The organism is Desulfobacterales bacterium (assembly GCA_028704555.1).
Classification (GTDB): Bacteria; Desulfobacterota; Desulfobacteria; order Desulfobacterales; family JAQWFD01; genus JAQWFD01.
Genome location: JAQWFD010000030.1, coordinates 1 through 46,487 on the forward strand (window position 1 = coordinate 1; position 46,487 = coordinate 46,487).

Annotated in this window: 30 protein-coding genes and 1 tRNA gene; 4 read left to right on the top strand and 27 right to left on the bottom strand. The window is 49.2% G+C overall.

Features of this window, described 5'->3' with window-relative positions; all coding sequences use genetic code 11:
• The 3 genes from PHQ97_11440 to PHQ97_11450 form a co-directional block, all read left to right on the top strand.
• On the top strand, nt 1–825 hold an 825-nt coding region (locus PHQ97_11440; protein ID MDD4393345.1), incomplete at its 5' end, for a hypothetical protein.
• 414 nt (nt 826–1,239) lie between these two features.
• A complete protein-coding gene (gene pckA / locus PHQ97_11445) occupies nt 1,240–2,850 on the top strand; it encodes a phosphoenolpyruvate carboxykinase (ATP) (GenBank protein MDD4393346.1) in 1,611 nt (536 codons plus the stop codon).
• A 182-nt stretch (nt 2,851–3,032) separates the two neighbouring features.
• A complete protein-coding gene (locus PHQ97_11450) occupies nt 3,033–3,593 on the top strand; it encodes a DUF4124 domain-containing protein (GenBank protein MDD4393347.1) in 561 nt (186 codons plus the stop codon).
• 187 nt (nt 3,594–3,780) lie between these two features.
• Here PHQ97_11450 and PHQ97_11455 read toward each other — a convergent pair whose 3' ends face one another.
• The 20 genes from PHQ97_11455 to PHQ97_11550 form a co-directional block, all read right to left on the bottom strand.
• Nucleotides 3,781–10,632 (bottom strand): SDR family NAD(P)-dependent oxidoreductase, encoded by a 6,852-nt coding sequence (locus tag PHQ97_11455; GenBank protein ID MDD4393348.1) that lies wholly within the window; start codon nt 10,630–10,632, stop codon nt 3,781–3,783.
• A 236-nt stretch (nt 10,633–10,868) separates the two neighbouring features.
• Entirely contained in the window at nt 10,869–12,521 is a 1,653-nt protein-coding gene (locus PHQ97_11460) for a PfaD family polyunsaturated fatty acid/polyketide biosynthesis protein (protein ID MDD4393349.1), read from the bottom strand.
• A gap of 270 nt (nt 12,522–12,791) precedes the next feature.
• Nucleotides 12,792–13,691, bottom strand: a complete 900-nt coding sequence (gene xerD / locus PHQ97_11465; GenBank protein ID MDD4393350.1) for a site-specific tyrosine recombinase XerD — start codon at nt 13,689–13,691, stop codon at nt 12,792–12,794.
• Between the two features lie 260 nt (nt 13,692–13,951).
• Nucleotides 13,952–15,073, bottom strand: coding sequence for an aminopeptidase P family protein (locus PHQ97_11470; protein ID MDD4393351.1), 1,122 nt, complete (start codon nt 15,071–15,073; stop codon nt 13,952–13,954).
• Nucleotides 15,074–15,259: 186 nt separating this feature from the next.
• Entirely contained in the window at nt 15,260–17,584 is a 2,325-nt protein-coding gene (locus PHQ97_11475) for a GspE/PulE family protein (GenBank protein MDD4393352.1), read from the bottom strand.
• A 44-nt stretch (nt 17,585–17,628) separates the two neighbouring features.
• On the bottom strand, nt 17,629–17,862 hold the full coding sequence (locus tag PHQ97_11480) for a hypothetical protein (GenBank protein ID MDD4393353.1): 234 nt from the start codon (nt 17,860–17,862) through the stop codon (nt 17,629–17,631).
• 291 nt (nt 17,863–18,153) lie between these two features.
• Nucleotides 18,154–18,585 carry an ACT domain-containing protein gene (locus tag PHQ97_11485; GenBank protein ID MDD4393354.1) on the bottom strand — a complete coding sequence of 144 codons (432 nt, stop codon included), beginning with the start codon at nt 18,583–18,585 and terminating at the stop codon, nt 18,154–18,156.
• A 37-nt stretch (nt 18,586–18,622) separates the two neighbouring features.
• Nucleotides 18,623–19,924: a phenylacetate--CoA ligase gene (locus PHQ97_11490; GenBank protein MDD4393355.1), complete on the bottom strand. Its 1,302-nt coding sequence runs from the start codon at nt 19,922–19,924 to the stop codon at nt 18,623–18,625.
• A gap of 524 nt (nt 19,925–20,448) precedes the next feature.
• Nucleotides 20,449–21,363 carry a DMT family transporter gene (locus PHQ97_11495; protein ID MDD4393356.1) on the bottom strand — a complete coding sequence of 305 codons (915 nt, stop codon included), beginning with the start codon at nt 21,361–21,363 and terminating at the stop codon, nt 20,449–20,451.
• Nucleotides 21,364–21,454: 91 nt separating this feature from the next.
• Nucleotides 21,455–23,173, bottom strand: a complete 1,719-nt coding sequence (locus tag PHQ97_11500) for an N-acetylmuramoyl-L-alanine amidase (GenBank protein MDD4393357.1) — start codon at nt 23,171–23,173, stop codon at nt 21,455–21,457.
• 20 nt (nt 23,174–23,193) lie between these two features.
• Entirely contained in the window at nt 23,194–25,821 is a 2,628-nt protein-coding gene (mutS, locus tag PHQ97_11505; GenBank protein ID MDD4393358.1) for a DNA mismatch repair protein MutS, read from the bottom strand.
• Nucleotides 25,822–26,192: 371 nt separating this feature from the next.
• Nucleotides 26,193–26,555 carry a hypothetical protein gene (locus tag PHQ97_11510; protein ID MDD4393359.1) on the bottom strand — a complete coding sequence of 121 codons (363 nt, stop codon included), beginning with the start codon at nt 26,553–26,555 and terminating at the stop codon, nt 26,193–26,195.
• A 16-nt stretch (nt 26,556–26,571) separates the two neighbouring features.
• Complete coding sequence (locus PHQ97_11515) at nt 26,572–27,057, bottom strand: HIT domain-containing protein (GenBank protein MDD4393360.1); 486 nt, start codon at nt 27,055–27,057, stop codon at nt 26,572–26,574.
• 92 nt (nt 27,058–27,149) lie between these two features.
• A complete protein-coding gene (locus PHQ97_11520) occupies nt 27,150–27,887 on the bottom strand; it encodes a UPF0280 family protein (GenBank protein MDD4393361.1) in 738 nt (245 codons plus the stop codon).
• 95 nt (nt 27,888–27,982) lie between these two features.
• Nucleotides 27,983–29,161: an HD domain-containing protein gene (locus PHQ97_11525; protein MDD4393362.1), complete on the bottom strand. Its 1,179-nt coding sequence runs from the start codon at nt 29,159–29,161 to the stop codon at nt 27,983–27,985.
• A gap of 12 nt (nt 29,162–29,173) precedes the next feature.
• Nucleotides 29,174–30,052 carry an Mrp/NBP35 family ATP-binding protein gene (locus PHQ97_11530; protein MDD4393363.1) on the bottom strand — a complete coding sequence of 293 codons (879 nt, stop codon included), beginning with the start codon at nt 30,050–30,052 and terminating at the stop codon, nt 29,174–29,176.
• Nucleotides 30,053–30,082: 30 nt separating this feature from the next.
• Entirely contained in the window at nt 30,083–30,556 is a 474-nt protein-coding gene (locus PHQ97_11535) for a Mut7-C RNAse domain-containing protein (GenBank protein ID MDD4393364.1), read from the bottom strand.
• A 17-nt stretch (nt 30,557–30,573) separates the two neighbouring features.
• Nucleotides 30,574–31,365, bottom strand: coding sequence for a hypothetical protein (locus PHQ97_11540; protein ID MDD4393365.1), 792 nt, complete (start codon nt 31,363–31,365; stop codon nt 30,574–30,576).
• 5 nt (nt 31,366–31,370) lie between these two features.
• The gene (locus tag PHQ97_11545; GenBank protein ID MDD4393366.1) at nt 31,371–33,092 is read right to left on the bottom strand and encodes a tetratricopeptide repeat protein; all 1,722 of its coding nucleotides are present in this window, start codon (nt 33,090–33,092) and stop codon (nt 31,371–31,373) included.
• Nucleotides 33,093–33,148: 56 nt separating this feature from the next.
• Nucleotides 33,149–34,132, bottom strand: coding sequence for an RNA polymerase factor sigma-32 (locus tag PHQ97_11550; GenBank protein MDD4393367.1), 984 nt, complete (start codon nt 34,130–34,132; stop codon nt 33,149–33,151).
• 134 nt (nt 34,133–34,266) lie between these two features.
• Between PHQ97_11550 and PHQ97_11555 the strand changes: the two genes are divergently transcribed.
• Nucleotides 34,267–34,343 (top strand) — tRNA-Arg (locus PHQ97_11555).
• Nucleotides 34,344–34,984: 641 nt separating this feature from the next.
• On the opposite strand, the gene aat is transcribed toward PHQ97_11555, so the two are convergent.
• From aat to PHQ97_11590, 7 genes are all read right to left on the bottom strand, one after another.
• A complete protein-coding gene (aat, locus tag PHQ97_11560; GenBank protein ID MDD4393368.1) occupies nt 34,985–35,671 on the bottom strand; it encodes a leucyl/phenylalanyl-tRNA--protein transferase in 687 nt (228 codons plus the stop codon).
• A gap of 267 nt (nt 35,672–35,938) precedes the next feature.
• Nucleotides 35,939–38,173: an ATP-dependent Clp protease ATP-binding subunit ClpA gene (clpA, locus tag PHQ97_11565; GenBank protein MDD4393369.1), complete on the bottom strand. Its 2,235-nt coding sequence runs from the start codon at nt 38,171–38,173 to the stop codon at nt 35,939–35,941.
• Nucleotides 38,174–38,176: 3 nt separating this feature from the next.
• On the bottom strand, nt 38,177–38,491 hold the full coding sequence (locus PHQ97_11570; protein ID MDD4393370.1) for an ATP-dependent Clp protease adaptor ClpS: 315 nt from the start codon (nt 38,489–38,491) through the stop codon (nt 38,177–38,179).
• 1,597 nt (nt 38,492–40,088) lie between these two features.
• Entirely contained in the window at nt 40,089–41,795 is a 1,707-nt protein-coding gene (locus tag PHQ97_11575) for a sigma 54-interacting transcriptional regulator (protein ID MDD4393371.1), read from the bottom strand.
• A gap of 19 nt (nt 41,796–41,814) precedes the next feature.
• Entirely contained in the window at nt 41,815–42,879 is a 1,065-nt protein-coding gene (locus PHQ97_11580) for an ATP-binding protein (protein MDD4393372.1), read from the bottom strand.
• Between the two features lie 452 nt (nt 42,880–43,331).
• Nucleotides 43,332–45,854, bottom strand: coding sequence for a preprotein translocase subunit SecA (secA, locus tag PHQ97_11585; GenBank protein MDD4393373.1), 2,523 nt, complete (start codon nt 45,852–45,854; stop codon nt 43,332–43,334).
• Nucleotides 45,855–46,177: 323 nt separating this feature from the next.
• On the bottom strand, nt 46,178–46,487 hold a 310-nt coding region (locus PHQ97_11590; GenBank protein MDD4393374.1), incomplete at its 5' end, for a M23 family metallopeptidase.

Genomic DNA, 46,487 nt, shown 5'->3' on the forward strand with positions numbered 1-46,487 from the left:
TGTCTTGAATCCATTGAAACCCTCAACCGGCAGGCCATTGAAAACGCCGCCCGTGCAGTCCACCAGCAGGAAGCCCTGGTGCCCCGCTGGCGGGCAGGGCTGTATGCGGAACTGGCCATGCGCTGGTGGGGCCCGATCGGCTGGGGAGTGGCCGGTATCGCCAGAGCGATCCGCCTGGGTTCTCTGATGACATCGCTCAAGCGTCTGGCCCGTCCGGCAGAAACGGGCCGCAACCTGTTCAGCCGGTTTCGATCCGGCACAGACGGATCGGACACCGGGGCGATTTACCGCCGGGCCCTCGAGCATTACAGCCGGACATTTATCGAACAGTGGCCTCCGATTGCCGAACGGCTGGTAGCCGCCGGATTCAGCCGGAACGTGCGTGAGCCGGAAGCCGGAATCGCTCTGGAAGCAAAGCAGCTCGCCCGTCTTCTGGATGAACGCTGGCGTCAGGCATTCAACGATGAAATACGGCTCTCAGCTGACCGCTGTTCAGCCGGGTGGGCGCAGCTTCTTTCCAATATGCCGGTACTGGCCATCGTATTTTTCACTTTCTGGCGCACCGTATCTGATTTTTTCGAAAACAGGTGGCTCCCGGCCGGATATTTTCTTCACGCAGCCATTGCCATTGTCCTGACATGGTTTGTTTCATTTCTGGCAACCCGCCTGGTGATCGAACGCACCTGCGTCCGAAACCTTCCGGTGAAGGCGGGCAACCGGTTTTTAACATCCATCGCAGAACCCGGAACCGGGCTGCTGCCCGCCGGCGATGTGGTTCACCAGATGCGTGACCTGCTTGACCTGTCAGAAGGCGTGGGAAATTGACAACCTGAATCAATGTATATTAAACTGATTCTGCAAAACCCGACACATACAACCCATACGACTGTCACACCACTCAACTGCGAGTCCATATCCTTCACAGAGCCATCGCCTCAAGTTGTATTCTCGGGCAGCATCAAAACGCATCATCTTGTTTAAAATCCGTATGATCGAGCCCTCAATCAAAAAATGAAAATTCCTATACTATTAAATTTTTTGCCGCGGATCTGCGCGGATCTTTCTTTTATGATTAATAACCGAAAGCGGCTTATTTTTTTGCGTTTCTTGCGACGCTTTGCGGCTGTCAATAGCTCTTTGGGAGCGGAATGAGGACCGCTGTCGCTTGAGGACCACTTCGTTTGAGGCAAAAGATAAAAAGTAAGATATTTTTATTTTATAACAGCCAGGAGGTCTTCCATGAAATCCATCGAACAGCTGATGACACTGGAGCCGGGTCTTGAATACCTGGGCCTGACCAATTTAAAGAAAGTCCACTGGAACCATTGCACGCCCATGCTTTACGAACATGCGGTTCAAAAAGGAGAGGCGATGATCACTCACCTGGGCCCGCTGGCACTGGTACATCCCGGCAAAAGCACGGGACGCGCCCCCAGAGACCGGTTTATCGTCAAAGACGAAAACACCGCAAACAAGATCCACTGGGGAGATGTCAATGTCCCATGCAAGCCCAAAAACTTTGATTTTGTGTTTGAACGCGTCAAGGCCTATCTGCAGGACCGGGAAATCTATGTGGAAGATGCCTATGCCGGCGCAGATGAAACCTACCGGGTGCCGATCCGGGTGATCACCGAATTTGCCTGGCAGGCCCTGTTTGCCAGGAATCTGCTGATTCGCGTCCGGGACCGCAGCCTGCTGCCCGATTTCAAGCCCGGGTTTACGGTGTTTGCCTTACCGAAATTTTTGGGAAATCCCGAGCTGGACGAACTGAATTCGGAAACGTTTATTCTTGTCAACTTTACCCGTAAAATCATATTGATCGGCGGCACCTATTACGGCGGTGAGATCAAAAAAAGCGTATTTACCGTGTTGAACTATCTGCTGCCTCAGCAGAAGGTACTTTCCATGCACTGCAGCGCCAATGTCGGCAAAGACGGCGACACCGCTCTTTTTTTCGGCCTTTCCGGAACCGGCAAGACCACCCTTTCGGCTGATCCGGCCCGATCCCTGATCGGTGATGACGAACACGGCTGGAGCGACAGCGGCATCTTCAATTTTGAAGGCGGATGCTACGCCAAGGTCATCCGCCTGTCGAAAAAAGCGGAACCGGAGATATACGAAACCACCCGGAAATTCGGCACCATCCTTGAAAATGTGGCCGTAGACCCGGTCACCCGCATAACTGATCTGGACGATGACAGCATTACGGAAAACACCCGCGCCGCCTACCCCATCACCCATCTGGACAATATTATCCGGGAAGGCAAAGCCGGTCATCCGGAGAACATCATCTTTTTGACCTGTGATGCCTTCGGCGTGCTGCCACCTGTTTCCAGGCTGACCCCGGATCAGGCCATCTACCATTTCCTTCTGGGCTATACCGCCAAGGTGGCCGGAACCGAAGAAGGGATAACCGAACCTCAGGCCACGTTCAGCACCTGTTTCGGGGCACCGTTCATGCCGCTTCACCCCAGTGAATATGCCCGGCTGCTTGGGGAAAAGATTGAGCAGCACCGCGTCACCTGCTGGCTGGTCAATACCGGGTGGACCGGAGGGCCTTACGGTATCGGCTACCGGATCGCTATCGAAAATACCCGCGCACTGCTCAATGCGGCCCTGGGGGGAAACCTCAATGAGGCAGATTATATCAAAGATCCCGTATTCGGTCTTCGCGTGCCCGCAAAATGCCCGGGAGTGCCTTCGGAAATATTGATCCCCAGAAATACCTGGACCGATAAAGCTGCGTATGACCTGAAGGCCGAAGCACTTGCCCGAAGCTTTATCGATAATTTCAGACAGTATGAAACGCTGGTTCCCGAAAGTGTCAGACATGCCGGTCCCCGGTTATGAGTAGCCATAGCGTAAAGAGTGCGGGGGATAAAATGTGAAGCGGATAAGGGACGGAACTTTTACAAAAGAGAAATGCTGATGCGGCATGTTCAAATTGCTAAAATGAAAGGTATACGGTATAGGGGGGTAGCTATGGGGTATGGGGTATGGGCTATGGGGTGTAAAATATTGAGGTATACGCTATGAATATAAAATTATTTGCCATATGGCTGTTACTGATTTCTTTTTCTTTAACGGCGCCGCTTTTCGCCCAGATCTACAAGTACAGGGATACTCGGGGGCATATCGTCTTCACCGATGACCTGAGCAAAGTGCCGCCGGACAAACGATCGGATGTCCAGAAATATAAAGAAATTTTGCCCGGTCCGAATGACGCGGCCCAAACGCCCGCCGAGCTCATACCGGATGAAACGCACCCCATATCCGAAAAAGGCAGCCCGCCGGAAAAACCCGCAGTCGATGAAACCGAAAGAAAAAAGATAGGGGAACAACGGCAGCAGCTGGAAAATGAATACCTGAAACTTCTGGAGCAGAAAGAAACGCTCGTACAGGAAGAAGCCTCAGCAGCAAAACGGTACCGGGTAATGAAAGACAAGGCCCGATACCGGATTATACGCAACCGGCTCAACCGGCAGATCGATGACCTGAATAAAACCATTGCCGGGTATGAGAAAAAAATCCAGGCATTGGATGCGAAACCTGAAAGCCACCCCCCGGGGAGAACGCCGCGGACGGGTGAGTAGGGAGCAGGGAGAGATCAGAGGCCGCAAGTCAGGGTCTCTGTTCCCTGTCTACTCTGCCCTCTGCCTGCTCCCTGCCGGCCTCAGTCCTCTGCCCTCTGCCCTCTGACCTCCGGCCTCTGTCTTCTGATCTCTGACCTCCGACCTCTGTCCTCTGATCTCTGACCTCCGACCTCTGTCCTCTATCCCTTCACGCGCTTCTGGCATACTCGGGCTTGAATGCCTTATTCAGCGACGGGTCCATGACGGCCTCATAGCCGGTCAACCGGGCCAGAACGCTTCCGTTTCCATCCAGAATTGTATAGTCGCCTTTCATTTTGTGGTCTGTCACTTCACTGACCTGCAGTACCGCGACAACCTCCTCGGCGGGAAATTTTCTGCAGAACTGACGATAGGATGCGCTGTAGCTGGGCAGCGATACCACACCGGTCTGTTCATAGCACCACAGCGTCGCCATCTGAAAGGCGGAATCCAGAACCAGCGGATCAGCAATCCATCGGCTTCTCAACGGTTTTTTGATCCACTGCTCCGGCAATGGTGCCGGACATACGCGGGCCGCCATGCCTTTTGCCGAGCAGTTGATCACCCGGGTGATTCCCCTGAGCCGGGTTCCATGAAAAAGGATTTTTTCATAAATCTCGTCAATACTCCGGGAATATCCGTCCGATTGCAGCCAACCGCTCATATCCACAGCCGGCGGCTCGGGCAGCCGGTCAGTCAGCACAGCCATTGCTCTGTAATAGATCTTTTCCGGCCCCTGCCCGACGCCGGCTCTGACTTCAACCGGGAGCTCATAGATGGAGCCATGTTTCAGGGTTTTTCCCGCCATCAGGCATACAACCTTTTTCTCTTCGTCCAGACGGATACCACTCATCAGCCGCATGTCATCCAATCCGTGAAGGAACAGGCCCGGATTCTGTTGAAGCGCACCGTGTGCAAACCACTCCGTGATGAGGGCAAACGGAATCACCGGGGTTCCATCGAGTTGATGCGATTCGAGTACCGGATATTGATAAACATCTATTTCCCGCTTAAAGGAAAGCGTGAGGCTGTCCTCATGACGCACGGCTGAGGGCGTTTGCTCAAGGGGCTCCACTGACGGTTTGCTGCCAGCCGTGAGGGACCGCAGGATCGGAGCGCCGATAACCACTTCGGCAGGATCAGCCGGTGCCGCGCTCATTTCACGAAGCAGGCATTCAACGCCCTCTGCGACCGGTATGAGCTGAATTCCATTCCGTTCGAATTCGCGTTTCAGGGACGGTGATACCATGCCGCCATCCCATGGGCCCCAGTTGATGGAAATCACCCGGCAATCCGGCCTTTCGGCCGACTCCTTCCAGGCAATTTTGTTGAGCACTTCATTGGCCATCGCGTAATCGACCTGCCCCCGGTTGCCCATCCGGGCAGCCACCGAGGAAAACAATACGATATAATTGAGATCATCTTCACGTGTGGCGTCGAGCAGATTGAAAAGCCCGTCGACTTTGGTGAAAAATACCCTGTCAAACTGCTCGGGCGTTTTATCCACAATCAGACGATCTTCCAAAACCCCTGCCCCGTGGATAATGGCCCGGACAGGCCCGTAATCCAACCGGACCCGATCTAAAACGGAGGTGACCGCTTCCGCATCCCGGATATCGACCGGACAGTACCTGACATCGGCGGCATCACGTTTCATCATCTCGATCGAACGGACAATTTCACGATTGGCCATATGCCGCTTGAAAGACGTTTCGATCTTTGCCGGTGCAACCTTCCCGCCTTTGAATTCATGCTGCAGGATCGCTTTTTTGATATCGGCAAAATCCTCCAGGCAAGTCAGCCAAGCCGGTTCAGGCATCGGCTCAGGAGATCTGCCCATCAGCACCAGGGTCGGCTTCACCCGCCGCGCCAGGGCGATTGCCGCAGCGGCCGTAACGCCTCTTGCACCGCCGGTCACCACCACCACATCGCCTGCTTCAAGGTGGATATCCCCCTCGGGATAAGCCGCTGAAACAAGCTCAAGCTCACAGCGGGCGTCTTTTGTCAGGCCGACTTCGACCGCACCGGTTAAACTGCCGTTTAAAAGCTCCTCCACAACCGCACCTGCCATCTCCTGATTTTCCTGCCAATCCGGAGAAATGTCCAGCGCAAGGCATCGTACGGTATCCCATTCAATGGAAGCCGTCTTGGAAAGCCCTGCCAGCCCCCCCTGCATCGGATCACTGATACCGGCGGCCCTGAATCCGAACGCGCCATCGAGCCGGGTAATGGTAGCCAATACCGCGCCGGATTGCTTGGCCGATTCAATCAGTTCGGGAGCCAGTTGCCTGGCCAGCAGAAAAGCATCTTTCAGACGGTCAGCCTGATACAGACCGGTGCCGCCGGTATTGTTCGGGGCCACCAGGATCAATCCGGCTGCCGGCTGCCGTTTGGCATCCGCCCTGAACAAATCAGGAGAAATAACGGCGGCATCCATCCCCAGGGACATCAGCCGGTCCACAATGGCCTGAGACAACCCCGTGCTGTCATCGGTAACCCATACAATCCGATTTGCCGGCAATCTCAGTGTCTGCGACGTTTCACGCGATGCTTTGACAATAACGACACGTTTGCGTTCGATGATTGATTCCGCAGGCTGTCCGGCGGCAGTTTCTTTTTGCAGATCCACCTGAGAAGAATTTAAATTCCTGTGCCCGGGTTTGGAAAGATACCCGATGATCTGAGCCAGCGTCTTCAGGCTGCCCATAACCTCCGGGGATATCCCCGGCAGTCCCGGCAGCCGCTCCTCAACCGTCGATAAAATCTCCACCCGCTTGATCGAATCGATCCCCAGATCCGCCTCGATATCCATGTCCAGTTCCAGCGTCTCTTCAGGATACCCGGTCAGCTCGCTTACCACGGTCACAATCGTATCCCGGATCTGACCGGCGTCGACAGCCGGAGCAGACCCTGTTTCCGGCAACTTCTTTGTCTCGGCCGCAGGCCCGCCGCCCGTCTCCCGGCTCAAGCAATCGACAATCTCCCGAAGCGTCTTCAGGCTGCCCATAACCTCCGGGGATATCCCCGGCAGTCCCGGCAGCCGCTCCTCAACCGTCGATAAAATCTCCACCCGCTTGATCGAATCGATCCCCAGATCCGCCTCGATATCCATGTCCAGTTCCAGCGTCTCTTCAGGATACCCGGTCAGCTCGCTTACCACGGTCACAATCGTATCCCGGATCTGACCGGCGTCGACAGCCGGAGCAGACCCTGTTTCCGGCAACTTCTTTGTCTCGGCCGCAGGCCCGCCGCCCGTCTCCCGGCTCAAGCAATCGACAATCTCCCGAAGCGTCTTCAGGCTGCCCATAACCTCCGGGGATATCCCCGGCAGTCCCGGCAGCCGCTCCTCAACCGTCGATAAAATCTCCACCCGCTTGATCGAATCGATCCCCAGATCCGCCTCGATGTCCATGTCCAGTTCCAGGGTCTCTTCAGGATACCCGGTCAGCTCGCTTACCACGGTCACAATCGTATCCCGGATCTGACCGGCGCCGACAGCCGAAACAGACCCTGTTTCCGGGGCTATGGCCCGGGCCTCGGCCTCATTCCGTGTGGTTTCTGAGGGTGGTAAATCAACCGGTTTCTGAATATCCGGCACCTCCTGTACCCGGCGATTGGATGGGCTCGAGACCCCCCCCTGATCACAAGGCGTCAGGGATATCCTGGTCGCCATATTGGATGAACGCGGCGCCCCCATATCCGGAGCCGGTTCAGTGACAGCCGCGCAGGATGGTGGCAACGGCGAAAATTCCGTAACGTTGTCAGCCGGAAGCGTCAAGCCCATCGATATTTCAGAAAAAAGCCGGGTACTTTCCATCATTTTCTGCAGAGTTCGGGTGGCCTCGGACTGGGTTGCCAGAAATATTTTATGCGCATCAGCCGTTTGGGTCTGAAGCTGCTGCATGGATTTCAGGCCTGCCTGAACGGTCCTGAGTGCATCGGCAACGGTATTCGGATTTTTTTGAAGCGGATGTGTATCCATGCTCCCATAGTCGATGCCGGCGCGGGTGTTGTTCACCGGGTCAACAACCGGACGGCCCATTGACACCGGCTGCGGAGGGATGAATCGGTCATCGGGCTGATGGACTTTTTCCAACGGTGGCATTTTTCCAGAATCAACCGGTTTTACGGTGTCCACCGCCTTGTTTATCACGGTATTGGAAACTTTGGTGGCGGCTCTGGCGGATCTGTAATTGGTTCCGCTGATGGGGATGCTCATTCGCTGCTTTCGTTTACCCGGCAATTGGCGTTCCCACTGATCCAGCCGGACCGGATATCCCATCGATGCCATCCGGCATAATGCCCTGGCCAGATCTGCCACACCCAGCCGGCTTCCTGAGGAGCTGTCCAGTGCGATCGCCTGGATATCATGATCCGCCAGAATCGATTTTACCAGATGGGTCAGCACGGTTTTGGGGCCGACCTCGACAAATGTCCGCACGCCCGTTTCGTAAAGGTGGCGGATGTTACCGATAAAATCAACCGGGCATAGAATCTGTTCAGCCAGAAGGGACCTTGCCTTCTCTGAATCGGCCGGATAGGGTTTTCCGGTCGTATTGGAAATGACGGGAATATCTGTCGGGGTAATCTGCACCGTTTCAAGAAACGCTTTAAAGGGTTTCTGAGCCTCCTTCACCAGGGAGCTGTGAAACGCGGCCGCCACCGGAAGTTTCTTCGTTCTGAAACCGTTTTTACGGAATAGCTGATCCGCCTCATCAATGCCATGCTCGGCACCGGACACGATTCCCTGATTCGGGCTGTTGCGGTTGGCCAGCACCACATCCAGACCGGCCTCGTCAATAAGCGAGGAGATGGCATCCATGGATGCGGTTACCGCCAGCATCCCGCCGTTGGGTGCTGACGGATCTTTGCCGGCAGCGGCCATGAGACGGCCCCGGGTGACCGACAGGTCAATAAACGTATTCAGATCGATCCATCCTGCGGCATACAGCGCTGTCAGCTCACCGTAACTGTGCCCGCATGCTGCATCCGGATCGATTCCAAACTGGCTGAGAACCGAGATCATCGCAGCGCTCACCGCCCCGATCGCCGGCTGCGCCCGGTCGGTCCGTCTGAGCGCCTGTTCCTGAAGATCCCGCTTCGGCTGAGACCCGGCCGGACAGGGATAGATCACATCGGTCAGACGAATCGATGAATCAAACCGGTCATTGACCGTTTCCATCACATGAAAGGCATCCGGAAAACAGCAGACCAGATCGCGCCCCATCTCAACGTACTGGCTCCCCTGACCGGAACAGATAAACGCCAGTTTCCCGGGAATCTCACCCCCGGCATAAAAACAATTTTTTGCCGTCCATGATCCCTGCTGCGGTTGACTGCCCAGCCGTTCCAGAGCAGTAGCGGACAGCGTTGAAAGCATTTGCGTCGCCCCGTCCGCCGGCCGCTCGATGACCAGCAGCAGCCGGAACGGATGAAGCGGAGAAAAATCGTTTCGGGTGTTGAGCGCTCTGGCAGAAAGTTCCCTGAAGGTCAGACCGGAGGTTACGGCATCGTGCCATTTTCTGACTTTTTCCTTAAGCTGCAGATTCGTATCTGCTGAAAACGCCGCAATCTCGACCGAGCCGTCCCAGCTGATTTCCGGTTTGGCATGCTGATATTCCTCCAGCACCACATGAAAATTACTCCCTCCGAATCCGAATGCGCTGACACCGGCACGTCTTGGATGCTCTTTTCTGGAAAACCAGGGCCGGATGCGGGTATTCAGATAAAAGAAACTGTCATCGAGCTGCAGTTTCGGATCCGGCTCCTCTACCTTGATGGTCGGAGGAAGGATTTTATTATACATGGAAAGCGCTGTCTTGATCAGGCCGGCCGTACCGGCACAGGCTTTGGTATGACCGATCATGGATTTTACCGACCCCAGGGCGCAGCGTTTTCCGGACTTATCCGTTTCACCGATCAGCTGCTTCAGGGCCTGAACCTCTACCTGATCCCCGACGCGGGTCCCGGTCCCGTGTGCCTCGAGCAGTTCCACGGTATCCGGCGATATCCCGGCATTTTCATATGCCATTCGGAGCGACTTGATCTGGCCTTCGGCTCTCGGGGCATAAACACTCTGGGCCCTGCCGTCACTGGATGAACCGATGCTCCGAATGACTGAATATATTTTATCCCCGTCGGCTTCGGCATCTTCCAGGCGTTTGAGCAGAATGATTCCCACGCCTTCGCCCAATACCGTGCCGTCCGCATGTTTGGAAAACGGTCGGATGTCTCCGGTAACCGACAGCACGGATGTTTTGGCAAAACACATGTGCATGAAAATATCATTGAGGGTATCCACCCCGCCGGTGACAATCAGATCACTTCTTCCGCTGATCAGTTCCTGAATGCCCAGGTGCGTGGCGCTCAGGGAGCTTGCGCAGGCGGCATCGATCACACAGTTGGTGCCTCCCAGATCCAGTCGGTTGCTGATTCGACCGGCCACGACATTTCCCAGCAGCCCCGGAAACGAATTTTCCTGCCATGAAACATAGGAGTCCGCAATCCGCTGGACAATCTCCTCGGTCTTGTCCTGCGCGATACCCGATTCCAGAAGGGCTTTTCTCCATTTGGGATGGCCCAGTCTCGCCCCCAGCGGAATGACCAGTTCCTGAGTTCCGGTAACGCCGAGAATCACGCTGGTTCGAACCCGATCAAACGGCCGGGCCCCCTCCCCGTATCCGGCGTCTTCAAACGCCATCCGGGCGGCCATCAGTCCCAGGAGCTGTGAGGTGTCAGTCGCTTCCAGACTGCTCGGGGGAATGCCGAATTCGGAAGGGTCAAACGATACGGGCGACAGAAATCCTCCCCGTTTGCAGCAAATATGATCCGGCTTCTTCGGATCTTCGTCATAGTAATCTTCGATCGACCAGTGGGTTTCAGGAACATCGGTAATGGCATCTTCACCATGAGAAATCAATCTCCAGTATTCGATCAACCCGGAAGATTTGGGGAAAAAACATCCCATCCCAATGATGGCAACCGGTACAGTCAATTCCTTTCGTTTATGTTCAGGTTTCACTATATATGATCCTTTTGATTGTATTCATGGTTTGATTATTTATTATCCGGAAAGTGGACAGCGGCTATGGTTTCAGCCCCACCTACTCGGCTACCCCCAGACCGTTGTCTTCTGATTTCAGTCTTCTGTCTTCTGTCTTCTGATCTCTGTCCTCTGACTTCAGTCCTCAGTCCTCTGACCTCTGTCCTCAGTCCTCTGACTTCAGTCCTCAGTCCTCTGTCCTCTGTCCTCTGTCCCTACTGATCCAGAAAGTGCGTAAGTTCAGAAAACGGAAGCGGCGATATTTTTTTAACGTCATGCGGCAGGACAACTCCCTGCGTGCCGAGCCAGTGAATGCGGGTAGCGACCGCAGCCCCCCAGAGAAGGTTCATGGCTACGGAAACCACCTTCCGGTTTTCCGGCTTCTCCAGAAATGTCCCGCTGACCCATTCATTGAAAGCGCCAAGTGACGGCCCGCACCAGATCTGATAGTCAATTTTCCGGGCGGCATCTCCCTGCTGAGCCCATCTGGAAGAGCGGCCCAGATAAGAGCGGAATATCAGCGCCATTTTATGTCTGGGATCTTTTTCCGCCCGTACAATCTGCCGGGGATCGCGTTCGGAAAAAAACGCTCGGGTCCGGTTCCATTCCTGTTCAAAGCTGCATCGAAACACATCCCGTTCCAACTGGGTTCTCTGTTTTTCCGGAATGTCTTCGTAACAGCCATACCGGTTGTAAAGGTCATACAGCCGGTTGGCACGAAGCGGAAACATGGTTCCCCGTTTCAGTACCTGAACCCTGGCTCCCAGTTCAAACATATCCGCAGACGGCGCCATGGTCACATCTGCCTGACGGGCTTCGGCCAGCATCTGACGGACGACTTCCGATGTTCCGGCCTCGATACAGGCGTGGTTGACCGACCCGGTCACCACGAATGCTGCCCCCATGGCAAAGGCCGCCGCGGCCGAATACGGCGTTGAAATGCCGCCGCCAAGGCCCACCCCCGGAATTCTTCGATACGAATACCCGGCCACCAGCCTGTCTCTGAGACTGATCATGGTTGGAAGCAGTGAAACCGCAGGCCGGCTGTCGGTATGCCCCCCGGAATCGGCTTCAGCCGTCAGATCGTCGGCCATGGGCACTGACCTCGACAAAGAGGCCTCCGCTTCGGTAATCATTTGTTTGTTGACCAGTTCGGCAAGCAGTTTTTCCGGTGGCGGCAAAAAGAATTTACCGGCAACTTCGATTCGGGACACCTTGGCGATGATCTGGTTCGGGCAGATGATATTGCCCTGAGGATCACGGTGAATCCCCTTGACACGGTAATATACCAGAGGAAGCGTCAGGTCCATGTAGGCCGATGCGCTGATGCGCCGGATACCGCGTCTTAAATACAGATTGACCAGCTCTGTTTCCAGTTGAGGGTCATTGGGGCTGTGAATAAGGTTGATGCCGAACGGAAGACCGTCTGTAAGTTGAATCAGCTGATCAACAGCCGTTTCAACTTCATCCGGTCTTAAACCGGCAGCGCCGAAAAAGCCTATCATACCCGCACGGGCGGTTTCGACGACCATCCGGACCGAGGTAATACCATTGGCCATGGCCCCGGCAATATAAGCATATTTGAGCTGATGGGCCTGTTTGAAAAGCGGATCGCCCAGTTGTTCCGGATGAAGTGGCGGCACGTAGGCCAGTAACGGACAGCTTTTTGTTGAGGTAAGCGCACCGCCATCGCCGGTAATCAGGTTCCCGGTGCTGCTGACTGCAAGCCGGTTTTCTGACCGGACCAGATAAACAGGCCTTGCCACATGATGGATGGCATCTCTGACCGCAGAAATTCCGGTTCTGGGCGGCTCGGCATCGGGAAGCCACAAGCCCCTTGTATAGTTGGTGTGTAATGACAAATCCATTTGTGCTACTTCCCGGCGTTTGTCCGAACGAACAGATCATATTCCGATAACCGCGTTCGTACCTTTCCAGGCACCCGTGGCCAACCGATCGAAACGCTCGGGCAAAATAATAATTGACGGCTTCGTCCTGACACCGTGCTTAACGACGCCATCTCACATTGATGATGATATCTTATCAAAAATCTTAAATATTTACTTAAATTAGCTTTCTGTGTCAAGAAAGATCGGCCTTCATTTTTTACCTGCCATCAAAACAGTTATTGCTTTTGCCTATCCTCTCGGATGGCAGCGTTCATGCATCTGCTTGAGATGGTTTCGCGTCACATGGGTATAAATCTGCGTTGTGGAGATATCCGCATGGCCCAGCATGATCTGAACGGCTCTTAAATCCGCCCCGCCTTCAAGAAGATGAGTGGCGAAAGAATGTCTGAGGGTATGAGGAGAAATCGTTTTCTGTATACCGGCCCGATGACTGTAACGCTTGATGAGTTTCCAGAATCCCTGGCGTGACATGGGATTTCCGGCTCTGGCAATAAACAGATACGGGCTGACGCAGCCTTTTAGCTGTATTGGCCTGATCAGTTGAATATAATGAATCAATTTTTCTCTGGCGTATGTCCCAATGGGAACGATGCGTTCTTTAGAGCCCTTGCCCAGCACCCGGACAAAACAGGCTTCCGTGTTGACGTCCTGAAGTTTCAGGAAAATCAGCTCGGACACCCTCAAACCGGAGGCATAGAGCAGCTCAATCATGGCAGAATCCCTGAGCCCGTTTGCCGTTTTGATATTCGGTGCATTCAGCAGGAGATTGACTTCCGCGACGGACAGCACATCCGGCAGTTTCAGTCCGCTTTTTGGCATATCAATCATCCGAACCGGATCATTTTCTATCAGCTTCTCGTGAAGTAAAAACCGATAAAACCCTCGAATCGTCACCAGATGTCTGGCCCTGGATCTGGCACTCAGCCCTTCTTTGCGCAGATCGATCAGGTACTTGAGCATCACGACCGTATCCGTCTCATTCAACTGCCGGATACCGTTTTCAGCCAGATAATCCAGATGTCTTGCCAGATCCCGGCTGTAGGCCTCGATGGTCTGATCGGAAAGTCCTTTTTCAACCCGCAGGTAATTGATGTACTGGTCGGAAATCTCATCCAATGACTCGGACATATTACCCCATCGTTGCAAAAGTCAAGAATGCTGTAGCTCCAAGGCGTCCAAGGGTGAAGCTGTAGCATTTTACCGCTAACCCTTGGCAACGCAGGAGATACAGCATTCTCGGCTTTCCCGAAGGGTAAACAATATGGTGATTATTATAAATGTCGACTTCACCATTCGTGATATCCAGGCACAGCATTACGGATTTCCCATCTACATGTAATTATCAGTTTATTCTATTCTTCACCATTTTGTTTATGCAACGATGGGGATTACTTTTCCCCGGGCAGTTTCCAGCCCGGGTCCAGTCCATTTAACACTTCAACACCGTCATCTGTGACCGCTACCATATTTTCAAGCCGTATGCCTCCCCAGCCGGGCAGATAAATTCCAGGCTCAACCGTAAAGACCATCCCCGGTTCCAGCAATCGCTCGTTTGAGGAACTGATTCTCGGATGTTCATGAATCGCAAGCCCCACCCCGTGTCCCAGGCTGTGACCGAACCTGGCGCCAAACCCCATCTTATCGATATGACCTCTGGCAACCGCATCAACGGCACTGGCCCTGATACCCGGCCTGATAACTTCGATAGCCATACGCTGGGCATCCAATACGGTTTGATATACGGATAAAAACGTACTGTCCGGCGTTCCGATACATGTCATTCTGGTAATATCCGAGCAGTAACCGTCCAATTTAGCCCCCCAGTCAACCAGCAGCGGCTCCCCGCTTTGAATCCGCCGGTCGCCGGGTATGGCATGGGGAAGTGCGCTGTTTGGGCCGGATGCCACGATGGTCGGAAACGACAGCGCCTCCGCGCCGGCCTGACGCATCTGTTTTTCCATTTCCCAGGCAATCTGCTTTTCAGACATTCCGGGCTTGAGCATCCGTACCATCTGGCAAAACGCGTCTTCAGCCAGGTAAAGCGCTTTTCGTATCTGATTTATTTCCGGATCTGATTTCAGTATCCGGACAGGATCTAAAATATCATCCGCTTCCACCAGGGTTACATGAATCCCCTGCTGTTGAAGTTCACCGGAAATTTTCCGATACAGCGCATAGGGCATGCGGGTGCCTTCAAAACCGAGCGTTCCGGTGCCCAGTTTTTTTACAATAGACGGCATCTCGTTTGCCAGCCCTTTCTGATAGCAAACAACCTCATAAAGAGGGGCCTGCGACTGCGCCTGAAGGACAAACCGTGAATCGGTAGCCAGCAGTGCCTCCGAACCGGTTATAAACAAAGCTCCGGCCGACTCATCGAGCTGGGTGTCCTCACCGGTAAACCCGCTCAGGTATCGACGGTTTTCTTCCGCCAGAATCATTATCGTATCAATTTTTCTTTCTGAAAAAGATGCCCGGAGCCGGGCCACTCTGTCCTGTATGAGGGTTTTCACTTCAATCTCCTGATCTATTAAAATCGGGTTATGCTTCTTTGCAAAAAGCTGTTTCAATTCGGATTTGACATCGGCTGACCGCAGAACATCTGCATAAGGAGGATAAAGAAATCATGACTGGAACAACGAGGGGAGAATACTGAGATGATGACGCATTGGGATCGGAAAAAAATGGAAAAAACCGCTTTATTTGATACAGACTCTTCTCACTTCGATCAGATTGCAATATCCGGTAAATATTTTCTCGATACCATCCTGTTTGAGAGTCGTCATTCCGTCTTTAATGGCCTGGAGGCGAATTTCTTCCATCCTCGCATTGTTTTGAATTAATCGTTTAACGTCATCGGTACCCATGAGCAACTCATGAATCCCCATTCTCCCCTTATATCCGCTGCCGTTACAGACTTCACAACCCTTTGGCCTGTACAATGTCAACTTGTCGGAATACGGGATATCAAGATTGCGTTTAAAATCCTCTGCACCATACTCTCGAACCAGTTCATCGTATTCTTCTCTTGCCGGGTGATACGGTTCCCTGCATTGTTTGCAAAGCGTCCGGATCAACCGCTGAGCCAGAATACATAACACCGCATCGGCAAAATTAAACGGATCCATCCCCATATCCAGCAGCCGGGTAATGCTTTCAGGCGCACTGTTGGTATGCAGTGTGGAAAACACCAGATGTCCGGTCAATGACGCTTCAATCCCGATCTGAGTGGTTTCCCGGTCCCGCATCTCTCCTACCATAATGACATCGGGATCGGCCCTGAGAAATGCCCGCATCGCCGCTGCAAAATCAAACCCGATTCTGGGTTTGACCTGAACCTGACGCAATCCTTTCTGGGTAATTTCAACCGGATCTTCGGCGGTCCAGATTTTGGTTTCGACCTTGTTGATATAAGCCAGTGCGGAATGAAGCGTGGTGGTTTTCCCGGAACCGGTTGGCCCGCAGACAAATACGATTCCATAAGGGCTGCTGATCGCTTTGATAAAATTATCGTAATTTTTCTGGATAAAGCCCATCTTACTGAGCGGTATTGGCTCACCGGCCGCCAGAATACGCATCACCACATCTTCGAGCCCGCCTTGCGTCGGTACGGTAGCCACCCGAAGCTCGATATCTTTTCCGCCATATTTCTTGAACTTGATTTTACCGTCCTGGGGCTTCCGTCTTTCGGCAATATCCAGATCCGACATAATCTTGATTCGAGACACAATGGCATTTCGATAATTATAGGGAATGGACTGGTACAACTGGCACTGGCCATCAACCCGGATCCGTACCTGGACATTTTCCTTGCCGGCATAGGGCTCGATATGAATATCCGATGCGTTTCTGCTATAGGCATCGAGAATAATTTTATTCACCAGCTGGACCACGGCGCTGTCCTCCTCGGAAACACCGGTTTCAGCCTCTTCTATTTCCAAAGCCTCTTCCTGCAGCTGGGAAAGGATATCATCTATGGCGGCCAGCTCTTTATCATCCTGTGTAAACCGTGTGATGTACTCCAGAATATCCTGTTTCAGCGCCACATGAAAAATCAGATCCCGACCGGGAAAAAGCGGTTTGATTTCATCGATCTTTTGAAGATCGTAGGCATTGTCAATCGCGATCACGACCTTACCGTCTTCCATCCGAAGCGGGATCCAAAAATTTGCCTTCATAAACGGGACCTTGAGCCCCACAAGAATATCGCTCGGAATCGGCAGGTTCTGGTTATACTCTACAAACGGCACCTTATAGTATTTACTGAGAGATTTTCCGATTTCACTCTTCGGAATTTTATATTCCCTCATCAGGGTATATTCAACAGGCTCTTTCTTGCCCCTGGCATCGATGATGGCCCGATCAAGCTCTTTTTGAGCCAAAATATTATTTTCAAGCAGATATTCGAACTTGTTGGTACGCGATCGGGCTATTTTCCTCTGCTTATACAGCGAGATTCCAAGAATCTTGGTCAGTTCCAAGACAGCGGTTTCATCTCTGCCATTAAATGAATCATGCTGTCTTCGGTTAATCAGCTGAATAACCCCCAGCATGTATTTTTGGAATATAATCGGACAGGCTAACACCTGGCGGGTGGTAAAACCGGATTTCTGGTCCCAGCTTTTATCAAATTTCAGATTCGGATCAATAGCGGCCAGTTCACTGTCATCATAGGTATTTTTAATATTCAGCAGTTTATGCTTTAATGCGGCATATCCGGCGATACTGGCCGGGGATACGGGAATTCGGATTTCATTGATATCATCACCGGATTTATAGCGGGAAACCAGCTGGCGTTTGATACCGTCGATGACATAAATGGTTAACCGTTCCGCTTCAAAAAGAAGGGAAATCTGATCTTTGAGGCCAATAAAGATCTCATCCAGATTAGACGTCGCATAAATTTTATTGCCGATTTCCTGTAGTTTTGCCCTGTATTCGACTTCTGTCCGAAGGGCCTGGACGACATTTTCATCGACTGACGCGGAATCCGGTATCTGATTTTTTTTTAATAAACCCATCATGCGGCACGCATTTTGTTCTATTGCATAAAAAATGTACGGACGATTTAGGTATTCAGTTTTCGGTAAATATCATAAATCTTTTTTGATCCCCCACCTACCAAAAGGGCTGCAAGGAAGTAAAAACAAAATCGAATAAATACTATTGCAGTTCCAGAGGAAAGCTGATAAAGCGACTCAATTCTGGGCATGACTTGCGGAATCCGGTAAAGAACCCCGACACCTGCCAATACCAGAGCAACACCCCATATCAATTGTACCATGTGCTTAGACTGTGCCACAGAATCCCTCCCGGGTGATGAGTGACAGCTTCGCAGCATACCCGATCCGGGTATTTTACGCGTTGATCAACAGTGGTAAACTTTTTTTCTTCAAAGTAAACAAGTTACGCAATATAACCTAAGCTGACGATTCGTGTCAAACTCCTTTTATGCTTATACGCATTAATAATTAATGCGTAATATCATACAAATACAACGCTGACCGTCCTTTTCGATAAAAAAGCCAAAAGGCAGCTGTTTATCTGCCGCCTTTCGGCTTTCACAAAGATAAGGCCCCAACGCCGGGGGTTTTCATAATGAATAGAGGCTTTTTCCGTCAATCACACGAATCCCGTTTTCCGTAAGGATATGAATTGCCTCATCAATATTGTCAAATCTGAATATTATCACCGCATTATTTCCGCTTTGCTGAACAAATGCATACATATATTCAATATTAATTTCCGTCTGCTGAAACGTTTCCATAATTTTATGCAACCCGCCGGGCTTGTCCTCGACCTCTACGGCAACCACATCGGTTTTTCCCACCGTAAAGCCCCGGTTTTTAAGAAACGTCTCGGCCTTTTTGGTGTCATCGACAATCATTCGAAGCACGCCGAAATCCGAGGTATCCGCAAGAGACAGTGCCCTTATATTTATCCCCGCCTCGGTTAATATGGACGTAACATCAGCCAATCGTCCAGACTTGTTTTCAAGAAAAATGGAAATCTGTTGAACTCGCATATTGGACCCTCCTTTTAACCGTTTACGCCCCGGACAGTTAGATTTTCCGATTATCAATAACCCGAACCGCTTTTCCCTCGCTTCTGACAATGGTCTTGGGTTCCACAAGCTTCACTTTGGCCGTCACGCCAAGAAACTCTTTTATATTATATGAAATTTTTTTCTCCAGATTCTGAAGCTGTTTGACTTTATCCGAGAAAAGCTTTTCTCCAATTTCCACTAAAACCGTCAAGGTGTCAAGGTTATCTTCTCTGTCCACCACCAGTTGGTAATGAGGTTCGATCTCGCTGATCTGCAGCAGAACGCTTTCGATCTGTGACGGAAACACGTTAACCCCTCGGATAATAAGCATATCATCGGTTCGGCCAGTAACCCGGCTCATTCGTACCAGCGTCCGGCCGCAGATACACGGTTCCGGATTCAGGGACGTAATATCACGGGTCCGGTACCGGATCACCGGAAACGCTTCCTTTGTCAGGGAGGTGAACACCAGCTCCCCGGTTTCTCCATAGGGAAGCGTTTCACCGGTTTCCGGATTGATGATTTCAGGTATGAAATGATCTTCAAAAATATGCAGACCATTTTTGGCCTCATAGCACTCATTGGCAACTCCGGGCCCCATCACTTCACTCAGTCCGTAAATATCCGTCGCGCAGATATTGAGCTTTTGTTCGATCTGGCGGCGTATGGTTTCCGACCAGGGTTCGGCACCGAAAATACCGTACCTGAATTTTAAATCCCTGAAGGAAACCCCCATCTCCTCTGCGACTTCAGCCAGATGAAGCGCATATGAGGGCGTACAGGTCAGCATGGTTGGACCAAAATCTTTCATGATCATGACCTGTCGTTTGGTATTTCCACCTGAAACGGGTATTACCGAAGCCCCGAGCTTTTCCGCGCCATAATGAACGCCCAATCCGCCCGTAAACAGCCCGTAGCCATAGGCATTATGGATAATGTCGCCCCGGGTGGCTCCTCCGGCCGACAGGGCGCGCGCCATCAGCTGTGACCAGGTGCAGATATCCCGTGCCGTATAGCCCACGACCGTGGGTTGCCCCGTAGTGCCCGAAGAGGCGTGAATCCGGACCACCGTATCCATGGGAACGGCAAACATCCCGAATGGATAATTGTCACGAAGGTCCTGTTTGGTAGTAAACGGAATCCTTTTCAGATCCTGAAGTGACCGGATGTCCTGCGGCCTTACACCGGCCCGCTTCATCTGATTCCGGTAAAACGGAACGGTAGCGTACACCCGTTCAATCGTGGTCTGCAGGCGCCTTAACTGGATGGCCTCCAAGGCGTCTCTGGGCATGGTTTCAAATTCAATATCATAAATCATCTCTGTCTCCTTTTTTTTATAATCTCACGTTTCCGGGCAAAATAAAACATGACAGATCCGCCTTTAATGTAAAATTCTCTCATCCATGCACAGGGGATAGCGCCGAAACGGGATTCGATGTGCCGGGTCGAAATTCATCTGAAAAAAAAGGCCGCAGGTGATAAAACCTGCGGCCTGAAAAAAGAAAAACCACAGGTTTCAACGTTTCCGTTTACCCATGGTTTTGTCTGCTTTATAATTTCCGTTTTTTCTACATTGCTTTACCATGGGTAAACTTCCTAAAAAAGAAGCCCCCGAAAAAAAAGAAAAAGCAAAAGTAAAAAAACCGAAACTGCATGGAATAAAATCCTTTACCGTTCAACCCATCTGAAACAATGTGTTTAGTGCCTGAGCAAATTTTATGTTCTTCGTTCTCACCCTGATTTATATTCTGTTCTCGAAATATTAAATATAAACCGGCTTGTCAAGTAATAAATTAGCACCCTGCAGGACGCCCCTTTTTTATGATTTCGCGCAACCGCGTTTTATGTTTCCGGCGTATGTCTGAATTCATGGCCCGTTTCACGCCTTTCTCCGGCAGCCGCCAGGTATATGGCCGCCAGGATCAGGATGCCACCGAGCAGCTTTGACCATGTCAATTCTTCATGGAAAATAAAATAGGCCAGAATGGTGCTGCCCACAGGTTCGCCGAGCAGACTGACAGCGATCATACCGGCGCTGAACCACTTGAGAGCCCAGTTATAACTGCTGTGTCCGATAATCTGGGTAATCAGCGCCATGGCCCAGAATGCGGACACCGTCGTCGAGGAAAATCCGGTAATCTGCAGGCCAAGCAGCAATACCAAGGCCCACAGTATCGCCGCCGCACTTCCGTAACAGACGATCACATAAGCCGGAAGAGAGAGCCTGGCCCTGAGGTGCCGGCCCAGAAGCAGATACAGACCCGCGCAGATGCTGCCGCACAGCGCCAGCACATCCCCCAGCAGGGCTTTCCCGCCGGAGGCAAAATCCCCCGCCCCGATAATCCCCGCTCCGGCCACACTGACGACTATACTGATCCAGGTGAAGGATCTGATTCGTTCTCCGGTCACAAAAGGGGTAAACAGGGCCACCCACAGGGGATTGGTATTGACGAGAACCACACTGTTGGCAACCGAGGTATAGTCAAGAGACGATATCCAGGTGGCAAAATGCAGCGCCAGAAAAAAGCCGGCCAGCATGATCAGTTTCAGATCCCGGGCCGAGAGACTCAGCAGCTCGTCTCTTGCCTTCCACCACGCCAGCGGCGCCAGAACAAGCGTCGCCAGACCCACCCGGTAAGCCGCAATGACCAGCGCCGGGGCATCGGCTATCCTGGCAAATATCGCCCCGGTGGACACGGCCATCACCCCGCTGATCAGGGCAATATACGGATTGATCGATGGGGTGGATGATTTCATAACCATTTCATCGTAAAGGCTGTCCCCGCCCGGAAAGCGTATTTTTTTAAACAAAACGATGTGATGCTCATGGGGAGATTACTATTCCAGGCTACCCATTGGCCCCGATTCCGCCTTTTTTTGTACTGAAGGCGGTGGGATTGGTTTCCATGATGTACTGACGGATTCCGGTTAAGATACCATCGCATATCTGGTCCTGATAGCTCGAATTGACAAGCCGTTTGCACTCTCTTGAGTTGCTGACAAACGATGTCTCCACCAGAATGGACGGCATCTGGGCGCCCAGAAGCACATAAAACGGGGCCTGCTTGACCCCTTTGCTTTTTATATTACCGTATTTTTTCTTCAGCTGGCTGCAAAGCGACTGTTGCGTATAAACGGCCAGCCGGCTGGATTCATTTATTTTGGCATGCTTCATCAAATCATTCAGGATGGACTGAAGGTCACTGATGTTCTTGGTCGATGTCGCATTTTCTCTTGCGGCAACCCGTATGGCATCATCATCCGTTGCCAGATTTAAAAAATAGGTTTCAATCCCGTAAGCCATTCGATTCGTCGATGCATTGGTATGAATGGAAATAAACAGGTCTCCGTCCCTGGTATTGGCAATTGCCGTCCGCTCCTCAAGGGTAAGGTACCGGTCGTCACTTCGGGTAAGCACCACTTCGCAATGGAGCTGATTCCGAATCTTTTCCGCCAGTTTTTTTGCAATCGCCAGCGTGATGTGCTTCTCGTGAATGCCTTTCATAAATCCCGGGGCACCGAAATCCCGGCCCCCATGGCCGGGATCGATGACAATCCGGTGCACCCCCAGAGCGAGCTGTTTTGCTAAAGCACCCGGCAGAATTTTAGAAGAAACGGCTGGAACGGCCTTCGATGCCTCGGCATGATACGAAGATTTATCCGATTTTCCCCACACGTCGATAACGATCCTGAACGGATTTTTCAGAGAAAAAATCTTATAGGTTTCAAACGACTTGATATCCACCACGACACGAACGGAATCGGATGTAAACTGCCCGGCGCGGGCATCCCTGAGGAGATCATCATTGATGGGGATCACTTTATCGATCCCCTTTCCCAGACGGCTTCTGCTCATATCCACATACAACCGCTGGGGCTTGTTCAAAGAGGGATCTTTTTTCAACAGATGATGGGAATAAGCGGGTTCATTATCCGCATCGATGACGATTCGGGTATAGTTCGGATTTGACCAGAAGCGAAGCCCGGTCAATGTGGATGTGGAACTATCGACGGGAGTGCTTTGTGACGGTTTCTGATCGGACGCTTTTGATGAGACTGGTGAAGAAGCGGTTCTGCCGGCTTTATTACCGGCTGTCTGCCCCTGATGATTTGAACCGTCGGACGGTTTGCCACGAGAAGTCTTTTTTGACTTTACATCGCCTATTTTGTGCATTTCTCGGGCTGCTTTTTTACTATATCCGCTTTTGGGGAAGCGTTTTATAATTCTTTGATAAATATCGATGGCTTCTGATTGATCGGCGGCTTTAAAGGAGCGTTTGTAAAGCTCCTGATACAGATTCCCGGACATATACAATCCTGCCGCTGCCCAGGGACCTGAAGGATCGTGCCGAAAAACCGCCTGGTATTTTTTAATACAGGAGAGCCAGTTATCCCGATATTTTTGCTTTGAAGGCTGATTGATGAGATGTTTATATGCCCGTTCAGCAATAAAATACTTTTCTTTTGCGGAAGCAGCGGCTTCAGCCTCCGGCAGCCACAGGACTGTCAGACACCACAGAGCCACCATTCCTGAAGCGACGCATGCGGCTTTCGAATAAGATTTCAATCGAATTGCCCCCAGCATATCTACACGGATATATGTTTTAATTTTTTCTTTAATTCATTCAAAAAATTCAATGCCTCAAGCGGTGTGATATTCAGCACATCCAGTTTCTGAATGGATTCAATAACCATATATTCAGGCTTCTGAAACAAATCAAGCTGAACCTGCTTTTTCCCGGGCGTCCTTTTTTTCTCTTCTGAAAGCACGTTTCCTGAAAAATCCTGTTTTTCGGCTTCGATCGACGCCAAAACGGCCTTGGCACAAGATACAACTTCTGCCGGAATACCGGCAAGCAGTGCGACCTGTATGCCATAACTTCGGGTTGTACCACCTTTCACCAGTTTTCTCAAAAAAATGATGTCATCATTTCGCTCTTTGACAGCGATATTATAATTAACAACCCGGGGTTTGAGCTGTTCCAGAGTCGTCAATTCATGATAATGGGTGGCAAACAGCGTTTTTACGCCGGTTCCGTTCAGGTCATGAAGATACTCGACCACGGCCCACGCAATGCTCAGCCCATCGTATGTACTGGTGCCACGTCCGATCTCGTCCATGATGACCAGACTTTTGTCTGTCGCATTATTCAGGATATTGGCGGTCTCCTGCATCTCCACCATGAAGGTGCTCTGCCCCTGAGACAGATTATCCAGAGCGCCGACACGGGTAAAAATCCGGTCGGTAATCGCCACGGACGCGCTGCGGGCAGGAACATACGACCCCATTTGAGCCATCAGAACCAGAAGCGCCACCTGACGCAATACCGTAGATTTACCCGCCATATTCGGCCCGGTAATAATCAGAATCTGATTTTCGCTGTTATCGATCCGGATGGAATTGGGAACAAAGCGTTCAGCGGCAATCATTTTCTCGATCACGGGATGACGGCCATCCTCAATGGAAATCACCCCATCCGTATTGATTTGCGGCCGGCAATAGTCATTTTCATCTGCAATCTCAGCCAGATTCAACAGACAGTCGAGCCGGGCGATAAAGCGGGCAACATTCTGGATTTTTCTGTTTTGCTCAACAACTTTTCTTCTGACCTCATCAAACAGACGATGCTCCAGCGCGATGCGTCTTTCTTCCGCACCGAGCACTTTCTGTTCATAGTCTTTAAGGGTATCGGTGATATAGCGTTCAGCGTTGACCAGGGTCTGCTTCCGGATATAATGGGCCGGGACGGATGCGGAATGAGCCTTCGGAACTTCCAGATAATATCCGAACACCTTATTATACCGGACTTTAAGTGAATTGATTCCCGTCGCCTGTTTTTCGTCGGCCTCCAGTTTTGCCAGCCACCCTTTTCCGTCCCGGCTGATTCGGATTAACGTATCCAGTGCTTCGTTATACCCCTGTTTGATGATGCCGCCTTCGGTCAGGACCGGCGGGGCCTCCTCACGGATTGACCGGTCAATCAGCGCTCTGAGTTCATCAAGGCTGTCGATGGTTTCATCACATTTATAACTGCTCGAGTCAAACGCCTCCAGAGAAGAAAAAATACCGGGCAGCATTTCAAGGGAATGTTTCAACGCGACAAGGTCTCTGGCGTTGCATTGACTCATGGCGATCCTGCTGCCGAGGCGTTCAAGGTCATAAACGGATTTCAGATCTTCCCGAAGGCCATGTCGGATCTCTACGCTGTTTTTTGCCTCTCCAATGGCATCCTGCCGGACTCTGATTTTTTCCGGATCCATGAGCGGGTATCGGACCCATGTTTTCAGCAGCCTGCCGCCCATGGCAGTCAAGGTCCGGTCAATGACGTTGATCAGTGTCCCCTGCCTTCCGCCGGTCCGGATATTTTTCAGAAGTTCAAGATTCTGGCAACTCAGCTCATCGATCAGCAGGTAATTGGACAACGAGTACGTCTCAATCCTGCTGAAATGCTCTATTTTCTGCCGTTGGGTTTCCAGAACGTAATACAACAGCGCTCCGGCAGCCCTGACGCCCGCCTTTAAGTGTTCGCAGCCAAAGCCCTCGAGTGAAAGGGTATTGAACAGCTCGATCAATCGTTGCCGGCCGGAATTGAAATCAAATACGTTGGCGTCCAGGAAATTGACGGGGATATCCATCAGTGAATGCAGAAGTGGAGCCACCTGAGAGGCATGTTGAAATGATTCGGGCAAAAGGATCTCGCTGGGACAGATGCGAAGCGCTTCATCCACGACCGTCTGCAGTTCGGTAGTTTCGGTCACCCGGAACGTTCCGGTGGATATGTCAAGGCAGGATAACCCGATTACCTGATTTTCCAGAGCGACGGCCAGAATATAATTATTCGTTTTTTCATCCAGCAACTCATTTTCCAGAATCATGCCCGGAGTTATAACCCTGACGACTTCACGCTGCACCAGCCCTGTGGCAGTTGCCGGATCTTCTGTCTGCTCGCATATGGCCACCCGGAATCCCTGCTCAACCAGTCGCGCGATATATCCTTTGGCTGCCCGGACCGGAACCCCACACATCGGAACAGATTTCTGGTCATGTTTATTTCTGGAAGTCAACGTGATTTCCAGCGCTCGGGAGGCTACATGGGCATCCTCGAAAAACATTTCATAAAAATCCCCCATCCGGTAAAACAGCAATGCATCGGCATGCTGTTCTTTAATGGACAGATACTGTTTTATCATGGGGGTAACTTTAGAAGGACTCATAGACCCAAAACATTAATGAATTTAAAAAATTTGGAACCGGACTGACCTGTTTCAGTCAAAGATGCGTATCAGCCTTTATCTGCGGCTCACTCACCCTTTACACCGGATCTCACAGTTAAAAAAAGGGCTACTTGATATAGCCCCTTTTATCAAATTTGCAATAATACACAAAACCGGAAACAAATACCAGCGTCAGCTGGACTCGGCAAAAATCAAGTGCACATACACGGGATTTCAGAGTCTCGAAAGCTCATTTACCTTGCTCGTCTTCAAAACGTATCAAATCGCGCATACTTATTGTTGCATGTACGCTTTGATACAACGCAGAAGACAGATAAAAAGTCAAACAAGACGTTACAATTTAAACCGCATCAGCTTACCGTTGTTTCAACCACCTCGGGCTGGTGAATAACGGTTTGCCCTTTTGAGGCCTTCAATTCGTTTTTAAGTTCGGAGATCACCTCCACATGGGAATCGACAACGGAATTCAGATTTTTTATATTTTTTCTGGTTTTAAACCGATACATCAGATTCATGAAAAATGACACCAGAAAGCCAATTATCAAGCAGCCAAGAAAAAGAATTCCGATCGGACACGGGGGGGTTTGATACTTATCAAAATATAGATTTAAGTCAAATCCTTGTTTTTGCATAAAAAAGCTGAAATTCTGATAAATAAACAACGCAACAAATGCTACGACAATTATCCCGAGAGCAATTTTGATTTTTTTCATTGTTGTCTCCTCTAGTTTAAACCGTTAAATCCAGGTTATCAAAATATGGTTTTAAATTCATGCAGGTCACCGTTAAATGCTCCGGTATGACTCGTACATCCGCAAGAACGGCCAATGCATTCGTGTCGCCAAACCATCTCGGAACAATGTGGAAATGAAGATGATCTTCCACACCAGCGCCCGCAGCCTTGCCCATATTTAATCCCACATTGAATCCTTCAGGGCTCATGACGTTCTTCAGTATTCCAATGGACTTATCGATGGTCTGCATCAAATTCGTCATCTCCAGGGTGTTGAGCTGATCCAGTCCTGAAACATGTCTGACGGGTGCAACCAGCAGATGCCCATTAGTATAGGGAAATTTATTCATAACCACCAGGGTGGTCTTTCCCCTGAAAAGAGTCAATTCGCCGGGATCCGACCATGCACTGCAAAATATGCATTTGGATTGTTTTTCACCTAGTATATACTCAATCCGCCATGGAGCCCACATGCTCTTCATGATCATTCCCCGTTTTGCAACAATATCAACATCTACAGGATAAGTCCAAAAAATCTATGGATTGAATTACTTACACTTTAATCATCGAAAACTCAACCATTTTTTCCGGATGTCGGGACAAGTTCGATATCGCCCCACATCCCGATTTGATCGTCTTTTATGATGACGATGCCCTGAATATGAGAAAGCCGTTTGCCGAATTCGATGGCGTGATGGATATCCTGTCCGGATCTTACATGATTTCCGATTGCCGTGGCAGCGGCATCCGCAAAATGACATTTTCCGGCCACAACGCAGACAGCATCGGCATTTCCCAGGCTCAAGGAGTGGCCAACCGTTCCCGAAGATGTACACACGGAGACCGGACCGAGATCGGACCGGACCCGTATACCCAATCGCAGGTTAAAGGAAGAGCGGCCCGCATATATTCCGGTTACAGCAGGCAATCGGGTTTTCATAAACACATCGCCCCCATTTTCAACGACCACTTCCCGTGAATACGCGAGCAGCTCAGTTCCGACATATTGCGAAATAACTCCGGCAACTGATGCCATCGGACCGACACCGGCATTTTGGCCGGCTTCAGCCATATCCCGGACAATTTCCGGCGCCGGCCCCTGAATGACCCACGGAGAAAGACTCGTTGCAAAACCCGGATGCAACCGGATATAGGCTTCAATGTGCCCCCTGTATTTCAGCACGAGCTTTTTTGCCGTCTCTTCCAGATGGCTTTCCGCCTGGACCTGCAGGTCTGTTTCCTTGACGAGCACTTTAAAGCAAACCCTGCTGTCGCTTTGGATAATATTTCTATAAATCCTTGGTTGATACATAATGCAACGCGCCTGACATGTGGCGCCCCGGTCACACGGTAACGGATTATCGGTAAAGTTGCCGCCGCTGATGAGAAAATTCCACAGGCAACCGCTCACGCCCCTGACAGTTTTGCCGTCAAATGCGCCGGGCATTGGCTTAGAAAATACCGGTCGGTCATTCCGGATATGAAATCCCGGACGATTTCTTCCTTCCGGTGCTGTTGGATATAGTCTTCGGCCATATTTTCCAGATAGTGGGAAAAAATGACCGAAGACCGGTTGCCATTGACAATATCCGTCAAACACGTTTCAAAAAGGCTTTCGAAAAGGGTTTTAATAACCTTGAGATGTTTCTTCATCCCGGGATACAGATATATCCGCTCCAGATTAAAAGCCTTCAGTCGTTTCAGCGCTTCGGATATCTCACCACTGAAGGTGATATAATCCTTATCATAACTGTGGCGAATCACATCGGTCACCAGATTATACACGATGGTTCCATTCGTGTTGCCGAGAACCTTGACGACTTCTTCCGGCATATCGGTCCGGCGGATCACACCCAGGCGTATGGCATCTTCAATATCCCGTCCGATATAGCTGATCGTATCGGCCATTCGGACGACACACCCCTCCAGTGTCATGGGAATCAGGTCGATATCCGATTCATTTTTCTTTCGGACGATATCAGCGTCAAGGGTTTCAAACCGCTTTCCCCTTACGGGTGCAAGCGCCTGATTATGAATCTCACCATCATGGCATAAGATACCGTCTATCGTCTGAAGACACAGATTCCAGCCCTTACCTTTACGCTCCACTTTGTCGAGAAACTGAACGCTCTGCACATTGTGATGGAAAAATCCGATCCCGTGAGACTGACACAGCTTCGACAGGATTCGTTCCCCGTCATGGCCGAAAGGGGCATGCCCGATATCATGTCCTAATGCAATTGCCTCGACAAGATCTTCATTCAGCCGGAGATATCTTCCAATGGTCCGGGCAATTTTAGACACCAGCTGCACATGAAGCACCCGGTGCGTGAGGTGATCATTTTTTATCAGATAAAACACCTGGGTTTTATCGATATAGCGAATATAGGCAAGCGAATGCAGTATCCGATCCACATCCAGAGAAAACGATTGTCGATAATCGGTCTCGAAACCGGCTTCATACGTCCGCCGAACCGCTTCCGTGCTCAGTGTGCCCTGAAGGGACAGCATTTTCCCCTCGCGTTGATTCAACACCGCTGTCAGATGATTCAGCGAGATAGACGACCTGTTGCCATAATCATTCATAGGCTGTCAGAATCAATCCCCCATTGGAAGCTGGTCATATAACCTGGACAGACAGGCATCCAATGCCGCGGAAAACCCGCTGCCTTTTTTCCCGGCTTTCATCGGCCTGCCGCTGTCACAGGCTTTGGTCAATTCGGGATCAAAGGGAAGCGTTCCCAGAAAAGCGATCCCCATTTGCTTTGCGATGGTCTCGCCCCCCCCGCTCTTGAATACGTCCACAGATTTTCCACAGCACGGGCAGAAAAACGGTCCCATATTTTCTATGATTCCGAGCATATCAAGATCAATTTTTCTGCAGAAATTAATGGATTTTCTCACATCGGCCAGGGCAACCTGCTGCGGTGTCGTCACGATGATCGCTTTGGCGTCCTTCACCGCCTGAGCGACCGTAAGGGGTTCATCTCCGGTTCCCGGAGGCGAATCGATAACAAGGATATCCAGATCCCCCCATTGGACATCGGCAATGAACTGCCGAATAACACCCATTTTTACAGGCCCCCTCCAAATCAGGGGCTGATCCTTATTTTCAAGCAGATAGTCGATGGATACCACTTTAAGATGGTCATCGCAGATTTCAGGTATGATGCGGCTGCCGCCGGAAGAGGTGATCTTCCTGCCTGCCCCCATGATGGTGCCGATACTCGGGCCGTGAAGATCCACATCCATGAGACCGACCCTGAGCCCCTTCCGGGCAAAAGCAACAGCTAAATTTGCCGAAATGCTGCTTTTACCGACCCCGCCCTTGCCGCTCATCACCAGCAGTTTATATTTAATCCTTGAAAGTGACTGTTCAATCTGTTTGCCTTCAAGCGCTTTTTTATGTTGTGCTTCGGTTTGTGATGCGCAGGTGCTGCTCCCACACGACGAATTACAATGACTCTCTTTTGACATAATTCCACAATCTCCTTGCAAAACGCTTCTTTAAAGTCCAAAAAGCTCCCGAAAAATCTCCTTACTTCGAATTGTATGACTCCCGGGCCAGTATATTCGCTGACAACAGCTGCAGATACCAAAGCGGTGCTGAGTTTCCCAAATATAATCCGGCACCCGGCCAAACACGAACTGTTTGTCGACGGATTCAACCGGCACGTTGCAGCGACTACATCGGGCAAAGGGTTTGATATCTTCCGAAGTAAGATCAAGCGCCCGAACGACCTGCCGGAGCTGCTCAAGGGGTTTGTCTGCCCGGATGAAAATGATCGTTTGAGATGGGTCAATGCGTTGAACCCGGGCGGATCGTGTCAGACAGATTCGCCCCTGTTTCATCAACAATGCAAACTGTTCCGGTAAAACATCCTGCTCATAAACCGTATCAAACCCCAATATCCGGAGCCACTTTGAAAGCTTCCCCAGAGATTTTTTCACCGCAAAGCACAGGTTTCCGCCATTATCCATTCTATCTTCACTACCTTCTACCCCCTATTTTCCGGGGGTGTCAATACAAACACCGATGGAGAAATGAAGATATTCGTCCAGTATTTTTCAACTTTCAATTCCAGGGAACTGCCATCCTTGCCATGCAGCATCAACCAGACAGGAACCAGGAACCCGTCCATTTGGCTGATATTGCGAAACTCGGCACGATATACGAGATCCCCGGATGAATCAAACCGTTCAATTTTCTCTACGGATCTGCGGCTGTCATCCAGATATATTTTTTCCACAATCTGCCCCCGGCGCCTGACGAGTTCAAGAACATAGCCGGTTCGATCCGTATCGTAAAACAGGAAGGCTGTCTGATGCTCGCAGACCGGAATCCGCCCCCCGATCAACGCAATAATATCCGGGGTCTCGACAGGGATGTCTATCAGTTGTTTCAGGCTTGACCGGGTCGTTTCTTTTTTCAGAAACCGATGCTGTGCATAAGAGAGCATATAAAACCACTTACCGTCACTGGACACAGTGAACATCGGCTGCCCGGTCACTGACAGCACGTCCATGCGAATTTTTTCTTCCACTGACGCGGCCCATGCCATTCGCGCAGATTCTGATCCACGGCGGTTGATTAATCTGACCTTGCCGATACCTTTAAAGGTCTTTAAATCGATATTTTTCTGTTGCAGATTGAATAAAACAGACATGGCTTGATCCGATGGCAATGCCCCGGGAGCAGGCATACGGACCGGTGTTCCTTGCATCAAGCTGCCGCATGCCGACAAAATGATCAGTCCGGCGCACGCGACTATTGATCGAACACATTTCATATTTGCTATAAGTCCTCCCCGGTTAAGCTGCGGATCTTGCTGTTGATACCCGAGGCATCCGTTTTGGCTTTTTCCATGGACCGCCGATAAAAATCCAGCGCTTTTTTCTTATTACCAAATTCCCGGTACACATCTCCCAGATGTTCGAGAATCGTGGGATCCTCGGGTACCAGGCTTACCGCTTTTTCCAGATGTTGCAATGCCTCTTTGAACAGACCTTTTTTGAAATAAACCCACCCCAGACTGTCAAGAATATAGCCGTCATCGGGTTTATATTTCAGCGCTTCCCGGATGAGACGTTCGGCCTCGTCAAGATTTGTGCCCATTTCGGCAAAGGTATATCCCAGATAATTCAATGCATTGGGATGCTCAGGATCAAGCTGGATCACGCGCCTCATTTCCCTGATGGACGATTCTTTATCCCCAAGCCGGTCATAGACCACACCCGATCGGAAATGAAGTTCCGCATTGTCCGGAGTTAAGACCAGCGCCTGTTGATAGACTTCACGTGCTTCTGAAAACGCCCCGGCTTCCTCATACAATGAACCTAAATAGATACCGACTTCAGGCATTTCCGGGTGCTGTTCAATAACGCCTTTTAAAAAGGCGATGGCCTCCGTCAGCTGACCTTGATCCTGATACAAAAATGCCGTCTGAATGACCGCATTCGTATAAAACATCGAATCCGGACTGACCTTTGTCAAATGGTCAACCGCCCGATCAAAATCCTTGAGACGTTCATGCGCAATGCCCTTCAGATAATGGATTTCCGAGCTGTTCGGAGCCCCCTTCAGCATTCCCTCCAGAATAATGACCGCCTCTGAATTCTTATTCTGATCCAGATAGTTTTGAATAACGGTCTGAATCACGACTTTATCCGTCAGGCTCTTCTGCCCCAATTGAAGCAGATACTTATCGGAGTCCTGAAGCCGGCCGTCTTTAAAATAAATATACCCAAGCGCCATAAGCGCTTGAATATTCTCCGGATCTTTGATCAGCAGTTCCTGATATTGCCGGATAACACTGTCTTCCTTTCCGATTTTCTCGTACAACCGGATCAGGTCAAAATGAGGTTCCTGGAGATCCGGGGCCAGCTGCAGTGTTTTTTTATATTCCTGTTCGGCTTTTTCAATCTGCCCCTTCTCTGCATATATCCTTCCCAGATAATAATGGCCGACATAGGATTGTGGAAACTGCCCGATCAGCTGACTGTACAGGGTAAAGGCCTGATCCGGACGGTCTGATTCCAGATAGATATCCCCGAGAAGCAGATAGATATCATTCTGTTTCGGATCCAGGGATAAAATTTTTTCATAATTTTTTTCGGCCGTTTCCACGTCTCCAAGACTTTGCCGGAGGTTTCCGGATAATATCAGCGTGTCAATATCTTCCGGATGGCGGCTGAGGATCTGATCGATCATCTTCATTGCATTGGCGGAATCTTTCTGCTCAATATATACCAATGCCAGCTCCCGTTTCAGAACGACGGATTCAGGATCTTTTTCGACAGCTTTTTTAAGGGACATCAGGGCATTATCTAAATCACGCGTTTTGAGTTGTAATTGGGACATGATAAAATCATAATATGGCCTGTCCGATTCATAAGCGGGCAATGCCGTCTTACGTACCGGTGAATACTGAGATTTATTCGCCGTGCAACTGGTGATTTGAAGCGAAATCAACATCATGGTCATCAACATGATGAGCGTTTTCATAAAATTCGTCATTTAACTTTCCTGTATTATGGCCTGTATGGTGCCGGAACGTTCAGCAGGCTTGTCATTTAATCTGAGCTGCCTTCATTGATGTACGCTTCAAAATCCGGCAGTTCTTTCTTGAAATAATCTCTCATTTTTTTGGTAATATTTTTTTCAACCTGACGGACCCGCTCTCTTGAAACGTTATATCGATCACCGATTTCCTGCAATGTCAATGGATTATCCGAAAATACTCTCTGCTGGAATATTTCAAGCTCCCTGGGTTTTAACTGCTTTTTGAATTCACTGATTTTTTCATGTAAAATATTTTCCATTTCCTTTTTTGCCAGCTGCGCTTCCGCGGATACAGAGTCGGTACTGATAAATTCAATACGTTCGGTATCAGAATCGTTTTTCAGAGGCGCATCCAGAGAAAGATCCCAACCGTCAAGACGCTGATCCATATCCACGATTTCCCGTTCCGATACCCCCAGTCGTTCTGAAAGAAGTTTGGGCTTGGGATCAAACCCCTGTTCAATCAATTTCTGCTTTTCCTTGCGCAGCTTAAAAAACAGCTTCCGCTGCCCCTGAGTGGTTCCTATCTTAACCAACCGCCAGTTATCCATTATAAATTTGAGTATATATGCTTTGATCCAGAATGAAGCATAATATGAAAATTTGACGTTTTTACACGGATCAAATTTTTTTACCGCCTGCATCAGGCCGATGTTGCCCTCCTGAATCAAGTCCAGCAGATTCTGCATCCAGATTCTTTGAAACTCCAAAGCAATCTTGACGACAAGCCTCAGATTAGAGGTGATCAGAATATAGGCGGCATCCTGATCGTTGTGCTCCTGCACCCGGGTTCCCAAATCCTTTTCCTCTTCTCTGGTCAAAAGGTTATATCTGCTGATTTCCATCAGATAGCGCTGAAGCGGATCAAATTTTACCAGCGATTTTTCTGAAGAAGCCGTTTCATTATTTTTCCCCGCAGCCGAAGATTTTGATGAAACGGTGGCGCTATCTTTTTTTACGGACCGATTTTGAGTTGTTTTCTGCGTTTTATCCATATAAAATTATACATCGTGTTTTATTTTAGAGGTTGTATTTATTTGTGACCCGGTAACGTGCCCACATTATTTTTTTATCCCAAAATAATATGGACATGTTATTTATCATATGATATACGACAACTTTATCTGTTGCGCCTGTAGCTCAGCTGGATAGAGCAACGGACTTCTAATCCGTAGGCCGCAGGTTCGAATCCTGCCAGGCGCGCCATCAGGGAATGAGTCAAACATGTCTTTTCCCCCCTCCCCCCTCTTTTTTTTCTATACCCAGAAATTTTTTCATCATACAGCCTTCTGTGCGTTGCGTTTCTCTGATTTTAAAACGAGCCGTCTTTTAAAAAACGCATTGATATGTCCGTATGTAAATATGTCCGTATGTATATTGGTAAATACGATAAACCGGTTGAATCACTGCGGCATCCGTGTAATTGAATCCAAAATCCTGATATAAAATGGGTATAATACCATCTCAAGTTCCTAACTGCAAACAGTGAATGTATATTCCTGTTGAAACTGCTCATAACCCATTGAGATACCGGGTGGGTAGCAACCCGCGTCGTACTTCTGAAAAGCAACACCGCAATGGCATCCGGCTTACGCACCAAAGCCGACAGAAATTTTATTTTTTTCGCCTTGCATGAAACCTGTTCTGGATGCTGTCTGACTGAATCAGGGAAGGCTTTACCCCAATGAACCCTGAAAACGATACCCTTGTGTTGATTCAAAAAATACGTAAAACCAGGATCTCCGAGATTCGGTGAGGTCAGTTATAAAAAGAGATGTATAACTGAGACAGGTAATGATTCCGATAATTTCAGGGTATGCTGACGGCAGGCAATTCAAAAAAGACAATCACTGGCTCAAATGCCATCTGCCTTTCCGGGAAGGTGCTTTCAAAGAAATTTCAAGCTGATTCAGAAAACGATCTCTCGGGATTTCCCTGGCTCCGAACCTCAGCAGATGGTCTGTGGTTACCTGGCAATCGATCATCTCAAAGGACAATGCTTGAAGATGCTCGGCCAGCTTTACGAATGCGACCTTGGAAGCATTGCTGATACAGGAAAACATGGATTCGCCGAAAAAACATTTGCCGAGAGACACGCCGTACAATCCCCCCACCAGCTTTTGTTCATACCAGGTTTCAACCGAATGAGCAAAGCCGGCCTCATGAAGTTTGACGTAAGCCTCAATCATGTCATCGGTAATCCAGGTTCCTTCATGCTTCATTAACCGCACTCGAGCACAGGATCTCATCACCTGCTCAAACACATTATCCATCGTAACATGAAACCGATTTTGTCTGATGATTTTTTTCAGACTTCCTGAAACCTTCAATTCCTCAGGAAACAGTACCAGACGCGGATCCGGTGACCACCAGAGGATGGGCTCTCCATCGCTGTACCATGGAAAAATACCGAAACGATATGCCATCAGCAGGCGCTCCGGAGTCAAATCCCCTCCAACGGCCAGCAGACCGTTTTCTGAGGCTAACCTGGGGGATGGGAATACAAGATCATCTGACAGAAGATAAACCGACATCGTCATAAATTTCTGAAAATTCCGGACACCTGAGCGCACGGCTCCTGACGGACGGATGCCACAGGTCACTTTCGAAAATAAACCCGATATGAAACACACCGCGGACACCGTCTGCCATTGCGTTGAAGGTACTGGCGTTGGATAGCGTTCATCCGGTGCAAGCCGAATTGATGAATGGACACTATCAAAATTTCACGTAAGCGCGGCTGCCCGTACAAGTCCAATGTATTTGTTTCAAATCAGCATTTAAAAGCCGCCCCGGCCAGACTATTTGTAGCTGAACGTGAGTACCTGATCCTTGATATCGACAAATATGGAGCCGCCTTTTTCCAGACGGCCAAACAAAATCTCATCAGAGAGCTTATCCTTAATTTCTGTCTGCATTAAACGGGACAAAGGTCTGGCTCCGTAACGCGGATCATAGCCACCTTTCCCCAGCCAGGTTCTTGCTCCGGCCGACAGATCAATCACGATATGCCTGTCCCTTAGCTGGCGGTTCAGTTCCCCCATGAATTTATCCACCACCCGTTCCATAATTTCGACAGTCAGTGGCCTGAAGGTAATAATGGCATCGAGCCGGTTTCTGAATTCCGGACTGAAAATTTTTTCAATCGCCTTCTTCCCTTTTGACGCCATATCGTTTTTAATATCACCGAATCCGATGGTTTGACTGTTCATCTCCCTTGCCCCGGCATTAGATGACATCATGACGATTACATTCCTGAAATCAGCCTTTTTACCATTATTGTCTGTCAGGGTAGCATAATCCAGAACCTGAAGCAGAATACTGAACAAATCAGGATGCGCCTTTTCAATTTCATCCAGAAGCAGTACGCTGTAGGGATGTTTGCGAATATCATCGGTCAGCAGTCCTTCCTGATCAAAACCGATATATCCCGGAGGGGCTCCGATCAATCGCGACACCGCATGTTTTTCCATATATTCGCTCATGTCATAGCGCAGGAAATGAATCCCCAACATGCTTGCCAGTTGCCGGGCCACCTCGGTTTTTCCGACACCTGTCGGGCCGGTAAACAAAAACGACCCCACCGGTTTACCCGGTGTTGAAAGGCCTGCCCGGGACCGCTTGATTGAACGGACCAGAGAGCTGATAGCTTCATCCTGACCGAATACCACCTGTTTCAACCGATCTTCAAGGGTTTCCAGTTGATACTTATCTGAAACGGATACACTGCGCGTCGGAATTCTGGAGATCTTGGCCACGATTTTTTCGATATCCAGCACATGGATTTTTTTTCTACGGGAAGTACCGTTAAGTTTTATAAACGCACCGGCTTCATCGATCACGTCAATTGCCTTATCCGGAAGGTAGCGGTCATTTATATATTTGGCGGATAACTCCGCCGCGGCTTTCAACGCCCGATCCGTATACTCGATGCCGTGATGGGTTTCATAACAGGCTTTCAGCCCTTTAAGAATCAGAAAGGTTTCCTCGACTGAAGGCTCCAGAATTTCAATTTTTTCAAACCGTCGGGCCAAAGCCCTGTCTTTTTCAACATACTGCTGATATTCCTCATAGGTAGTAGATCCGATACAGCGGATGTCCCCGGATGTTAAAGCCGGTTTTAAAATATTTGAGGCATCCAGGCTTCCACCGCTTGTCGCACCGGCTCCAACGATGGTATGAATTTCATCTATGAACAATATGGCATTTTTCTGCTGCGTTAATTCCGTCAGAAGGCTCTTCAACCGCTGCTCAAAATCACCTCTGAATTTTGTTCCCGCCAGGAGCCCCCCAAGATCAAGAGAATAAAGCCGGACATCCTTCAGCATATCCGGCACTTTCCCCTGATGAATCCTTAACGCAAGGCCCTCGGCCATCGCGGTTTTTCCTACTCCCGGATCGCCAACAAACGCCGGATTGTTTTTCCGGCGGCGGCATAGCACCTGAATCGTACGCTCCAGTTCATGCTCCCGGCCGATCAACGGGTCCACTTTTCCTTCAGCCGCCTTTTTTACCAGATCAACCGTAAAAAGCTCCAGGGGATCTGAAGATTTTTGGGCTTCTTTTTTCTCTGTATACGTGGATACATCCCTGCGCCTGACCGGGCTGCCAGGCAAACTGTGGGAAATGAAATTTAAAACGTCCAGCCGGCTAATCCCTTCGGCTTTGAGAAAGTATTCCGCATGGGAATCTTTCTCCTGAAAAATGGACGCCAGAATATCACCAATCTCCACTTCCGACTTTTCAGCCGAACGGGCATGATTCACCGCTCTTTGAATTACTCGCTGAAAAGCCAGCGTCTGCTGAAGCACATATTCGCCTTCCTCGCCAACCCGATCCATATGTTCGCCGAAAAAGGTTTCAAGCGCTTTTTTCAGACTTTCAATACTTCCTCCGCAGCTTTCAATAATTTCCATACCCTCGTCAAACTGCAGCACTGCGAAAAGCATGTGTTCAACGCAGACATATTCATGGCGTCGTTTTTTTGCCTCCCGAACCGCAACACCAAGGGCAGCATTAAGTTCTTTACTGATCATATGTTATATTTTCTCCATTGAGCATTTTAGAGGAAACCCCCTGTCCCTGGCCAGGGCATGTACGGTATCCATTCTTGTCTCAGCAATCTCAAACGGATATGCACCACACACGCCAATACCCTGCTGGTGAACATGAAGCATGACTCGTACTGCCTCCTCCGCGGATTTATAAAATACAATTCTGAGAATATCGACGACAAATTCCATGGTTGTATAGTCATCATTATGAAGAAGGACCCTGTACAGCGAGGGCTCGTGTTGTATCTGCTGGGTCGATGAGGATATGTCTTCCTCACCGAAAGGTTTTTCCGCACTCATAATTATATTCTCCGGCTCCATGGACAGCGTTATGCTGATATACTGAATTTTATGCCCCATTATAATCATCATTCGATACGATTGTAAAGGTACTAAACGTAACAATCAAATTTGACATCATACCGGAATGCACCGATTTACTTCAACAATCATATCAAAAGATGGGCTCGATCATAACTTCAGTCATAAGTCCGAAGTGCGGCCGCAGAATCCCGCCCGTTCCCGGCGGACGACATTGCGAGATCCGGAAAAAAGATGCCGGGGCCGTGAAGCGTTAAAAAACGCAAACGGTTTGAGGCGTGCCGAGTTTTTGCGCTTTAGCTTCATGGGCCCGGCATACCCCCGGATCACACTGAAAAGCCTGGAACGGGCGGGACTAAGGCCGCGACAACGTGGCCGAAGATATGATATATCCCCATTTTGTTCAAACGGAATGCAATCGCAATATCGGCATGAAATAAAACCCCATTCAGAGGCATGGGATAATGTTAACCGGTGGAGCAGAAGGGTCGTCAAGTGATGGAACGCTCAGGACTATAGTGATAAGCAGGATATGTTTTCAAATTTAAAAAAACCAGAAATTTTAGCCGCACGGCATCGGGCATTTTAAAAATCAAAATCCGAGCGTGCCCCCCCGGAGGAACAAACCCGGCATTCCAAAGGGGCTAAAACGCGCACGAAGAAAATAAACGTTTATGGATGGACACGAATTCCACGCAAGAACCAACTCTTTCGCATTATGCAGGTATACATTTCGTTTTGAATTCAAAACCGCATGAAACGATATAAAAACCGATACGAATTGGAGAGAGACAGAAATCAACTTGTTTTTTTCTGAAATATTATTTGGGCAGGGGCTCGAAAATACGAAAAATTCTGAAGGAAGAAAAAATACAGGCCCAATATGTTTTTATTCCATTGCACATAGACGCACAGAATCCGAACAGGACTCAACTTCTACAAACCGTATCAACTGCAACATCGGTTGGATAACATTCCGAGATCTGATCACTTTTTTCATCAGACGTCAAACCACTTCCTGCTTCAGCTCAACTTCAACCGCAGATACCACTCAACTGTCACTTCAACTTCAGCTCAACTTCAACCGCAGATATCACTCAACTGTCACTTCAACTTCAGCCACAGATATCACTCAACTGACAAAGAGGCCTGATTTCAACACGAACTGCATTGAAAAACAAAATTTCGGAATCAATCAATAGAACAAAATCTCATTTTTACAGGAGCTGACGAATCCTATCCGAATCCCGAGCGTCTAGTGCATGGTTATGTATGGGAAAACTGTGTACTCAGCTTATATAGACAAGCCGACTCACTTCCCAACAGCCAACATATAATTGTCAAACAGCATACTGCAGCGCTAACAAGAACCTGTATTATTGATAATTAGTTAATACAAATGTCATGCCAGACTTTAATAAAAATTTATTTTTTTAATTATTTTATATATTATCAGAGCGTTATTGAACAATGTTCCAGGCGGGCTAAAGAGACAGTCCAGAGGTATGTGTGTAACCTGTTACACTATTGTAACAAGCCAATTGTGTAACATAGTTACATGATCAGGCAAAGCGTATCAAGTTTTTTTAAGATTCCGATAGAGGGTTTGTCTGCTGATTCCAAGCAGACGGGCTGCTTTGGCCTTGTTTCCATCCGTCTGCTCAAGCGTATTGAGAATATTCTGATAATTTTGTTCGCCCCGGTTCTTAACGTCGCTCTGTTTTCTGCGGGAATATTCACGAATTTCAACGGGAATATGCTCGGTCATAATGGTATCCGCATTGCAGATGACGAACGCATGTTCAATGGCATGTTCCAGCTCTCTGACATTGCCGGGCCATGGATAATTCATGAAAACATCCATAACCTCACTGGACACCCGTTTCACCGGTTTATGAAAATTTTTTCTAAACTTATTAAAAAAATGTCTCACGAGAAGCGGAACATCTTCAAATTTTTCTCGAAGCGGCGGCACAATGATTTCGACCACTTTCAACCGATAATAGAGATCCTCTCTGAATCTACCAAGCCTGACCTCATTTTTCAGCTGCCGGTTAGTGGCCGCGATAACCCGGACATCAACATAAACCGGTGTTGAATCTCCCACACATTCAAATTCTTTATCCTGAAGCACTCTCAGGAGTTTTACCTGGAGCATCGGCGAAATTTCGCCGATCTCGTCCAGAAATACAGTCCCTGTGTGAGCAGCCTGAAACCGTCCTATTTTATTTGATATTGCACCTGTAAAAGCACCTTTTACATGCCCGAACAACTCACTTTCAAGAAGATTTTCAGCCAGAGCCGAACAGTTGACGGTTATAAACGGTTTGGAGGCACGCGGCCCATTATAGTGAATGGCCTTGGCAATCAATCCCTTGCCGGTTCCGCTTTCCCCGCTGATCAGGACGGTGGTCTCCGTGTCGGACAAATTTTCAACAAGCCTGAACAGGTCCTGCATTTTTTTGCTTTTACCGATAATATTCCGGAATTCGTGCCGTTCATTCAGCTCACGCTCCAGATCTGTCAATCGGGTTACATCCCTGATTACCAGAACGGCTCCCATGGACCGATTGCTTCGATCGACCAGTGGCGATGAGCATACGATCAGGGTCTGATGATGGGATTCGCTGCATTGGCACTCGATTCGAAATTCCTGTATCGTTTTTTGTCTCTCAAGGGTGTCATCCAGCAATTTACCGCACAAAGCAAAAAATGGATGAGAAATATCATCGTATAATTTACCGATGATGTCTCCGGAATGAATCCCGAAGACAGTCTCAACCGACTGATTGGATTCGGTAATATGCCGGGTATTGTCTACCGTGATGATAGCGGACTTCATACTGCGGAAAATTGCCTCCAGCTGATGACGATACCGATCCTTATCCGCTTCGATCTGCTCGTTTTCATCCAGAAGGGCCTTATGCCCCAGAGCGATTCTGGCAACCCGCAACAGCGTATCTTTCAAGACGGGTTTAGACAAATAGTCAAACGCTCCCAGTCGGACCGAATCGGCCGCCGAATCAACATTGGGCTGTCCTGTTATCATGATGACAGGACATTTGAGCTGTTTTTCTTTCACAGCCTTTAGAAGATCAATGCCGCTGTAGTCTCCCAGCAGGATATCAGCAAAAATCAAATCCGGTCTTACCGTTACAATCTTATCTATAGCCGTTCCATAGTCAGGAGCACTGAACACCTCATACCCTTCCCTCGACAGAAAGGTTTTAAACGTATACCGTATACTCTCTTCGTCATCAACGATCAGAATTTTCGTGCTCATATATCTGATGTGCTCCTGTTTAATTCTCCAGCGGCAATTCAATGACAGCCTTCGTATAACTGCCTTCTTTTGATTCAAACCAGAGTTTACCACCGAGGTCTTTGATGAGCAAATGACTGATTGACAACCCCAATCCGGTAGCCTGGCCTCTGGGTTTGGTCGAAAAGAAAGGGGCCTGTATTTTATTGATAATATCGGAAGGAATCCCGATACCATGATCGGTGATTATGATCTGCACTTTTCTGTCATTGGATTCTCCCCTGACGCTGGCGGTAATATCGATCACTTTATCAGGATTCGAATCTGCATATTTCTTATTCAGGGCATATCTTGCATTGCTTATAATATTTAAAACCACTTGTTGAAGTTGATGAGGATTTGCGCCAACGGCCGGAAAATCATCCGGGATATCGATATTGATCCGGATATTATCTTTTTTCATCAACGCACGGCTCAGGCTCAGTGTATCTGACAGAACGGATTTGATTTGAACCGGAATTTTCTCTTTATTCTGATCGCCAACAAATGTCTGAAGCTGCCTGACGATAACCGCAATACGATTACCTTCGTGCATAATTCGTTTCGGAATTTCTGCATCACGCGCCTCCTCGCCGTACTGATCCATCAATATCTGGGCATAATTAATGATTCCGGTAACAGGATTGTTGATTTCATGCGCAATTGCCCCGGTCAGTTCCCCGAGAGAGGCCAGCTGTGCATTTCTCATGGCCTCGGACTGACAGGCCTTCATATCCGTAATGTCCCGGCAGATTTTGATCACTTTCTGCGGTCTACCGTCAGGATAACAGCAGGCCACCATGGCCGTACACCACAGATCCAGTGCATGACCGTCACTCGTGACAAACTGCACCTCCATATCGTGGCTATTTCCATCCAGAAAGCACTCTTTCAGGATACATTCCCGATAACATATCCCCGTATTGAAAAACACATTACGGTATGTATTACCGATTAAATCAGCCCCGAATATCTTGCGTGCCGCATCATTGACCCATTCGATCCTGAGTCGATCATTGACAATGACCACCGGGTCGGTAAGTATGGTGACAATTTTAGAAAGCATCTCATCGTCAGCTTCAAGACACGTTGAAGGGATGAATGGTTTCTCCTGTACGGGACGTTTTGATGCAATTATCTGACAGCACTTATTACACTGTTTCATCAGCTTACCTTTTGGCAGGTCGCAGATTTCGGCCCTGGTTCTAACGCAGGCCGTGCCTGCAACCCAATTTACATGGAATTGCCGTTACAAAAAACTCTTTAATTTTCTACCGCCCGCCCGCTTCGCTCGAGGCACAGAGCGCGCAGCGGCCAAAACCACCGTTTCTAAGCTCTGCGTTCTCCGCGTTTCGAGCGAAGCGGGAAAGCGGGAATCTAAAGGCCGACCGATGATCGTGATTTTAAAATCATTTGCGGATCGACAGCTAAAGCGGCGCTTGGGATTCGCAGAACAATAAGTTCGCAACGTTAAGTGATTGAGGCACTTATGAGGTGAAGATATCGTTACGCAAGTCCCTACATTCCACAACATTTTTTATATTTTTTCCCGCTGCCACACGGACAGGGATCGTTTCTCCCCACTTTAATATCATTCCGTTTGACGGGTTTTTTCTTTACACTTTCATCGCCGCGGGAAAATATGAGCGGCTGTTTTTCAGGTTGCCTTAATTCGGGGATATCTTCCGACCGGGCAAGTTGAATTCTAAACAGAATGCCGAGGGTTTCCTCCTTGATTCTGGAAATCATGTCCTGAAACAACTCAAAGCCCTCTTTTTTGTAAACAATTAATGGATTCTGCTGCCCATACCCCCTGAGGCCGATACCTTCTTTTAAATGATCCATACTCAGGAGATGGTCCTTCCACAAGCTATCCACCGTCTGCAGCATCACCATACGCTCCAACTGCCTGAAATCTGATTCTCCTATCAGTGATTCTTTTTCATTATAAATCGATATGGCTGAATCATAAATCAGCTGGGCAAGGCCGTCCCGGATTAAACCGTCCAGGATATCGTCATTCAGGTTCAGCCGAAAACTGAATTGTTTGAATACCGCGTCCTGAAGTCCCTTTAAATCCCATTCTTCCGGCAAAAGTTTATCGTCGGCAAACCCGCCGGCAATTTCTTCGGCTTTTTCTTCGATCATTTCCAGGATGGATTCTTTAAGATTTTCCCCGCTCAAGGCTTCCCGACGCTGTTTGTAAATGACTTCCCGCTGCTGGTTCATGACATCATCATATTCGATCAGCTGTTTTCGAATATCAAAGTTGTGACCTTCCACTTTCGATTGCGCATTTTCGATCGCCCGGCTGATAAGACCGTGCTCGATGGGTTCGCCCTCCTGCATCCCGAGCTTTTCCATAATACCGGTAATCCGTTCGCCCCCGAAGATTCGAAGCAGATCGTCCTCCAGGGAAAGGTAAAACCGTGAGGAGCCCGGATCTCCCTGTCTGCCCGACCGGCCACGCAGCTGGTTATCGATTCTTCTGCTTTCATGACGACTCGTTCCGATGATGTGCAGGCCGCCAAGTTCGGTAACCCCTTCCCCAAGGACGATATCAGTTCCACGACCGGCCATGTTGGTTGAAATGGTCACCGCCCCTTTCTGCCCGGCCATGGAAATAATTTCGGCCTCTTTCTCGTGGTTTTTTGCGTTTAAAACCGTATGCTTAACGCCTCTTTTTTTGAGCTTTTGACTGAAGTCTTCTGAAACATCGATCGACACGGTGCCCACCAGAACCGGCTGGCCTTTTTTATTCAGTTCAATAATTTCTTCCAGAACCGCGTTGTATTTTTCTCTTGCGGTTTTATATATCACGTCCGGATAATCGGTTCTGATCATGGGCTTATTGGTTGGGATTACGGCAACATCCAGATCATAGATTTTTTTAAACTCTACCGCCTCAGTGTCTGCTGTTCCGGTCATACCGGAAAGTTTTTTATACATTCTGAAATAGTTCTGAAACGTAACCGTAGCGAGTGTCTGATTTTCATTTTCGATTTTTACATTTTCCTTGGCTTCAAGCGCCTGGTGCAATCCTTCACTGTACCGACGACCCGGCATCAGGCGGCCGGTAAATTCATCGACGATGATGACCTCGCCATTTTTCACAATGTAGTCCACATCCCGCTTGAACAGCGCATGGGCCTTGAGCCCCTGATTGATATGATGCAACAGTTCAATATACTTGGAATCATAGATATTATCCACCTGGAGGATATGCTCGGCCCTGGAAACACCGTCTTCGGTCAACACGACGGCCCGGGCCTTTTCATCAACAGTATAATCCCGGTCCAGCACCAGCCGGGGGATAATACTGTTGACCTGATAATACAGGTTTGTGGATTTTTCAGCCGGTCCGGATATAATCAGAGGGGTTCTGGCCTCATCGATCAGAATACTGTCAACCTCATCGACAATGGCGAAATTGAGCAGCGGCTGAACCAGAGAGTCCTTGTTAAACTTCATATTGTCTCTTAAGTAATCAAATCCGAACTCGTTATTTGTACCGTATGTAATATCAGCGCTGTAAGCAGCTTTTCGCTGCGGATCATCCAGACCATGAACGATGTTTCCAACCGAAAGCCCCAGGAAATTATATATCTGCCCCATCCACTGAGTGTCCCGAACGGCCAGATAATCATTGACGGTAATAACATGCACCCCGTCCCCGGTAATTGCGTTCAAATAGGCCGGAAGGGTAGCCACGAGCGTTTTACCCTCACCGGTTTTCATTTCCGCAATTCTGCCTTTATGAAGGACCATTCCGCCGATCAGCTGAACGTCAAAGTGGCGCATGTTGAGCACTCGCGCGGAAGCCTCTCTGGCAGTTGCAAATGCTTCAGGCAGTAACGAATCCAACGATTCACCCCGGCCATGACGCTCTTTGAACAAAACCGTCTGCGCCTTGAGCTGATCATTGCTCATCGACTGAATTTTCGGTTCCAGTGAATTAATCTGATCCACAATGGGTCGCAGCCTGTTTAATTCACGTTCGTTTTTACTGCCAAACAATCTGGTTAAAAATCTGGTTACCATATATGAACGATTCCTCCGAAATATTTCATCAATCTGATCAGTCAGCGGCTGTCGATCAGCTGGCTTAATTCAAGTAAAATACGCAATAAAATCATTAACGCGCCTGGTCGAATTCAAAATTCGTAACTCGCTAAAATTATCATAAAATTCCACAAGGCAAAATTATAATACATCATATAAAAATAGCCAATAAATTTTGTTATTATAAACGGATCGCCGAAAATATGGATGAAAAAACAGAGGGGCGAAAGGAAGGAAGTTTATCAGCAACAGAGGCCAGCGGCCGTCAGGATCGCCAGACGTGCCATATGCCATGTTAACGATCAATTATAAATATATCTGGAAGGATTGATCGGGACACCATTCAGCCGGACTTCATAATGAACATGGGGGCCGGTGCTTCGCCCCGTACTCCCCACCTCGGCAATAATATCACCACGCTTTACCTTATCACCCCGCTTCTTGAAAATTTTGGAATTATGCCCATAGCGGGTCACCAGTCCATGGCCATGGTCAATCACGACCAGTTTGCCGAGCAAACCCTTGGTACCTGAAAAGGTAACCACGCCATCTGCCGTTGCAACAACCGGAGTACCTTTGGGTGCGGCGAAATCAATCCCTTTGTGCAGCTCT

Bases quoted from the DNA above. Each gene is read 5' to 3' on its own strand.
- PHQ97_11485 (MDD4393354.1), bottom strand. From the start codon at position 18,585: ATGCGAGTTCAACAGATTTCCATTTTTCTTGAAAACAAGTCTGGACGA.
- PHQ97_11525 (MDD4393362.1), bottom strand. From the start codon at position 29,161: ATGAATGATTATGGCAACAGGTCGTCTATCTCGCTGAATCATCTGACA.
- PHQ97_11580 (MDD4393372.1), bottom strand. From the start codon at position 42,879: ATGCTTTCTAAAATTGTCACCATACTTACCGACCCGGTGGTCATTGTC.
- PHQ97_11450 (MDD4393347.1), top strand. From the start codon at position 3,033: ATGAATATAAAATTATTTGCCATATGGCTGTTACTGATTTCTTTTTCT.
- PHQ97_11490 (MDD4393355.1), bottom strand. From the start codon at position 19,924: ATGATTTATGATATTGAATTTGAAACCATGCCCAGAGACGCCTTGGAG.
- PHQ97_11495 (MDD4393356.1), bottom strand. From the start codon at position 21,363: ATGAAATCATCCACCCCATCGATCAATCCGTATATTGCCCTGATCAGC.
- mutS (MDD4393358.1), bottom strand. From the start codon at position 25,821: ATGAGTCCTTCTAAAGTTACCCCCATGATAAAACAGTATCTGTCCATT.
- PHQ97_11540 (MDD4393365.1), bottom strand. From the start codon at position 31,365: ATGAAATGTGTTCGATCAATAGTCGCGTGCGCCGGACTGATCATTTTG.
- xerD (MDD4393350.1), bottom strand. From the start codon at position 13,691: ATGTCCGAGTCATTGGATGAGATTTCCGACCAGTACATCAATTACCTG.
- aat (MDD4393368.1), bottom strand. From the start codon at position 35,671: ATGTCGGTTTATCTTCTGTCAGATGATCTTGTATTCCCATCCCCCAGG.
- PHQ97_11475 (MDD4393352.1), bottom strand. From the start codon at position 17,584: ATGATGGGTTTATTAAAAAAAAATCAGATACCGGATTCCGCGTCAGTC.
- PHQ97_11545 (MDD4393366.1), bottom strand. From the start codon at position 33,092: ATGACGAATTTTATGAAAACGCTCATCATGTTGATGACCATGATGTTG.
- clpA (MDD4393369.1), bottom strand. From the start codon at position 38,173: ATGATCAGTAAAGAACTTAATGCTGCCCTTGGTGTTGCGGTTCGGGAG.
- PHQ97_11570 (MDD4393370.1), bottom strand. From the start codon at position 38,491: ATGAGTGCGGAAAAACCTTTCGGTGAGGAAGACATATCCTCATCGACC.
- pckA (MDD4393346.1), top strand. From the start codon at position 1,240: ATGAAATCCATCGAACAGCTGATGACACTGGAGCCGGGTCTTGAATAC.
- secA (MDD4393373.1), bottom strand. From the start codon at position 45,854: ATGGTAACCAGATTTTTAACCAGATTGTTTGGCAGTAAAAACGAACGT.
- PHQ97_11515 (MDD4393360.1), bottom strand. From the start codon at position 27,057: ATGAAGAGCATGTGGGCTCCATGGCGGATTGAGTATATACTAGGTGAA.
- PHQ97_11530 (MDD4393363.1), bottom strand. From the start codon at position 30,052: ATGTCAAAAGAGAGTCATTGTAATTCGTCGTGTGGGAGCAGCACCTGC.
- PHQ97_11550 (MDD4393367.1), bottom strand. From the start codon at position 34,132: ATGGATAAAACGCAGAAAACAACTCAAAATCGGTCCGTAAAAAAAGAT.
- PHQ97_11520 (MDD4393361.1), bottom strand. From the start codon at position 27,887: ATGTATCAACCAAGGATTTATAGAAATATTATCCAAAGCGACAGCAGG.
- PHQ97_11535 (MDD4393364.1), bottom strand. From the start codon at position 30,556: ATGGATAATGGCGGAAACCTGTGCTTTGCGGTGAAAAAATCTCTGGGG.
- PHQ97_11510 (MDD4393359.1), bottom strand. From the start codon at position 26,555: ATGAAAAAAATCAAAATTGCTCTCGGGATAATTGTCGTAGCATTTGTT.
- PHQ97_11460 (MDD4393349.1), bottom strand. From the start codon at position 12,521: ATGGATTTGTCATTACACACCAACTATACAAGGGGCTTGTGGCTTCCC.
- PHQ97_11575 (MDD4393371.1), bottom strand. From the start codon at position 41,795: ATGAGCACGAAAATTCTGATCGTTGATGACGAAGAGAGTATACGGTAT.